General features: G+C 61.1%; 51 protein-coding genes and 1 pseudogene (2 of these 52 cut by a window edge). 17 read left to right on the forward strand and 35 right to left on the reverse strand.

The features are described 5' to 3' along the window. A protein-coding gene (locus tag KGA89_RS29840) for a DUF1294 domain-containing protein (RefSeq protein ID WP_223473224.1) crosses the window boundary here: on the forward strand, window positions 1-386 show its 3' portion. Its footprint begins 34 nt before the window's first position; 386 of the gene's 420 nt are visible here — the last part of the coding sequence; its start codon lies off the left edge, out of view; its stop codon occupies window positions 384-386. Between the two features lie 4 nt (window positions 387-390). On the opposite strand, the gene KGA89_RS29845 is transcribed toward KGA89_RS29840, so the two are convergent. Further along, window positions 391-741, reverse strand: coding sequence for an MmcQ/YjbR family DNA-binding protein (locus tag KGA89_RS29845; RefSeq protein ID WP_223473225.1), 351 nt, complete (start codon window positions 739-741; stop codon window positions 391-393). Then, on the reverse strand, window positions 738-1646 hold the full coding sequence (locus tag KGA89_RS29850) for a LysR substrate-binding domain-containing protein (RefSeq protein WP_223473226.1): 909 nt from the start codon (window positions 1644-1646) through the stop codon (window positions 738-740). Before KGA89_RS29850 ends, KGA89_RS29845 begins: the two co-directional genes overlap by 4 nt. 129 nt (window positions 1647-1775) lie before the next feature. Between KGA89_RS29850 and KGA89_RS29855 the strand changes: the two genes are divergently transcribed. Continuing rightward, window positions 1776-2384, forward strand: a complete 609-nt coding sequence (locus KGA89_RS29855) for an FMN-dependent NADH-azoreductase (protein ID WP_214510242.1) — start codon at window positions 1776-1778, stop codon at window positions 2382-2384. A 185-nt stretch (window positions 2385-2569) separates the two neighbouring features. Next, on the forward strand, window positions 2570-3607 hold the full coding sequence (locus tag KGA89_RS29860; protein WP_003202350.1) for an alpha/beta hydrolase family protein: 1038 nt from the start codon (window positions 2570-2572) through the stop codon (window positions 3605-3607). Window positions 3608-3750: 143 nt separating this feature from the next. Here the strand turns inward: KGA89_RS29860 and KGA89_RS29865 are convergent, their stop codons facing one another. Together KGA89_RS29865 and KGA89_RS29870 are read right to left on the reverse strand one after the other, a co-directional pair. Continuing rightward, window positions 3751-4944 (reverse strand): MFS transporter, encoded by a 1194-nt coding sequence (locus tag KGA89_RS29865; RefSeq protein WP_223473227.1) that lies wholly within the window; start codon window positions 4942-4944, stop codon window positions 3751-3753. A 235-nt stretch (window positions 4945-5179) separates the two neighbouring features. Further along, a complete protein-coding gene (locus KGA89_RS29870) occupies window positions 5180-6769 on the reverse strand; it encodes an ABC-F family ATPase (RefSeq protein ID WP_003181279.1) in 1590 nt (529 codons plus the stop codon). Window positions 6770-7174: 405 nt separating this feature from the next. On the opposite strand from KGA89_RS29870, the gene lpxO reads away from it, so the two are divergent. Further along, complete coding sequence (lpxO, locus tag KGA89_RS29875; RefSeq protein ID WP_027911600.1) at window positions 7175-8074, forward strand: lipid A hydroxylase LpxO; 900 nt, start codon at window positions 7175-7177, stop codon at window positions 8072-8074. A 100-nt stretch (window positions 8075-8174) separates the two neighbouring features. On the opposite strand, the gene ligD is transcribed toward lpxO, so the two are convergent. Together ligD and KGA89_RS29885 are read right to left on the reverse strand one after the other, a co-directional pair. Beyond that, a complete protein-coding gene (gene ligD / locus KGA89_RS29880) occupies window positions 8175-10145 on the reverse strand; it encodes a DNA ligase D (protein WP_223473228.1) in 1971 nt (656 codons plus the stop codon). A gap of 31 nt (window positions 10146-10176) precedes the next feature. Then, window positions 10177-11064, reverse strand: coding sequence for a Ku protein (locus KGA89_RS29885; protein ID WP_223473303.1), 888 nt, complete (start codon window positions 11062-11064; stop codon window positions 10177-10179). 262 nt (window positions 11065-11326) lie between these two features. Between KGA89_RS29885 and KGA89_RS29890 the strand changes: the two genes are divergently transcribed. The 3 genes from KGA89_RS29890 (at window position 11327) to ilvA (ending at window position 14203) form a co-directional block, all read left to right on the forward strand. Beyond that, the gene (locus KGA89_RS29890) at window positions 11327-11668 is read left to right on the forward strand and encodes a hypothetical protein (RefSeq protein WP_013693481.1); all 342 of its coding nucleotides are present in this window, start codon (window positions 11327-11329) and stop codon (window positions 11666-11668) included. 47 nt (window positions 11669-11715) lie between these two features. Beyond that, window positions 11716-12864 carry a PQQ-dependent sugar dehydrogenase gene (locus KGA89_RS29895; RefSeq protein WP_223473229.1) on the forward strand — a complete coding sequence of 383 codons (1149 nt, stop codon included), beginning with the start codon at window positions 11716-11718 and terminating at the stop codon, window positions 12862-12864. Between the two features lie 331 nt (window positions 12865-13195). Then, window positions 13196-14203 (forward strand): threonine ammonia-lyase, biosynthetic, encoded by a 1008-nt coding sequence (gene ilvA / locus KGA89_RS29900; RefSeq protein WP_223473230.1) that lies wholly within the window; start codon window positions 13196-13198, stop codon window positions 14201-14203. Between the two features lie 186 nt (window positions 14204-14389). Here ilvA and KGA89_RS29905 read toward each other — a convergent pair whose 3' ends face one another. After that, on the reverse strand, window positions 14390-14557 hold the full coding sequence (locus tag KGA89_RS29905) for a hypothetical protein (protein ID WP_223473231.1): 168 nt from the start codon (window positions 14555-14557) through the stop codon (window positions 14390-14392). A 31-nt stretch (window positions 14558-14588) separates the two neighbouring features. Here KGA89_RS29905 and KGA89_RS29910 point away from each other — a divergent pair, with 31 nt between their 5' ends. Beyond that, window positions 14589-14870 (forward strand): DUF1652 domain-containing protein, encoded by a 282-nt coding sequence (locus KGA89_RS29910; protein ID WP_223473232.1) that lies wholly within the window; start codon window positions 14589-14591, stop codon window positions 14868-14870. A gap of 85 nt (window positions 14871-14955) precedes the next feature. Here KGA89_RS29910 and KGA89_RS29915 read toward each other — a convergent pair whose 3' ends face one another. The 10 genes from KGA89_RS29915 to KGA89_RS29960 form a co-directional block, all read right to left on the reverse strand. Next, entirely contained in the window at window positions 14956-15894 is a 939-nt protein-coding gene (locus KGA89_RS29915; RefSeq protein WP_223473233.1) for a carbohydrate kinase family protein, read from the reverse strand. A 12-nt stretch (window positions 15895-15906) separates the two neighbouring features. Further along, a complete protein-coding gene (gene xylB, locus KGA89_RS29920) occupies window positions 15907-17394 on the reverse strand; it encodes a xylulokinase (protein ID WP_223473234.1) in 1488 nt (495 codons plus the stop codon). Between the two features lie 136 nt (window positions 17395-17530). Further along, window positions 17531-19012, reverse strand: coding sequence for a mannitol dehydrogenase family protein (locus KGA89_RS29925; protein ID WP_027911597.1), 1482 nt, complete (start codon window positions 19010-19012; stop codon window positions 17531-17533). 15 nt (window positions 19013-19027) lie between these two features. Further along, a complete protein-coding gene (locus tag KGA89_RS29930; protein ID WP_003202326.1) occupies window positions 19028-20131 on the reverse strand; it encodes an ABC transporter ATP-binding protein in 1104 nt (367 codons plus the stop codon). Between the two features lie 39 nt (window positions 20132-20170). Further along, window positions 20171-21001 carry a carbohydrate ABC transporter permease gene (locus tag KGA89_RS29935; protein WP_003202324.1) on the reverse strand — a complete coding sequence of 277 codons (831 nt, stop codon included), beginning with the start codon at window positions 20999-21001 and terminating at the stop codon, window positions 20171-20173. Between the two features lie 10 nt (window positions 21002-21011). After that, window positions 21012-21944: a carbohydrate ABC transporter permease gene (locus KGA89_RS29940; RefSeq protein WP_003202322.1), complete on the reverse strand. Its 933-nt coding sequence runs from the start codon at window positions 21942-21944 to the stop codon at window positions 21012-21014. Window positions 21945-22008: 64 nt separating this feature from the next. Continuing rightward, window positions 22009-23319, reverse strand: a complete 1311-nt coding sequence (locus tag KGA89_RS29945; RefSeq protein WP_223473235.1) for an ABC transporter substrate-binding protein — start codon at window positions 23317-23319, stop codon at window positions 22009-22011. Window positions 23320-23659: 340 nt separating this feature from the next. Beyond that, window positions 23660-24565 (reverse strand): AraC family transcriptional regulator, encoded by a 906-nt coding sequence (locus tag KGA89_RS29950; RefSeq protein ID WP_003202319.1) that lies wholly within the window; start codon window positions 24563-24565, stop codon window positions 23660-23662. A gap of 69 nt (window positions 24566-24634) precedes the next feature. Continuing rightward, a complete protein-coding gene (locus KGA89_RS29955; RefSeq protein WP_223473236.1) occupies window positions 24635-25927 on the reverse strand; it encodes a glycosyltransferase in 1293 nt (430 codons plus the stop codon). 77 nt (window positions 25928-26004) lie between these two features. Then, on the reverse strand, window positions 26005-26379 hold the full coding sequence (locus tag KGA89_RS29960) for a response regulator (protein WP_003202315.1): 375 nt from the start codon (window positions 26377-26379) through the stop codon (window positions 26005-26007). Window positions 26380-26650: 271 nt separating this feature from the next. On the opposite strand from KGA89_RS29960, the gene KGA89_RS29965 reads away from it, so the two are divergent. Genes KGA89_RS29965 through KGA89_RS29985 form a run of 5 tightly spaced genes read left to right on the forward strand, consistent with a single transcriptional unit; the run spans window position 26651 to window position 33188 of the window. Further along, the gene (locus KGA89_RS29965; protein WP_223473237.1) at window positions 26651-30133 is read left to right on the forward strand and encodes a response regulator; all 3483 of its coding nucleotides are present in this window, start codon (window positions 26651-26653) and stop codon (window positions 30131-30133) included. Then, on the forward strand, window positions 30133-30948 hold the full coding sequence (locus KGA89_RS29970; RefSeq protein WP_003202312.1) for a CheR family methyltransferase: 816 nt from the start codon (window positions 30133-30135) through the stop codon (window positions 30946-30948). The genes KGA89_RS29965 and KGA89_RS29970 overlap by 1 nt, the downstream gene beginning before the upstream one ends. After that, window positions 30945-31532 (forward strand): chemotaxis protein CheB, encoded by a 588-nt coding sequence (locus KGA89_RS29975; RefSeq protein WP_003202309.1) that lies wholly within the window; start codon window positions 30945-30947, stop codon window positions 31530-31532. The genes KGA89_RS29970 and KGA89_RS29975 overlap by 4 nt, the downstream gene beginning before the upstream one ends. 5 nt (window positions 31533-31537) lie before the next feature. Further along, window positions 31538-32818, forward strand: coding sequence for a hybrid sensor histidine kinase/response regulator (locus tag KGA89_RS29980; protein ID WP_013693472.1), 1281 nt, complete (start codon window positions 31538-31540; stop codon window positions 32816-32818). Then, window positions 32811-33188, forward strand: a complete 378-nt coding sequence (locus KGA89_RS29985) for a response regulator (protein WP_003202304.1) — start codon at window positions 32811-32813, stop codon at window positions 33186-33188. The genes KGA89_RS29980 and KGA89_RS29985 overlap by 8 nt, the downstream gene beginning before the upstream one ends. A 164-nt stretch (window positions 33189-33352) precedes the next feature. On the opposite strand, the gene KGA89_RS29990 is transcribed toward KGA89_RS29985, so the two are convergent. From KGA89_RS29990 to KGA89_RS30025, 8 genes are all read right to left on the reverse strand, one after another. Further along, window positions 33353-35026 carry a response regulator gene (locus tag KGA89_RS29990; protein WP_223473238.1) on the reverse strand — a complete coding sequence of 558 codons (1674 nt, stop codon included), beginning with the start codon at window positions 35024-35026 and terminating at the stop codon, window positions 33353-33355. Continuing rightward, entirely contained in the window at window positions 35023-36525 is a 1503-nt protein-coding gene (locus KGA89_RS29995; RefSeq protein ID WP_223473239.1) for an ATPase domain-containing protein, read from the reverse strand. Before KGA89_RS29995 ends, KGA89_RS29990 begins: the two co-directional genes overlap by 4 nt. A gap of 152 nt (window positions 36526-36677) precedes the next feature. Next, on the reverse strand, window positions 36678-37736 hold the full coding sequence (locus tag KGA89_RS30000; protein WP_223473240.1) for a tetratricopeptide repeat protein: 1059 nt from the start codon (window positions 37734-37736) through the stop codon (window positions 36678-36680). A 328-nt stretch (window positions 37737-38064) separates the two neighbouring features. Further along, window positions 38065-39486, reverse strand: coding sequence for an efflux transporter outer membrane subunit (locus KGA89_RS30005; RefSeq protein ID WP_003202299.1), 1422 nt, complete (start codon window positions 39484-39486; stop codon window positions 38065-38067). After that, window positions 39483-42662, reverse strand: a complete 3180-nt coding sequence (locus KGA89_RS30010; RefSeq protein ID WP_003202298.1) for an efflux RND transporter permease subunit — start codon at window positions 42660-42662, stop codon at window positions 39483-39485. Before KGA89_RS30010 ends, KGA89_RS30005 begins: the two co-directional genes overlap by 4 nt. A 15-nt stretch (window positions 42663-42677) precedes the next feature. After that, on the reverse strand, window positions 42678-43931 hold the full coding sequence (mexE, locus tag KGA89_RS30015) for a multidrug efflux RND transporter periplasmic adaptor subunit MexE (RefSeq protein WP_003202296.1): 1254 nt from the start codon (window positions 43929-43931) through the stop codon (window positions 42678-42680). A 256-nt stretch (window positions 43932-44187) separates the two neighbouring features. Beyond that, window positions 44188-44952 (reverse strand): substrate-binding periplasmic protein, encoded by a 765-nt coding sequence (locus tag KGA89_RS30020; RefSeq protein WP_057450843.1) that lies wholly within the window; start codon window positions 44950-44952, stop codon window positions 44188-44190. A 243-nt stretch (window positions 44953-45195) separates the two neighbouring features. After that, window positions 45196-46074, reverse strand: coding sequence for a LysR substrate-binding domain-containing protein (locus KGA89_RS30025; RefSeq protein ID WP_223473241.1), 879 nt, complete (start codon window positions 46072-46074; stop codon window positions 45196-45198). 102 nt (window positions 46075-46176) lie between these two features. On the opposite strand from KGA89_RS30025, the gene KGA89_RS30030 reads away from it, so the two are divergent. Both KGA89_RS30030 and KGA89_RS30035 read left to right on the forward strand, forming a co-directional pair. After that, window positions 46177-46602 (forward strand): VOC family protein, encoded by a 426-nt coding sequence (locus KGA89_RS30030; protein ID WP_003202291.1) that lies wholly within the window; start codon window positions 46177-46179, stop codon window positions 46600-46602. A gap of 101 nt (window positions 46603-46703) precedes the next feature. Further along, the gene (locus KGA89_RS30035) at window positions 46704-47324 is read left to right on the forward strand and encodes a TetR/AcrR family transcriptional regulator (RefSeq protein ID WP_003202289.1); all 621 of its coding nucleotides are present in this window, start codon (window positions 46704-46706) and stop codon (window positions 47322-47324) included. A 169-nt stretch (window positions 47325-47493) separates the two neighbouring features. Here KGA89_RS30035 and KGA89_RS30040 read toward each other — a convergent pair. Further along, window positions 47494-47915, reverse strand: a pseudogene (locus tag KGA89_RS30040) (SDR family NAD(P)-dependent oxidoreductase); the annotation flags it as partial. Between the two features lie 347 nt (window positions 47916-48262). Between KGA89_RS30040 and KGA89_RS30045 the strand changes: the two are divergent. Both KGA89_RS30045 and KGA89_RS30050 read left to right on the forward strand, forming a co-directional pair. Further along, window positions 48263-49096 (forward strand): oxidoreductase, encoded by an 834-nt coding sequence (locus tag KGA89_RS30045; protein WP_223473304.1) that lies wholly within the window; start codon window positions 48263-48265, stop codon window positions 49094-49096. A gap of 84 nt (window positions 49097-49180) precedes the next feature. Continuing rightward, window positions 49181-50167: an MDR family oxidoreductase gene (locus tag KGA89_RS30050; RefSeq protein WP_223473242.1), complete on the forward strand. Its 987-nt coding sequence runs from the start codon at window positions 49181-49183 to the stop codon at window positions 50165-50167. An 8-nt stretch (window positions 50168-50175) separates the two neighbouring features. Here the strand turns inward: KGA89_RS30050 and KGA89_RS30055 are convergent, their stop codons facing one another. The 9 genes in view from KGA89_RS30055 to KGA89_RS30095 are tightly spaced (at most 55 nt apart) and all read right to left on the reverse strand, a layout consistent with a single transcriptional unit that may run on beyond the window. Continuing rightward, window positions 50176-51000 carry a DUF4198 domain-containing protein gene (locus tag KGA89_RS30055; RefSeq protein ID WP_223473243.1) on the reverse strand — a complete coding sequence of 275 codons (825 nt, stop codon included), beginning with the start codon at window positions 50998-51000 and terminating at the stop codon, window positions 50176-50178. An 8-nt stretch (window positions 51001-51008) separates the two neighbouring features. Beyond that, the gene (locus tag KGA89_RS30060; RefSeq protein ID WP_223473244.1) at window positions 51009-51299 is read right to left on the reverse strand and encodes a hypothetical protein; all 291 of its coding nucleotides are present in this window, start codon (window positions 51297-51299) and stop codon (window positions 51009-51011) included. A gap of 55 nt (window positions 51300-51354) precedes the next feature. Further along, window positions 51355-52350 carry a metal ABC transporter substrate-binding protein gene (locus KGA89_RS30065; protein WP_223473245.1) on the reverse strand — a complete coding sequence of 332 codons (996 nt, stop codon included), beginning with the start codon at window positions 52348-52350 and terminating at the stop codon, window positions 51355-51357. Then, window positions 52347-53252, reverse strand: coding sequence for a metal ABC transporter permease (locus tag KGA89_RS30070; RefSeq protein WP_223473246.1), 906 nt, complete (start codon window positions 53250-53252; stop codon window positions 52347-52349). Before KGA89_RS30070 ends, KGA89_RS30065 begins: the two co-directional genes overlap by 4 nt. Then, the gene (locus KGA89_RS30075; protein WP_223473247.1) at window positions 53249-53929 is read right to left on the reverse strand and encodes a metal ABC transporter ATP-binding protein; all 681 of its coding nucleotides are present in this window, start codon (window positions 53927-53929) and stop codon (window positions 53249-53251) included. Before KGA89_RS30075 ends, KGA89_RS30070 begins: the two co-directional genes overlap by 4 nt. 14 nt (window positions 53930-53943) lie before the next feature. Next, window positions 53944-54876: a metal ABC transporter solute-binding protein, Zn/Mn family gene (locus KGA89_RS30080; protein ID WP_223473248.1), complete on the reverse strand. Its 933-nt coding sequence runs from the start codon at window positions 54874-54876 to the stop codon at window positions 53944-53946. Then, entirely contained in the window at window positions 54873-55643 is a 771-nt protein-coding gene (locus tag KGA89_RS30085; protein ID WP_223473249.1) for a DUF6162 family protein, read from the reverse strand. The genes KGA89_RS30080 and KGA89_RS30085 overlap by 4 nt, the downstream gene beginning before the upstream one ends. Next, complete coding sequence (locus tag KGA89_RS30090; protein ID WP_223473250.1) at window positions 55613-56101, reverse strand: DUF6644 family protein; 489 nt, start codon at window positions 56099-56101, stop codon at window positions 55613-55615. The genes KGA89_RS30085 and KGA89_RS30090 overlap by 31 nt, the downstream gene beginning before the upstream one ends. A gap of 40 nt (window positions 56102-56141) precedes the next feature. Continuing rightward, window positions 56142-56469, reverse strand: the 3' portion of a protein-coding gene (locus tag KGA89_RS30095) for a DUF6644 family protein (RefSeq protein ID WP_223473251.1). Its footprint extends 155 nt past the window's final position; 328 of the gene's 483 nt are visible here — the last part of the coding sequence; its start codon lies beyond the right edge, outside the window; it ends in the stop codon at window positions 56142-56144.

A 56469-nucleotide genomic window follows, 5' to 3' on the forward strand; every position in this document is an offset into this window, starting at 1 on the left:
GCAATGCTGAAGGCACCGTGCAGCACCTGCGGCTCAAACTGATGGTGTTTGCGCTGCTCTGTGCCTTGCCATTGTTCGGTTCGCTGCTGTTCGGGCTGCGGGCGGTGTCGTGGGTGCCGATGGTGGCTTATGGCGTCGTCAGCGTGGTGGCATTCCTGCTGTACTGGAGCGACAAGCGCAAGGCGCGCGCCGACACCTGGCGCACCCCGGAAAACGTGTTGCATGCGGTGGAGCTGGCCGGCGGTTGGCCCGGAGCCTTGCTGGCCCAGCAGCTGTTTCGCCACAAGACCCGCAAAGTGTCGTTTCAGGTCGTGTTCTGGTTCATCGTGCTGCTGCACCAGGTGTTCTGGATCGACCAGTTGTTCCTGGGCAGCTATCTGTTTTGAATGGCTAGAGCAACAAGCCCACCTGCGTGCGCTTGGGCAATTTGCTGACCACCAATTGGTGTGAGCGTTGCAGCAGGCCACGCAGCTCTTCGGCATCCAGCGGGTAGGGCACCTGCATGATGACCCACTGGGCTCGCGCCAGGTAAGGCGCGGGATGAATGCCCGGCCGGTCGCAATGGCCCAGGAACAGATCCTTGTCGACCTTGAACGCCAGCGAGTCGCCTCGCAGGCCCTGCAGGGCGAACATCTTGTTCCCGGCAATGGAAAATACCCGTACGCCACCCCATTTGTAGTCCTCCCTGGCGCCGGGCAGGCCCAGGCAAAACTGCGCGACATCCTCTTCGCTCAACCTCATATCGTTCTATCTCCACAGCCCTCGAAGGCTTCCACCAAATGATCGATCCATGCACGCACCGCTGGCAGCATGCCGCGCCGATGCGGGTAGACCGCCTGGAGCCAGCCATCGGGCGATGACCATCCAGGCAAGAGTTCCACCAGTGTGCCGTCCCGCAATTCCTGCTCGCAATACATGCTCGGCAATAAAGTGAAGCCCAGGCCGGCGAGGGTGCAGGCGCGGCGCACAATGAAGTCGTCAATACCCAGGCGGGCTTCCAGGCCCAGTTCCACACGCCGCCCATCGGCGCTGACCAGGCGCAGGTGCACCTGGCGATCGGCTTCCAATGCCCCCAGCACCGGCAACTGTTTGAGGTCATCCGGGGGTTCGATCCGCCGTCCTTCGACAAAGGCCGGGCTGGCAACCATCATCAGCCGCGCCTGGCGCAGGCGCCGGGTCATCAGCAAGGGATCCTCGTCCCCCAGGTCGCGCACGCGCAACGCCACATCGATGCCTTCGCCGATCAAGTCCACCCGCCGGTTGAGCAGGGTCATATCCAGTTGCACCAAAGGGTATTTCACCAGGAAGGTTTCGATTATCACCGGCAGGAACTGGTGGGCCAGGCCCACCGGACTGGACACCCGCAATCGGCCGCGGGGCTCGCTGGACATGCTCGCCACCGCTTCGTCGGCCATCTCGGCCTCCAGCAACATGGCCTGGCAATGGCGCAGATAACGTTCGCCGACCGCGGTCAATTTCAATTGGCGGGTGGTGCGCTGGAGCAACCGGGCGCCGAGGCGTTCTTCCAGCTCGGCGATGCGCCGCGACAGTCGTGACTTGGGGATGCCCAGCAACCGCCCGGCCGCTGCGAAACCGCCGGCTTCGACGACTTTGGCGAAGTAGTACAAGTCATTGAGATCTTGCATGTTGAACTCGATTGTCCTGTCAGTGGGACAAACTATCGCATTTGTGCTGACTTATCGATCATTGGCTTCATCGATAGGATTGTCGCCAATTGATCGCCCGGTTGCGGTCCTCACTTGGAGAGCACTGACATGAAACTGCTGCACATCGATTCGAGCATCCTCGGCGACAACTCCGCTTCCCGCCAATTGAGCCGTGAAGTGGTTGAAGCCTGGAAAGCCGCCGAGCCAGGCATCACGGTGACTTATCGCGACTTGGCCGCTGACGCTATCAGCCATTTTTCCGCCCAGACGCTGGTTGCCGCCGGCACCAGCGCCGAATTGCGCGACGCAGCTCTCAAGCACGAAGCCGATCTCAGCGCGTCGGCAATGGCTGAGTTCCTGGCGGCTGATGCGGTGGTCATCGCCGCGCCGATGTACAACTTCAGCATTCCGACCCAGCTCAAGGCCTGGATCGACCGCATTGCCGTGGCCGGCCAGACGTTCCGCTACACTGAAGCCGGTCCTGAAGGCCTGTGTGGTGGCAAGAAACTGGTGATCGTTTCCACCTCGGGTGGTTTGCATGCCGGCCAACCGAGCGGCGTGGGTCACGAGGACTATCTCAAGCTGGTGTTCGGTTTCCTCGGCATCACCGATATCGAAGTTGTCCGTGCCGAAGGCCTGGCCTACGGTGATGACATGCGCACCAAAGCCATGAGCGAAGCCGCGTTGCAAATCGGCCAGCAGTTCGCCGCCGCGTAAAACCTGCGTGAAGGCACCAAAGCTATTGGGGCAGTCTTCGTAAAACCCTGTATTCTCGTCGTCATTGGATGGCCGGGATGCAGGGTTTTACTGCATTCGGCGCCTGGATTTCTGGCGCAGGTTATGCACGGCCAAGACGGCGAGCGACGGGGCCTTCCCGTGCGCTGGTGAAGGTGGAAGATTCGATGACGCGTTTTGGTGCAGCGCTGCTGCTTTGCTTGTTTGCCAGTCTCGGTTCAGTGCAGGCCGCACCGGGGCCGCATCCGCATTGGAGCGCCGGTTTCCATGAGCTGAGCTTTCTCGATCCGCTGGATCAGCAGCCGATGCACGCCATCGCCTTTTATCCGTCCACCGACCGGGAACAGTCCAGCCTGCTGGGTGGCTACCAGATCGATGCCGCGCCAGACGCCCAGATCGCCATCGGCCGTTTTCCGCTGCTGATGCTGTCCCATGGCAATACCGGTACGCCGCTGGCCCTGCATGACCTGGCCACCTCCCTGGCACGCAAGGGGTTTGTCGTGGTGGCAGTGATTCACCCTGGCGACAACGCCCAGGATCACAGCCGGCTTGGCACCCTGAGCAATCTGTACGGGCGGCCGATCCAGATTTCCGAAGCCATCACCGCCACGCTCAATGACCCGATGCTCTCGCCGTTCGTCAACGCCGGGCAGGTCGGGGTGATCGGCTATTCGGCCGGTGGCGAAACCGCGTTGATCCTGTCCGGTGCGACGCCGGACCTCAATCGTCTGCGCCGCTACTGCGTGGAGCGACCGGATGACCGAGACGCCTGCAATACCCAAGGCGAACTGATCGTTGACCGCGATGACCTGCAACCAGTGGCTGATCCCAGGGTCCGGGCATTGTTGTTGATGGCGCCATTGAGCCTGAAGTTTGGCCGTCATACCTTGGCCGATGTCCACGTGCCGGTGCTGCTGTACAGCGGCGATGGCGACAAACTCGTGGCCTTCGACAAGAATGCCGCCGCGCTGGCCCGCAAGCTGCCCACTGCACCGGACTTCAAGACCCTGGCCGGCGCGGGGCATTTTGTTTTCCTGGCACCGTGCACCGACGAACAGATCGCCGCGATGCCGGCGCTGTGCACGGATGCTGACGGTGTCGATCGCAAGGACATCCACCGCACCATGATCTCCGAGGCCAGCCGCTTCTTCGGCGAGGCTTTGGGCAAGCCGACCCGGGCGGGGATGAGGACGGCTGATCAATAAGCTGTTCACTTAAGCGTTCCCGGAGATTCTGATCTTCTGTTCCGAGGGGCATGGTTTTTACGTAAGGATGGTGTGTATATCCATTTCTGCGGTAACGGATATACACACAAGAACAAGTAAATACCGGACCTTCAGTATTACGATCAATAAGGTGCGCTTACGGCTCGGCGACGCAGCAGCAGAGTCAGACCCAGCCCGGTAAGGGACAACAAGGCAGCACAGAAGAAGATCGACGAATAGCCCAGGTTCAACGCCACTGCCCCCATCAACGGACCGGCAATCGCCAGCGCCAGGTCAAAGAACACCGCATAGGCACTCAAGCCGGCCCCCCGGCTGGTGTTCGGCACTTGCTTGATGGCCTCCACCCCCAACGCCGGATATACCAGCGACAGCCCGAAACCGGCCAGCCCGGCACCAACCAGGGCGAACGCGGTGGACGGTGCCAGCCACAGCAATACCAGCCCGAGGGTTTCGATGCTCATGCAGGCAATGGCCGAGTTGAAACCCCCGAAACGGGCGATGCTGGAAATGAACAACAACCGCGCCAGGATGAAGCAGACACCGAAGACTGTCAGGCACCAGGCCGCGCCGGTCCAGCCGCGACTGATATAGAACAGCGTGATGAATGTGGTGAGCGTGCCATAGCCGATCGACGCCAGGCTCAGGCCTGCCCCGAACGGCGCAATGCGCCCAAACACCGCCCAGAAAGGCAAGCGCTCGCCACGAATGACCGGCACCGACGGCTTGTTGCGAATGATCAACAGCGCCGCCCCGGCCAGCAGCGACAAGGCGACGCCCAGGCTGGCGAACCCCAGCTCACCGACCATCACCACGCCCAGCGGGGCGCCGATGGCGATGGCTCCGTACGAAGCGATGCCGTTCCAGGAAATCGAGCGGGCGGTGTGCTCCACACCCACCTGGCCCATGCACCAACTGATGGTGCCCACGCCAATCAGCCCTTGGGCCACGCCGAGCAGCAAGCGCCCAACAATCAGAATCAACAGGCTGGGCAGGGGAAAGCTTTGCAGCAAGGTCGAGAGCAGAGTCAGCACGCCGCTGAGCACAATCCCCGACAGCCCATAGACGATTGCCCGCTTGGTGCCGACGCTGTCCGACAGCCGCCCGGCCATGGGGCGGCTGAGCAGGGTCGCCAAGTACTGTGAACCGATGGTCAACCCGGCCACCACCGCGCTGAAGCCCAGTTGTTCGTGGACATAACCCGGCAGCACGGCAATGGGCAGGCCGATGCAGAGGAAGGCGATGAAGGTGTAGAAAACGATGGAGACGATCTGCAGGGTGATCGACAGGGAGCTGGAGGCAGGTGCGGGCGTGGGCATAGGGCTCGTTCGCGGGCAGCGGTAAGAGAGCCTCATCATGGCGCGAGGAGAGGATAAAAGAAAGCAGGCTAACTAAATGTGCTGGCGACGGCGGATGTTCAGTTTCAACTGAGGTTGTATGCACCGACCCCTTCGCGAGCAAGCTCGCTCCCACAGTTTTTTACCCTTGCAATACAAAAAGCCCTGTCACAGTGGACAGGGCTTTGCTTTTGCAGCGAACAGCCAAGGGCTGTCCTTAGAACACCACGCCCTGGCTACGCAGGTAGTCGTCATAGGTGCCGCTGAAGTCGACCACGCCATCGGCGCTCAGCTCGATGATGCGGGTGGCCAGGGAGGAGACGAACTCACGGTCATGGCTGACGAAGATCAGCGTGCCCGGGTAGTTTTCCAGCGCCAGGTTCAGCGCTTCGATCGATTCCATGTCCAAGTGGTTGGTCGGTTCGTCCATGACCAGCACGTTGGGCTTTTGCAGGATCAGCTTGCCAAACAGCATGCGGCCTTGCTCACCACCGGAAATGACCTTGACCGACTTGAGGATCTCGTCGTTGGAGAAGAGCATGCGGCCCAAGGTGCCACGAACCAGTTGTTCGCCGCCCTGGGTCCACTGGCCCATCCAGTCGAACAGGTTGACGTCGTCCTCGAAGTCGTGGGCATGGTCCTGGGCGTAGTAGCCCAGCTCTGCGGCGTCGGTCCATTTCACGGTACCGGCATCGGGTTCCAGTTCATTGACCAGGGTGCGTAGCAAGGTGGTCTTGCCGATACCGTTCGGGCCAATGATCGCCACGCGTTCACCGGCTTCGACGGTGAAACTGAAGTCCTTGAACAGCGGCTTGCCATCAAAACCCTTGGCCATGCGTTCGACAATGACCGCCTGGCGGTGCAGTTTCTTGGTCTGTTCGAAGCGAATGAACGGGCTGACACGGCTCGAAGGCTTGACCTCGGCCAGCTGGATCTTGTCGATCTGCTTGGCGCGAGAGGTGGCCTGCTTGGCTTTCGAGGCGTTGGCCGAGAAGCGGCTGACGAACGACTGCAGCTCGGAAATCTGTGCTTTCTTCTTGGCGTTGTCCGACAGCAGTTGCTCGCGGGACTGGGTCGCCACGGTCATGTACTCGTCGTAGTTGCCCGGGAACAGGCGCAGCTCGCCGTAGTCCAGGTCCGCCATGTGGGTGCAGACACTGTTCAGGAAGTGACGGTCGTGGGAGATGATGATCATCAGGCTCGAACGCTGGGTCAGCACGTTTTCCAGCCAGCGGATGGTGTTGATATCCAGGTGGTTGGTCGGTTCGTCGAGCAGCAGCACTTCCGGGTCGGAGAACAGCGCCTGGGCCAGCAATACACGCAGCTTCCAGCCTGGCGACACTTCGCTCATCGGGCCGAAATGCTGCTCGATGCCAATCCCCAGGCCCAACAGCAGTTCACCGGCACGGGATTCGGCTGTGTAGCCGTCCATCTCGGCAAATTCGGTTTCCAGCTCGGCCACGGCCATGCCGTCTTCTTCGGTCATTTCCGGCAGCGAATAGATGCGATCGCGCTCGGCCTTGACCTTCCACAGCTCTTCGTGACCCATGATCACGGTATCGATCACGGTGAATTCTTCGTAGGCGAACTGGTCCTGGCGCAGTTTACCCAGGCGCACGTTCGGTTCGAGCATGACTTGGCCGCCGGACGGCTCGAGGTCACCACCGAGGATTTTCATGAAGGTCGACTTGCCGCAACCGTTGGCGCCAATCAGACCGTAGCGGTTACCCGCGCCGAATTTGACAGAGACGTTTTCGAACAGTGGCTTGGCGCCGAACTGCATCGTGATGTTAGCTGTAGAGATCAAAGGTTTATCCTGCGGAACATTCAGAGTAGCTAAGGGTGCGGCAGTACCTGTTCAGTACCTGTTTGCGCACGTCCCGACCGCGCAAAGGCGTCGCGGTCGCAAGCGCAAGGGTCCATCCGGCATAAGAGGACAGCAGCAATACGGAGCGCCTGGCCCGGTAGACGTGCGCCGAAGCCGCGTTTGCGGTATCGACCAAAGGGGGCGCGTAATAGTTGGCGGCGATTGTACTGGTCTGGCCGCATAAACGATAGGGTATTGCCCGGGCAAGACAGTTTTTCACAATTGAAGGATAACTTTCGGTTACAAACTGTGGCTAGAATGCCATCTCACCCTATGCCATCTCCCTTGCCGCTTGGCTGGCTCGGGGGAAACAACCTGTTCACTCCAGCATTGTGACGGTTTTTCGTGAAGCTCATCATAGTCGCGCTCTACATCTTCTCCATTGGCTACGTTCATCTGCGCGGTCGCGTGCGGCATAAGTTCGGACGCCAGCTGAGCGATCATTCGTCGTTTCTCGCGCCGATCAATTGCCTGCTTTACCTGTGCTCGAAACTGCCCAACAGGCCGTTCCTGAGCCCGGCGCAGTTCCCGGACCTGAGCCCGTTGCAGGCCCACTGGCAAGAGATCCGGGCCGAAGGCCTGGGCCTGCTGCACGCGGGGGAGATCAAACGTTCCGAGCAATACGACGATGTGGGTTTCAACTCGTTCTTCAAGACCGGTTGGAAGCGTTTCTACCTGAAGTGGTACGGCGACAGCCATCCTTCGGCCATGAAGCTGTGCCCCCGCACCACCGAACTGGTGCAGAGCATCGGCTCGATCAAGGCAGCGATGTTCGCCGAGTTGCCGCCGGGCTCGAAACTGGTCCGGCACCGCGACCCCTACGCCGGGTCCTATCGGTATCACCTGGGCCTGGAAACGCCCAACGATGCTGGTTGCTACATCAATGTCGATGGTGAGCCTTATCATTGGCGCGATGGCGAGGCGGTGATCTTCGACGAAACGTTCATTCATTACGCCGAGAACACCACCGCCCAGAACCGCATCATTTTGTTCTGCGACGTGGAGCGGCCCATGAAGTTTCGCTGGGCAGCCGCGTTCAACCGCTGGTTCAGCCGCACCGTGATGGCGGCGGCCGGTGCGCCCAACGACGCGGGCGACAGGACGGGTGCCTTGAACCGGGCGTTCTCCAGGCTCTACAAGATACGGTTGCAGGGCAAGGCCCTGAAAAAACGCAACCGCACGCTTTATTACCTGCAGAAGTGGGCGTTCTTTGGTGGCTTGCTGGTGATCTTTATCTGGATGTAGGCGCTGGCGAAGCCTGCGATCTTTTGATCTTGATCGTTCGCTCTGGACTCAATGGGTTGTGGAAAGATCGCAGCCTCGTTGCACTCGACAGCTCCTACATTCAGTCGGTGGGTTTTTGCGCATCCAGTTGCTCCCACATCCTGGCCGTGATCCGCTGGCGGTGGTTGTAGCCTTCCCAAGGATCGGCGCCCAAGCCCTTGGCTCGTTCCAGGGCGGTATAGATGTCCCATTGCTGGGCGTTGCGCAGGGTCTGCAGTTCGGCCCGGGCAATCGGCACCGACACCGGCAGGCCGGGCCTGGCGCGCACCGAGTAGGCGGCCACCGTGCTCGCGCCGCGGGCGTTGCGCAGGTAGTCGACGAATATTTTCCTGACGCGGTTCTTCGGTCCCATGGTGGCCGTGATGCGCTCTGGCATTTGCCGGGTCAGGAACTGTGAGATGGCCTTGGCGAACGCCTTGGTGGTGTCCCAGCCTTCACTTCTCGCCAAGGGCACGATCACGTGCATGCCTTTGCCACCGCTGGTCTTGAGAAAAGCCTGTAAACCCAACTCGTCGAGCACCGTCAAGGTCATGTGGGTCGCCTCGATCATGGCGCTCCAGGGCAGCGAAGGATCCGGGTCCAGGTCCAGGACAAACAGGTCGGGGGTCTCGATCCGGTCGTGGGTCGCGGTCCAGGTGTGCAGTTCCACCGTGCCCATCTGCGCCGCGCTGACCAGGGCGTGGATGTCATCGATTTCCATCAGCGCCGCATGGCCTGGGTCCAGTCGCGGATCCAGCTGTTTGATATGGGGAATCTCCAGGCGATCGGCGTGTTTTTGAAAGAACTGCTCTTCGCCGATACCGTCCGGTGCCCGCAGCAGCGCGACCGGCCGCTGCTTGAGGTGCGGCAGGATCCACGGGGCGATGTCCAGGTAATACTGCGCCAGCTCGGCCTTTTGCACACCGCTGACACTGTCGATGACCCGATCGGCGTGGGTGATTGTCACGCCGTCGACTTTGGCCGCGCGGGCTTTGCTGCGACGCTTGGGTTCTGGTGTCGCGGGCTTTATCGGCAGGGGCTGTTCGCGAACTACCTTGTTGGCCGGCATAGTGCTCGACAAGTCCAGGAAAATAGCCTGGCGCACCTGGTTGTCGCGGCTCCATTCTGTGAACTCGACCTCGCAGGTCAGGCCGGGCTCGACCCATTGCACGCCGCGCCCCCGCACACCGTCGAGTGGCAACGCCAGTGGCGAAGTCTCGCGCTGCTGCGCGCACAGTTGCGCGTGTAATTGTTTGATTTGCGCCTGGCTGAACCCTGTCCCGACCCGACCGGCGTACACCAGCCCCGAGGGCCCGTTGACAGCCAGCAACAGCGCGCCGAAACCGCTGCGCTTGCCTTGGGGGTGGGTGAACCCGACGATGACGAAAGCCTGGCGCAACCGGCACTTGAGTTTTACCCAATCGGCGCTTCGCTGGGACATATAGGGGCTGCCCAGGCGCTTGCCGACCACGCTGTCCAGTGAGAGCGCGATAGCGCTTTCGAACATGTCGTGCTGGCTGGCGGAAAACCACTCGGAAAAGCGCAGGCGCTTGCTGGCGTTGTTGCCGAGGGCTTTTTTCAGGGCTGCACGACGCTCTTCCACCGGCGCCTGGCGCAGGTCGGCACCATTGAGGAACGGCGCATCGAACAGGAAATACACCATGTCGACGGTGCGGCTGATGTCGAAGGCCTGGCGCAGGGCCGCGAAATCGGAGTGGCCGGTCTCATCGAGCAGAACCAGTTCGCCGTCGAGCCAACTGTCCCCCAGGTTCAACCCGGCCAGGGCGTCGGCATGCAGCTTCAGCCGCTCGGTCCAGTCCTGGTGATTGCGATTGAACAAGCGGACTTCGCCATGTTCGATGCGGGTCAGCAGTCGATAACCGTGGAATTGGACTTCATAGCGCCATTCGCCGGTGGGCGGCTCTTCCACGGGCGTGGCCAATTGCGGCGCCAGGCGCTCGGGCAGGCGGTTTTGAGGCGCCTTGCGGGCCGTCGTCGTAGCGTCAGGTTTGGCGTTGGACAAACGGGCAGATTCACTCTCGGCGTTGGCCATGACGATTCCCTTGTATTGCGCACGCCAGGGTTTACCCCCGGGAGGCCTTGGTGGCTTTTTTGGCAGGAGCGGATTTGCCGGCTTTCGCAGGTTTTGCAAGGGGCTTCCCGGCGGATTTGTCGGTGGCCTTGCCCTTGCTGCCCAGGCTGCGCTTGAGCAACTCGGTGAGGTCGATGACATCGGCGGTCTTGCGTTCTTCGCCCGGGTCGGTTTCCACCGCTTCGAGGCGGCCTTCGTTGGCCTTTTTCTCCACCAGTTCCATGATTTTGTCTTCGAAACTGTCCCGGTATTCTTGCGGCTCCCAGTCGGCGCTCATGTCTTCCACGAGACGCTTGGCCATTTCCAGCTCGCCCTTGGCCAGGGTCGGGTTCGTCACCTCGTCGCCCAGCTCCAGGACATCAAGGTCGCGTACCTCCGCAGGCCAGCGCAGCATCACCAGTACCAGCGCCGATTCAAGGGGCATGAGCGCCGCCAGGTGCTGGCGGGTGTGCAGCACGACATGGGCCAGGGCGACCTTGTTGGTCTTGATCAGGGTTTCGCGCAGCAGGGCATAGACTTTGCCACCGCGTTTGTCGGGGGCGAGAAAGTAGGGCGTGTCGATGTTTTGCAACGGGATCTTCTCGCTGTCGACAAAGGCAAAGATATCGATGGTCTGGGTGGACTTGGGGTGGGCGGAACGAATTTCTTCCTCGCTGAGCAGCACGTACTGGCCTTTCTGGTACTGGACGCCCTTGACGATGTCGTCCTTGGTCACTTCCTTGCCCGTGGCCTTGTTGACCCGTTTGTAGCCCACCGGGTCCATGCTGCGTTTGTCCAGCCAGTCAAAATCCACACCCTGGGACGAGGTGGCCGACACCAGCGCGACAGGAATGTGGACCAGCCCGAAACTGATTGCGCCTTTCCAGATTGCCCGTGCCATGGTGGTGTTGTCCTTGCCGGTGGATGTCTTTCTGGTGACCTTCGCGCCTTGGGAAAAGTTTCCGCTGTGGGAGCGAGCTTGCTCGCGATGGCGACGGTACAGGTGCCATTGACGCAAGCTGACCCTCCGCTATCGCGAGCAAGCTCGCTCCCACATTGGTTTGGAGACTCTTCGTTACATCTTCACCCGGACATTTCGCTTAACAAGGGCGAACCTGCGGCGTAGCGTGTTTTCGATATGCCTGAACTCAAGAGGTGTCCGAATGAACAGGCTGATAATTGCCATCATGACGCTATTGCTGACCGCCGCCGCCCAAGCCGCCACGCCGGGCGGAGGCCCCGTGGTTCTGGCCCAGAATCTGCCGGGCAACAACAATCCCTATAACAGCCCGACGCGGCGGGCCAATCCCAACAGCATGCAGGGCACGCGGTCCAATGTGCCGACGATTCATGACAACCCTACGGTACCGGTACCGCGCCCACCGACCCTGGAAAACGGCGGCATCGGCAATGGGTATCCCCGGTCCGGCCAGCCCTCGGGTTCGCCGCGTCCCACCATCGAGTCTCCTACGCCACCCAGGAGCAGCCAAAATGGCAACCGCTAGGTACTGGAGACCGTCGCTCTCTTTTCACACCACAGAAGGAATTGTGCATGTTGCGTAAAACACTCCTGGCCGCATGTTGCGCCAGCGCTGCCCTGACCCTTGCCACGCCGGCGGCTGGCGCGCCGACCCAATCATTCAAGAGCGAGGAGGGCACCGTGGAAGTGACCACCGTGGTCAAGGGGCTGGAGCACCCTTGGTCCGTCGCATTCTTGCCTGGCCAGCAGGGCATGCTGGTGACGGAGCGACCGGGCAACCTGCGCGTGGTCAGCCCCGATGGCCAATTGTCCGCACCCTTGAGTGGCGTGCCAGAAGTGTGGGCCAAGGGCCAGGGCGGTCTGCTGGACGTGGTGCTGTCGCCCGACTTCAAGCAGGACCGCACCGTCTACCTGTCTTATGCCGAGGCGGGCGCAGACGGCAAGGCCGGCACCGCCGTGGGGCGCGGGCAACTGTCCGAAGACCTCAAGAGCCTGAAGAATTTCGACGTGATCTTCCGTCAGCAGCCCAAGTTGTCCACGGGCAACCACTTTGGCTCGCGCCTGGTCTTCGACCGCGACGGTTATCTGTTCATTACCTTGGGGGAAAACAACGAGCGGCCCACGGCCCAGGACCTGGACAAGCTGCAAGGCAAGGTCGTGCGCATCTACCCCGACGGCAAGGTGCCCGACGACAACCCCTTTGTCGGCCAGAAAAATGTCCGTCCCGAGATATGGTCCTACGGCATGCGCAACCCCCAGGGTGCGGCCCTCAACCCTTGGAATGGCACGTTGTGGGAGAACGAACACGGGCCCAAGGGCGGTGATGAGATGAACATCATCGAGCGCGGCAAGAACTACGGCTGGCCATCGGCGACCCATGGCATCAACTACTCCGGTGCCCCGATTCCCGAAGCCCAGGGCAAGACCGTCGAGGGCACCGTTGGCCCACACCATGTCTGGCAGGTATCACCGGGGCTCAGCGGCATGGCGTTCTACGACCATGATCGTTTCAAGGCCTGGCAGCGCAACGTGTTCATTGGGGCGCTGGTGCCCGGGGAACTGATCCGCCTGCAATTGCAGGGCGACAAGGTCGTCCACGAAGAGCGTTTGCTGGGTGAGCTCAAGGCGCGAGTGCGGGATGTTCGCCAGGGGCCGGACGGTTACCTGTATGTGCTGACGGATGAGGACGACGGGGCGTTGTATAAGGTCGGACTCAAGTAATTGTAGAAAATGTGGGAGCGAGCTTGCTCGCGATGGCTTTGGGTCAACCGACATTGATGCTGACTGACACACCGCTATCGCGAGCAAGCTCGCTCCCACAGGTAATGCTGTTCACTTGAGACTGTCGCTACAGCTAATCAATATTTGCCATTGACTTGCCACCAACGCACCGCTAATTTCCACCCATGACTTCAACCGTACTGCGCAGCCAGCCAAGCATTATTACCGCCATTCCTTATTTGGCGGGTTAGCTGACGGCTGCACCCAACCCGCCCTGGAGGCGGGTTTTTTCTTTCTGTCTCCTGGGCTCTGCCCGAACCAGGAGATCGCCATGACCGTTACCCGCACCGAGCAAGCCCTGCTTGAGCACTACGTTAAGAAGATTCTCGCCGCGCCGGTCTATGAGCTGGCCGTGCGCACGCCGCTGCAAGCGGCTCCCGCATTGTCCGAGGCCTTGGGTAACCGGATCCTGCTCAAGCGCGAAGACCTGCAACCGACTTTTTCCTTCAAGATCCGCGGTGCCTACAACAAACTCGTGCAACTGACCCCGGAGCAGCGTACCCGTGGCGTCATCACCGCGTCCGCCGGCAATCATGCCCAGGGTGTCGCGCTGGCGGCACGGGAATTGGGGATTTCGGCCAGCATCGTCATGCCTGTGACCACTGTGCAATTGAAGGTGCTGGGCGTGCGCAACCGAGGCGCCGAAGCGATTCTGCACGGGAAAAGCTTTCCATTTGCCCTGGCGCACGCGCTGGACCTGGCCGAGCAGACCGGGCGGGAGTTCGTCTCGCCTTTCGATGACCCGGACGTGATCGCCGGGCAGGGTACCGTCGCCATGGAAATCCTGCGCCAACACCCCGGCCAGCTGGATGCGATTTTCGTCCCGGTCGGCGGCGGTGGGCTGATTGCCGGGATCGCGGCCTACGTCAAGTACCTGCGCCCGGAAGTGCGCATCATCGGCGTCGAGTCGCAGCATTCTGCCTGTCTCCAGGCGGCGCTGGCAGCCGATGAGCGGGTGACCTTGCCAGAGGTGGGAACCTTCGCCGATGGCGTGGCGGTGGCGCAGATTGGCGCCCATGGCTTCGATATCTGCCGTTTCTATGTCGATGAAGTGATGACCGTGAGCAACGATCAACTGTGCGCCGCGATCAAGGACATCTATGACGATACCCGTTCCATCACTGAACCGTCGGGCGCACTGGCGGTGGCAGGTATCAAGCAATACGTGGCGCACACGGGCGCGCGAGGCCAGACGCTGGTGGCGATCGATTCCGGTGCCAATATCAATTTCGACAGCTTGCGCCACGTGGCCGAGCGTGCGGCGGTGGGCGCATTTTGAGTTTTTTACGCTACGTCACACTTTTTTTGAAGCAGGCGACGGATGCCCACTTGCGTCTTCGCAATAGGGGCTAATCTAGATTGCGAACAGGATAAAAGCGATTGCAGTTTGCATGGAAAAAGTAGCGTTTCCTTGCATTTTGCACGAGCTCTCTGGCGCGGGACGAAGCTAAGCGCTTGATTCAGATCAATCCGCAATGTCTTCAATACAGGCATGCTTCTTGCGGGATGATTCAAGAGTTCGCCTGGCGAACTCGTTGACTGAAAACGCTAAAAAGAACGAACGAACGGCACGGTATTCGTAGTCCCAGTCCGCAGGGAAGAAAACGGACGAAAATACCGTCGGCGTGAACATAAGTTGGCCGCCTCAACAGGAGAGAGTCGCCATGTTTCTATCTGCCCTCGAAATGCGAAACATCATTGAAAGCAGCTTGTTGCCCAAGCGCTCGCAATGCACGTTGTCACCTGAGCTGACGATGACGATCAAGATCTTCGATGACCACAAGACCGATCACGTGGCCTTGATCAAAACCGACATTGATGCCAGGAAACTCACCGGTTGCCGGGCCATCAACGACCTGATCGCCGAGTTGCGTACGGAACTTGACCGTAACCCTGCCGCTGGCAATCACTTTCATCAGCAACACCAGCGGATGACTGGCCGCTGATAACGGCCTTGTCCTTGTAAGCCTGACGCTCGGGTCCGGTCATGTCCGAACCCGGCGTCCAGTTTTTTTAGCTGCGATGCGCCATTCAGTTCAATTGTTGCCTATAGGGCAGGTCTGGCCCGGTTTTGCCGCAAGTCAGGGCGGCCGCGCGAATGGCGAACTCAAGCATTGCGCTGATCTGTTCCCGGGTCAGGGTGTGCAAGCCCTCGATCGAATCCAATTGTTGTTCAGTCAACCACGCAATCAGTGCGGCCTGGAAGGTATCGCCTGCACCCACGGTGTCGGCGATCGTCACCGGACAGGACGGCAGCGACCATGAGCCGTGTTGGCGACTGAAGACCGTAGCGCCCTGGCCGCCACGGGTCAGGAAGACCAATTGGCAGCGGTTCCCCAGCCAACCTTCGATGATCGACTCCGGTTCTTTCCCGGGGTAGAGCAGGTTCAGGTCTTCGTCACTGACCTTGACCAGGTCGGCATATTGCACCAGCGTCGCAATCCGCGAGCGCCACAGCTCGATATCCGGCTGCGGGTTGAGTCGCACATTCGGGTCGAGGCTGATCAGGCGGCGGCCGCTTTCGCGTTGCATCAGGGCCAGGAGCGTATCGGCGATGGGCTGGACCACCAGCGAGAACGAGCCGAAATGCAAGCCGCGTACCTCGGGGCCCAGGTCCGGTAGATGCGCCAGGCTCAGTTGTCGGTCCGCACAGCCTTCGCCGCGAAAACTGTAGTGGGGCGAACCATTGGCGCCTACGGCGACCATCGCCAGGGTGGTTGGTGCGTCGAAGTCCACCAGATATTGGGCGCTGACACCTTCATTGAGCAAAACCTGCTGCAAGCGTCGTCCCAGGTAGTCGGTGGACAACCCGGTAAACAGCGCCGATTCAACACCCAGGCGACGCAGCCCCACGGCCACGTTGAACGGTGAACCACCGGCAATAGCCTTGTAGTTCACTTGCGAGGCCGGGCCATCCGCCTCGGTCTCACTGAAAAAATCAAACAGCGCTTCACCACACACCAAATACATAGTTTCCCGCTCTCAAAGGGTTGCGACGTGTTGTCGATAACGTTCATAAGCCTGTTGCGACGCCGCGACATGCGCGGCGATTGGCAGGGTTTCGCTGCTCGGGTCGAGCTTGACGCAGCGCTCGCACAGTTCGGCCAAGCCTGTCTGTGAACCGGAGTGGCACCATGCTGCCTGGATCGCCGCCCCCAAGGCAGCTGCTTCGCTCTGTTCGGTGCAAATGACCGTGGTGTCCATGATGTCGGCGACGATCTGCCGCCACTCCGCGCTCTTCGAACCACCGCCGATCAGGCGAATGCTCTGGGCCTGGAGTCCGTTGGCCCGCAGCAGGTCCAAGCCATAGCGCAAACCGAAGGTCGTGCCTTCGACCACGGCGCGACACAGGTTGGCCCGGGTCAGGTTGGTGGTGGTCAGGCCCAGCAGGCTGCCGGTGGCGTGGGGCAGGGCGGGAACACGCTCGCCGTTGAGGAACGGCAGCATGCACACGCCCTCGGCGCCAATCGGAGCCTGGACCACCAGGGCGTTGAACGTGTCGATGTCCAGCGCCAGCAATTCGCGAATCGCCCCGGTGGCGTTGGTCAGGTTCATGGTGCAGATCAACGGCAGCCAGCCACCGCTGGAGGAGCAGAACGTCGCCACGGACGGCTGTGGACTGACCGCAGGTTCGGCGGCATAGGCGTAGACCGTACCGGAGGAACCGAGGCTCATGGTGATCACGCCGGGCTGGATGTTCCCGGTGCCGATGGCGCCCATCATATTGTCGCCACCACCACTGGCCACCACCGCCTCGGGGTTGATGCCCAAGTGCGCAGCAATGGCCGGCAGGATGCGTCCGACCGGTTGATGGGCCTCGATCAGTTCCGGCAGCGCTGCTTGCAAGCGACCGCTGGGGTCGATGTGTTGTAACAGTTGCACGTCCCATTGGCGGGTGCGTACGTTGAAGTAGCCGGTTCCCGAGGCGTCGCCGTATTCGCTGCAATGGCGGCCGGTGAGCCAGTAGTTGAGGAAGTCGTGAGGCAGCAGGACGCTGGCGATGCGTTCGAAAACCTGGGGATGCTGCTCCCGCGTCCAGAGCAGCTTGGAAACCGTGTAGCCTGGCGCGATCACCACGCCGAGGCGTTCGAGGCTGCCGTCTTCACCACCCAGGTGCGCCAGGAGTCGATCGTTTTCCGGCGTTGTCTCGGTGTCGCACCACAGCTTGGCCGGGCGCAGCACCTGGCCTTGGTCATCGAGCAACACCAGGCCGTGTTGCTGGCCGGAGACGCCGATGCCGAGGATCGCCTGGCCATCGACCCCAGCGTCCGCCAAGGCTTGGTGCGTCGCCTGGGTGAATGCATCAAGCCATTGCTGGGTGTCTTGTTCGCGGCGACCGTTGGGACCGCTGATCATGGCGTGCGCCGCGGCACCCTGGCCCAGGACCTGGCCACTGGTCGCGTCCAGGATCAGCGCCTTGGTGCCTTGGGTGCCGCAGTCGATGCCCAGGAACAGTTGTTGGTTTGCCATGGAAAAACCCCTGAGTGGTCAGATCGTTCCCACGCTCTGCGTGGGAATGCAGCACGGGACGCTCCGCGTCCCCAAGAAGCCGAACGCGGAGCGTCCGTCGAGGCGTTCCCACGCAGAGCGTGGGAACGATTAAACCTCAGTTCACGTCAGTCAGTATCCGCTCAAGCGTTCGCGTTACCCCGTGTTCGCGCAAGCTGTTGCAGCACCATTCGAATGCTGCCACGAACTCCGGCGAGCGGGGAATGGCGGTGCCAAAGATTTCTTCCACCTCCAGCACCCGCTGGGTCACCAGCGCATCGTCAGCCACCAGTGCCTGGCAGAACGCTGCCCGTGGGTCCGGGATTGAATACGTCACGCCGTTCTCGTCAACGCCCTTCAGGTACACGGCCCAGGCGGCCACCACCAGCGCCGCGCGGCGGGTTTCGCCACCGTCGGCGATCAAGCGGTTAATGGTCGGCACCGTGAATTTTGGAAACTTCGACGAGCCGTCCGAACAGACCCGTTCCAACTGGTCGGCAATGGCCTGGTTGGAAAAACGCTCCACCAGGGTGTTCTTGTAGTCGGTCAGGTCGATGCCCGGCACTGGCGCCAGTTGCGGCGTCACGTCCAGGTCCATGTAGGCGCGCATGTAACGCACGAACAGCGGATCGTTCATGGTCTCGTGGACGAAGCGATAACCCTTGAGAAAGCCCAGGTAGGTCAACGCCAGGTGGCTGCCGTTGAGCAGCTTGATCTTCATCTCTTCATAGGGGGTGACGTCATCGGTGAACTGCACGCCGACCTTTTCCCAGGCCGGGCGACCGTTGACGAACTTGTCTTCCAGGACCCATTGCACGAACGGTTCGCAGACCACCGGCCAGGCGTCGTCGATGCCATGTTCATCATGCAGTTGCAGGCGATGGGCCACGCTGGTCATGGGCGTGATGCGATCGACCATGGCGTTGGGGAAACTGACGTTGCGGTCGATCCATTGCCCCAGCTCCGCATCGCGCAGCGCGGCGAAGGCCAGCAGCGCCTTGCGAGTCACGGCGCCGTTGTGAGGCAGGTTATCGCAGGACATCAGTGTGAACGCCGGGGTGCCGGCCGCGCGGCGCTTGGCCAGGGCGGCGCAGAGGAAACCGAAGACGGTTTTCGGCGCGTCAGGATGGGCCAGGTCGTGCCGGATCTGCGGCAAGTGGGCCATGAACTCACCGTTGCTGTCGTCGATGCAATAGCCGCCCTCGGTGATGGTCAGCGAGACGATGCGGATCTGCGGATCGGCGAGTTTGTCGATCAGCGCCTGGGCGCCATCTTCAGCCAGCAACATGTCATTGATCGCGCCGATCACGCGAACTTCGGTGTCATCGGTGTCGCCCAGTTCGTACAGGGTGAACAGGTAGTCCTGGCCGGCCAGGTCATCCCGGGCACGGCGATCCTCGGCCCGCAGGCCCACGCCGCAGATGGCCCAGTCCAGATCGGCGCCGGTATTCATCAGCGCGTCGGTGTAATAGGCCTGGTGCGCCCGGTGGAAACCGCCGACGCCGATGTGGGCGATGCCCTGGCGGACGTCGCCCAAAGGGTAGGCGGGCAGGGCGACGCCAGGGTTGAGGTTGTGCAGGTTTTGTCGGTTGAGTTTCATCGCAGGTCTCGGCAATCAGGCGGCGGCGCGCAGCGCGCGGGTCACCGCAACGCCCTCGGCATCGAATAAGTGGCAGTGTTCAGCGTCCAGGTGCAGGCTCAGTTGCTCGCCGAAACGGCTCGCCAGGTCGCCGCGAACGCGCATGGTCAAGGCTTCGCCGGAGGCCGTGACGACGTGACAGAAGGTGTCGCTGCCCAGCCGCTCGCTGACGTCGGCGGTGACTTGCAGGGTGCAATCACCCGGTTGCGCCAGATTCAGGTGTTCGGGGCGAATCCCCAGGGTCACCGCGCCGCCGACGCTCAGGCTGGCACCGCTCAAGGGCAGGCTGATACGGGTGCCGGCGTCCAGCAGCACTTCACAGCCCTGACTGTCCAGGCCGGTGACCTTGCCTTTGAGAAAGCCCATTTTCGGCGTGCCGAGGAACCCGGCGACAAACAGGTTGGCTGGCTGGTGATACAGCTCCAGCGGTGAACCGACCTGTTCGATGCGCCCGCCATTGAGCACCACCACCTTGTCGGCCAGGGTCATGGCTTCGACCTGGTCGTGAGTCACGTAGATCATGGTCGCCTGCAACTCTTTGTGCAGGCGTGCCAGTTCCAGGCGCATCTGCACCCGCAGGGCCGCGTCGAGGTTGGACAGGGGTTCGTCGAACAGGAAGATTTTCGGGTTGCGCACGATGGCCCGGCCAATCGCTACACGCTGGCGCTGGCCGCCAGACAGTTGCTTGGGCTTGCGCTCGAGCATCGGCCCCAGCTCAAGGATGCGCGCCGCTTCGTTGACCTTCTTCTCGACCTCGGCCTTGGGCACGCCGGCCAGGTCCAGGGCGAAGGACATGTTCTTGCGCACGCTCATGTGCGGGTACAAGGCGTAGGTCTGAAACACCATCGCCAGGTCACGCTTGGCCGGGCTGACTTCGGTAATGTCCCGGCCATCCAGTTCGATGGTGCCGTCACTGACTTCTTCAAGGCCGGCGATCAGCCGCAGCAGCGTGGACTTGCCACAGCCCGACGGGCCGACGAAGACCACGAACTCGCGGTCGTTCACCTCAAGGTCGATGCCCTTGATGATGGAGAAGCCTTCGAAACCCTTTTGCAGATTCTTGATTTTCAGGTTGGCCATGATGATGGGCCTCCACTTCTGATTATTGGGTAGGGCGCGTTATTTCACCGCGCCGAAGGACAAACCGCGCACCAGCTGTTTCTGGCTGATCCAGCCGAAGATCAGGATCGGCGCGCAGGCCAGGGTCGAGACGGCCGACAATTTGGCCCAGAACAAACCTTCCGGGCTGGAATAGGAGGCAATCAACGCCGTCAGCGGCGCGGCCTTGGAGGAGGTGAGGTTCAGCGACCAGAAGGCCTCGTTCCAGCACAGGATCAGTGACAGCAGCACAGTGGAGGCCAGGCCGCCCTTGGCAATCGGCAGCAGCACGCGGACCATCTCCTGCCACAGCGTGGCGCCATCCAGGCGTGCGGCCTCGAGGATGTCGCGGGGAATGTCCTTGAAGTAGGTGTAAATCATCCAGACCACGATGGGCAGGTTGATCAACGTGTAGATGACGATCAACGCGAGACGCGTGTCCAGCAGGCCAAATTGCTTGGCCAGCAGGTAGATCGGCATCAGCACGCCCACTGGCGGCAGCATCTTGGTGGAGAGCATCCACAGCAACGTGCCTTTGGTGCGCTGGGTTTCATAGAACGCCATGGAGTAGGCCGCCGGCACCGCAATCAGCAGGCACAGGGCGGTGGCGCTGAAGGAAATCACCACCGAGTTCCAGGCGAAGCTGAAGTAGTTGCTGCGCTCGTTGATGTGCAGGTAGTTCTCCAGCGTGGGCGTGAAGATGAACTGCGGTGGCGTGGCGAACGCGTCGATTTCAGTCTTGAAGCTGGTCAGCACCATCCAGAAGATCGGGAAGAAGATTAGGATCGCGATGGCCCAGGCCAGCGTGCCCAGCAGCAGGCTTTGCAGGCGACGGGATTGTTGAAGAGTCATGGCGACGGCCTCAGTTCTTGTCGGTGAGGTTTTTGCCGATCATCCGGACCAGGATGATGGCGGCGATATTGGCAATGACCACGGCAATCAGGCCACCGGCCGAAGCCATGCCGACGTCGAACTGCACCAGCGCCTGGTTGTAGATCAGGTAGGCAAGGTTGGTGGAGGCGTAGCCGGGGCCACCGTTGGTGGTGGTAAAGATCTCGGCGAACACCGACAGCAGGAAGATCGTCTCGATCATCAGCACCACGGCAATCGGGCGGGCCAGGTGCGGCAGGGTCAGGTGCCAGAAGATCGCAATCGGGCCGGCACCGTCCAGGCGCGCGGCTTCTTTCTGTTCCTGGTCCAGCGACTGCATGGCGGTCATCAGGATCAGGATCGCGAAGGGCAGCCATTGCCAACTCACGATGATGATGATCGACAGCAGCGGATAGTGGGCGAGCCAGTCCACCGGTTGGGCGCCGAATAGTTTCCACACCGAGGCGAGGATGCCCGAGACCGGGTGGAAGATCAGGTTCTTCCAGATCAGCGCGCCGACGGTGGGCATGATGAAGAACGGCGAGATCAGCAGCACACGGACGATGCCGCGACCAAAAAACTCACTGGCCTCCAGCAGCGCGCTGATCAACACCCCCAGCACGATACTGATCAGCAGCACGCTGCCCACCAGCAACAGGGTGTTGGTGGCACCGGGCATGAAACCCGAGTCGGTCAGGAAGTAGGTGAAGTTCTCCAGCCCGACGAATTCGTTTTCGCCGGGGTAGAGCAGGTTGTAGCGGATCATCGAGAAGTAGACGGTCATGCCCAGCGGCACGATCATCCACAGCAGCAACAAGGCCACTGAAGGACTGACCAGGAACCAACCGGGGTTCGCCAGGCGGATCTTGCGTGCCGGCGGGGCAATCTCGATGGGGGCTTTGGCAGTTGTTGTTGAGCTATTCATGGCATTGAACCGATTTTTGCGGGCCTATGAAGATCCACTGTGGGAGCGGGCCTCAATGAGCCGACTACTTGGGATACCCAGCGCGTTTCATCTCGCGTTCGGTGGTGGACTGCGCGGCGGTCAACGCCTGGTCCACGGTCTGCTGGCCGGTCAGTGCGCCGGAAAAGAACTTGCCCACCTGGGTGCCGATGGCCTGGAACTCGGGAATGGTCACCAACTGGATGCCGATGTAGGGCACAGGCTTGAGGGTTGGCGCTTTCGGGTCGGCGACTTTCAACGACTCCAGGGTCACCTTGGCAAACGGCGCGGCCTTCATGTACTCGTCGCTGTAGGTCGAGGTGCGGGTGCCTGGCGGTACGTTGGCAATGCCATCAGTCTTGGCGACCAATTGGCTGTATTCCTTGGACGTCGCCCAGGTGGTAAAGACCGTAGCTGCGTCCTTGGCTTTGGAACTGGTCGGGATGGCCAGGGACCAGGAGTACATCCACGAAGTGCCCTTGTCGGTTTTTTCGTGGGGGGCGAAGGTGAATCCAACGTGATCGGCCACCTTGCTCTGGGTCTTGTCGGTGACGAACGAACCGGCGACGCTGGCATCCACCCAGATCGCGCATTTGCCGCTGTTGAACAGCGCCAGGTTTTCGTTGAAACCGTTGCTGGAAGCACCCGGCGGGCCGGATTTCTTCATGTTGTCGACATAGAAATTGAGTGCGTCTTTCCACTCGGGGCCATTGAATTGCGGCTGCCACTTCTCATCGAACCAGCGCGCGCCATAACCGTTGGCCAGGGTGGTGATGAGCGCCATGTTCTCGCCCCAACCAGCCTTGCCCCGCAGGCACAGGCCATATTGTTCCTTGGATTTATCGGTGAGTTTTTCAGCGAACTCACCGATCTGGGTCCAGGTCGGGTGTTCGGGCATGGTCAGCCCGGCGTCCTTGAACAGGTCCGTGCGGTAATAGGTGATCGAGCTTTCGGCATAGAACGGCAGGGCGTACAGCGAGCCTTTGACCGACAAACCATCGCGCACGGAAGGGAAAACGTCGTCCAGGTCGTAGGAGCCCGGCAGGTCTTTCATCGGCTCCAGCCAGCCCTTGGCACCCCAGAGTGCAGCTTCGTACATGCCAATGGTCAGCACGTCGAACTGTCCGCCCTGGGTGGCGATGTCGGTGGTCAGGCGCTGGCGCAGGACGTTTTCTTCGAGCACCACCCAGTTGAGCTTGATGTCCGGGTGCTCGGCCTCGAAGGTTTTCGAGAGCTTTTGCATGCGGATCATGTCGCTGTTGTTGACGGTGGCAATGGTGAGGGTCTGTGCGCCAAAGCTGACGCTGCTGAGGGTCATGCAGGTGGAGACAAGCAGAGCTTTTACCGAAGGTTTCATCGCGCACTCCTTTTCCGCGCCCGAAGGCTGCAGAAGGACAGTTATTGTTTTTGTGTCTTCCGGATGAAGGGAAGAATGTGCGCTGATTACAGCCCTCAATGGACGGCGTGACAAATCATCCGTCGCACTTGTGCTGATACTTTTTTGCACTGATGAGGGTTCAAGCCAAACAAAGGACCCTGTGGCGAGAGGATTTATCGAAATGTCGCATCGCCCCGCTTTGTGGGAGCAAGGCTTGCCCGCGATGAAGATGACGCGGTCTCTTGGGGAACCGAGGCGCCTGCATCGCGGGCAAGCCTTGCTCCTACATAAATCCCGTCACAGAAATGATTCGAGATTCTCAGCCCTGGTTCTGCTCGGTCAATCGCTGCACCGCCAGCCGCCGGTAGTGGGACGGGGTCATGCCCTTGAGCTGCTGGAAACGCCGGTTGAAATTGGAAATGTTGTTGAAACCCGATTCGAAGCACACGTCTGTCACCGGTTTATCGCCGTCGGCCAGCAACTCGCAGGATTTGCTGATGCGCAGGCGATTGACGAATTCAATGAAGCAGCGACCGGTGGCCTGTTTGAACACCCGGCTGAAATAGGTGGGTTTCATGCCCAGGTGCTCGGCCACTTCTTCCAGGGACAGTTCCCGGGCGTAGTGGGCAAAGATGTAGTCCACCGCGCGGTTGGTGCGGTCGACGCTGTGTTCGTCCGCCGCTTGCGCAGAGGTCGCGCCGGAAAGCAGTTGGTAGTCATCCGTGGCGGCCAGCAGCTCCATCAGGATGAAAAAATGCCCCAGGCGGCTCATGCCTTGGGAATCGGCGATGCGCTGCATCAGGGTCATGGCCTGGCGGATGGTGCGCTTGCAGCGGAACTCGATGCCGTATTGGGCACGTTCGAGCAGCGGTGCGACCGTCTTGAGTTCGGCGAATACCTGGTGGCCGCTTTCGAACAGCTCATCAGTGAAGTTCACCAGCATGTCGCGCTTGTGCACCACTTCGTCCTCGGCCACCTGGCTGATCCAGTTATGGGGCAGGTTGGGGCCGGTGAGGAACAGCGACTGGGGATAGAAGTTGCCGATGTAGTCTCCAATGAACACTTTGCCGGAGCTGGCGACGATCAAGTGCAACTCGTATTCCTTGTGGAAATGCCAGCGCACCAGCGGGCAGGGAAAACCGTGCTGACGGTAGATGATGGACAACCCGTTATGGTCGTCCATCAACTCGTAGGAGGGGTCGGTGATTCTGGCTGTTCGGGTCATGGCCTGGCGCTTTTATTGTTATCGCCATCGGATAATGCCCCCTTCGCCAGGCGGCTGCCACTCTGACGTCTAACCGTTGCGGTTTTTTTCTTCGATCCACTGGGACATGTATTGAGTGCTTTTGTGCTGGTGGTGACGCAGCATGCTGCCGGTGAAGTTGTCCCGGCGTCGTTGCGCCAGGTCCACCCGGCAAGCGTTGAGGCTGTCGATCAGCGCCGGACCATGCACCTGTTGCCGGTAGCGGCTGGCAAGCAAAGTGAGGCCCGCATCCTGGGCCTGGGTCCAGCGCGCCTGGTCGCGATACAACTGCACCGCCGCATTGGCGATGCCTTCGGCGCTCTGGGCAATCGCACCGGGCCAGGGCATGTCGCCGTGCATGGCTTCGGCCCCCACGGGTGTGGTGACGTTGGGGGTACCGCAGAGCATGGCGTCGATCAGCTTGCCCTTGATGCCAGCGCCGAAACGCAGCGGCGCCAGGCAGATGCGTGCCGCCGACATCACCTGCAAGGCGTCCTCGGCCCAGTTCATGATGTGAAAGCCCTGGGCCGGGTTATGCAGCGCGGCGGCCTTGGGCGGGGTGTAGGCGCCGTACAGGTGCAGTTGCGCGCCGGGTAATTGTTGGCGGATCAATGGCCAGATGGCGTTTTTCATCCAGAGCACGGCGTCCCAGTTCGGCGCGTGGCGAAAGTTGCCGATGCTCAGGAAATGCGCCCGGTCCTTGAACGGTACCGGCGGCTCGCCGGGCAGGTCCAGCATCAACGGGCACCAGTGCAGCAGGTTACGGGGCAACTTGAAGTGCTCCACCAACAGTTCGATTTCAACCTCGGACACCATCAGGTTGAGGTCGCAGCGGTACAAAGCAGCGATTTCCCGCTTGGCCAGGTCGGTATCGGCCATCCGCTGGAACTCCTCGCCCAGGGCCGGGGCGAAGAGGTCGCTGAAATCCTCGCCAGCCTCATCGTGTTTCAGGCGGTCCTTCAAACGCTGGTGCCGAGCGTGGCGCAGGCTCTGCAAGTCTGACGTCTCCAGCACCCGCAGGGCGCCGGGGCAGTGCTTCTCGACCCGCCAGCCGAACTGTTCTTCCATCATGAATTGGTCGAACAGCACGATGTCCGGCGCCAGCTCGCTGATGAAGGCGTCGAAGCTGCTGCTATTGAGTTCGATCGGCACTTCGCGGATACCCAGCGCGAGCAGGTCGGCGCGGTGTTCGCCTGGACCTGCCGGACTGCTGAAAGTGATGCCCCAGCCTTGCCCGAGGAACGTGTCGAGGATCTGCATGACATGCCCACTGGCAGCCGATGAGCGCGGTTCGGGCCAGACATAGCCGATGACCAGGACCTTGGTGGCGGTGGGGTGATGCATGAGCTGGGAGTTCCTCGAAGCGAATCAGGCGCCATCGGCGCGCGGGGCGCCGATAGTGACCAAGAATACGATCCGGCTCAAGAAAGAATGCGTTTGACCTTGTCTCGCAACTGATCGATGGAGAAGGGCTTGCCGATCACCGACATGCCTTCAGGCACATCGATGCTTTCGGCATAACCGCTGGCAAACAGCACAGGCAGTTGTGGTCGCACGGCTCGGGCCTGTTTCGCCAATTCGCGCCCATCCATGACCGGCAGGCCGACGTCAGTCATCATCAGTGCGATGGGCTGCGCGTCGTTGTGCAAAAATGCCAGCGCCTGCTCACAACCATCCGCCTCCAGCACCTGGTATTCCAGCTCCTCCAGCACGTCGACGATTAACATCCGCACAATGTCATCGTCTTCGACGACCAGGATGGTGGACTGGGTGGCAGGAGGAGGAGGGGTGGACATAGTAGACATTCTCGAAGAAGGGAGCGGGAGGGAGACTCGAAAAAAAGTCTCTTTCATGAGCCTCTTTCATGAGTAAGTACCGAGGCGGCACAAGTTCCCAAGGTTGTACAAGAAAGGATCTATAGTACAAGAGCTGACAAGGATAGTCGCTTCCTTGCTACAAGGTAGATCGTCGCGGGAGTTGCGCCTTTGACTCGTCAGATAATGTGGATCCAAGCGCCGTTTTTCGGGCAAACTCCACGGTTTTCAACTGTCCACCAAGGCCCTTTCCATGACTCCTTCGTCTTCGGTCGACGAGCAAAGTTTTCGCAAGCTCCTGAGCCGCAATATCAGCCTGCCGCTGGGCATGGGCGCCCTCAGCTCGGTGTTTTTCATCATCCTTGTCACGTACTTGCTGTCGGTGATCCAGTGGGTCGGGCATACCGACCGGGTGATCAATAATGCCAATGAGGCGCTCAAGCTGAGCGTGGACCTGGAAACCGGCATGCGTGGCTACCTGTTGAACGGTGACGAGCACTTTCTCGAGCCCTATGAAGTGGCCAAGCCGCGGATCGCCGTCGCGTTGGATACACTGCTGGAATTGACAGCCGACAACCCCGTCCAGACCGACCGGCTGCACAAGATACAAGCGATCCAGGCGGAATGGTCCAAGTACGCCCAGGGCTTGATCGACCTGCAACGCAGCAGCGGGGATTACCGGAGTGCGGTGAGGTCCGGGCGCGGCAAGCGCTTGACGGACGAGATCCGCCAAACCTTCGAGGAAATCGTCGATACCGAGCAGCAACTGCGTGCGGCGCGTAGCCAGGACGTGCGCACCACCACTGTCTGGAGCATTGCCCTGTACCTGCTGTTCGTCGCCGCAGTCAGTGGGTTGCTGGCCTACGTCGGCCGCCGGGATCTGTTGAGCTTGTCCGAGAGCTACGGCGCCAGCCTGAAGGTCCAGCAACGCAGCGCCTTGCACCTGGAGAAGCAGGCTTGGTTGCGCAATGGCCAGACGCAGTTGGCCGAGCAGGTCCTGGGGCAGTTGTCCCTGAACCTGTTGGGCCGCAACATCTTGCAGTTCTGTGCAAAGTACCTGGATGTGGCGGTCGCTGCGCTCTATGTGCGAGAAGAAAATGGCGTGCTCAAGCGCGTCGCCACCTATGGTTTGTCCCGGGAGGATGACGCGCAGCAGCAGAAGATTGTCGACGGTGAAGGCATCGCCGGCCAGGCCGTGCAACAGGGGCGTCTCATTCGCCTGGATGACGTACCGGACGATTACCTGAAAGTCAGCTCCGGATTGGGACAAGGGCTGCCCAACAGCGTGCTGGTAGCGCCCACCAGTGACGATGACCGGATCAACGGTGTCATCGAGTTGGGCTTCCTGCGGCCATTGACCGAGCGCGACATTGAGCTGCTGGAGCTGATTTCCGGCAATATTGGCACCTCCATCGAGGCCGCTCGTTATCGCCAGCGCTTGCAGGAAGTGCTGGCCGAAACCCAGCAGTTGAACGAAGAACTGCAAGTGCAGCAGGAAGAGCTCAAGACCGCCAACGAGGAACTGGAAGAGCAGTCGCGCATTCTCAAGGAGTCCCAGGCCCACCTGGAAGCCCAGCAACAGGAGCTGGAGCAGACCAACGAGCAATTGGCCGAGCAGCGCGACGCCATGGACCAGAAGAACAGCGAGCTGAACCTGGCCCAGATCCAGTTGCAGGAGCGCGCCGAAGAGTTGCAGCGTTCGAGCAAGTACAAATCCGAGTTCCTGGCCAACATGTCCCACGAGCTGCGCACGCCGCTCAACAGCTCGCTGATCCTGTCCAAGCTGCTGTCGGAAAACCCGCAGCAGAACCTCAGCGAGGAACAGGTCAAGTTTGCCGAGTCGATCTACTCCGCCGGCAACGACCTGTTGAACCTGATCAACGATATTCTCGACATCTCCAAGGTCGAGGCCGGAAAGCTGGAAGTGCGCCCGGAAAACACCAGCGTGCAGCGTCTGGTGGAAGGCCTGCGGGACATGCTCGAGCCGTTGGCAGCCGACAAGGGCCTGGGGTTCGAGGTCCAGGTATTGCCCGATGCGCCGGCGATGCTCTACACCGATCGCCAGCGCCTGGAGCAGGTGATCAAGAACCTGCTGTCCAATGCCGTGAAGTTCACCGAGCAAGGCACCGTCAGCCTGTCGGTGGCCGGGCAGCCGGGCTCGGGCATCGCGTTCATGGTGCGCGACTCCGGGATCGGCATCGCCGCCGATCAGCAGCAAAGCATCTTCGAAGCGTTCCGCCAGGCCGATGGCACGACCAATCGTCGTTACGGCGGCACCGGCCTGGGGTTGTCGATTTCCCGGGACCTGGCCACGTTGCTGGGCGGCTCGATCTGCGTTTCCAGCGAGCCGGGGCAGGGCAGTGTGTTTACGCTGGTAATGCCTGAACGTTATGTCGAGCCCGGGGACTCGCCGATGGAACCGATGACGTTCACCCCGACGGCCACTGCGCCAGCGCCGGCTGCACCCAAAGCCGCCCCGGCACCGCTGATCGCTGAAGTGGATACGTCGATTGCCCGATTTGCCGACGACCGCGACAAGGCGCCGTTCGACACCCGGTGCATCCTGGTGATCGAGGACGAGCCCAAGTTCGCCCGGATCCTGTTCGACCTGGCCCATGAGCTCGGTTACCAGTGCCTGGTGGCCCACGGTGCCGATGAAGGCTTCGACCTGGCCTTGCAACTGGCTCCCGACGCGATCCTTTTGGACATGCGCCTGCCGGATCATTCCGGGCTGACGGTGTTGCAGCGGCTCAAGGAACGGGCCGAAACCCGGCACATCCCGGTGCACGTGATTTCCGTCGAAGACCGCGTCGAAGCCGCCATGCACATGGGCGCCATCGGCTATGCCGTCAAGCCGACCACCCGCGAAGAACTCAAGGATGTGTTCGCCCGCCTGGAAGCCAAGCTGACCCAGAAGGTCAAGCGGGTGCTGCTGGTGGAGGACGATGACCTGCAACGCGATAGCATTACCCGCCTGATCGGCGACGATGACATCGAGATCACCGCCGTTGGCCTGGCCCAGCAAGCCCTGGACCTGCTGCGGAGCAACGTCTACGACTGCATGATCATCGACCTCAAGTTGCCGGACATGCTCGGCAATGACCTGCTCAAGCGCATGTCCAGTGAAGACATCTGTTCCTTCCCGCCGGTGATCGTCTACACCGGGCGCAACCTGACCCGCGATGAAGAGGCCGAACTGCGCAAGTATTCGCGCTCGATCATCATCAAGGGCGCCCGCTCGCCAGAGCGCCTGCTGGACGAGGTGACACTCTTTCTGCACAAAGTCGAATCCCGGTTGTCCCATGAACGGCAGCGGATGCTCAAGACCGCCCGCAGCCGCGACAAGGTGTTTGAAGGCCGCAAGGTGCTGCTGGTGGACGACGATGTGCGCAACATCTTTGCCCTGACCAGCGCCCTGGAGGCGAAGGGGGCGATCGTTGTCATCGGCCGTAACGGCCTGGAGGCGATCGATCGCCTGAACGAATTCGACGACATCGACCTGGTGCTGATGGATGTAATGATGCCGGAGATGGACGGTTTCGAAGCCACCGCGCTGATCCGCAAGGACCCGCGCTGGCGCAAGCTGCCCATTATTGCCGTGACGGCCAAGGCCATGAAGGATGATCAGGAACGCTGCCTGGCGGCGGGTTCCAACGACTACCTGGCCAAACCGATCGATCTGGATCGTCTGTTCTCGCTGATTCGCGTGTGGTTGCCGAATATGGAAAGAATTTAGTGGAACGTGACACCGACATTGAACTTCGTTTGTTGATCGAAGCGATCTACCTCAAGTACAGCTACGATTTTCGCGACTATTCCGGTGCGTCCATCAAGCGCCGGGTCCACCATGCGCTGAGCCAGTTCGAGTGCAGGACCATCTCGGCATTGCAGGAGCGCGTGCTGCACGACCCGGGAGCGTTCATGCAACTGCTGCAACTGCTGACGATCCCGGTCAGCGAGATGTTTCGCGACCCCTCGCATTTCCTGGCCATACGCGAGGAAGTCGTGCCGCTGCTCAGGACGTATCCTTCGATCAAGATCTGGATCGCCGGTTGCAGCACGGGGGAGGAGGTCTACTCCATGGCGATCCTGTTGCGCGAAGAAGGCCTGCTGGACCGCACGCTCATCTATGCCACCGATATCAACCCGCGCTCGTTGGAAAAAGCCAAGCAGGGGATTTTTTCCCTGGAAAACGTGCGCACCTACACCCAGAACTACCAGGCCGCCGGAGGCCGGCGCTCGTTTGCCGATTACTATACCGCCGCCTACGATTATGCGATGTTCGACAAAACCCTGTGCGAGAACGTGACCTTTGCCGATCACAGCCTGGCGACCGACAGTGTATTTTCAGAAACTCAGTTAATTTCCTGTCGTAACGTATTGATATATTTCAATAAGAAACTACAAGATCGTGCGTTTGGACTGTTTCATGAGTCCCTTTGTCACCGTGGTTTCCTGGTATTGGGCAGTAAGGAGACGTTGGATTTCTCGGCTTACGGCCATCGATTCGAACCGTTGGTCAAACAGGAACGGATCTATCGCAAGTTATGAACCAGACCAAGGACAGATCCAATCCGCCCATCGAAGCCATTGTCGTCGGTGCATCGGCCGGTGGCGTCGAGGCACTGCTCAGGGTCTTCGGACACCTGCGCAAAGGCTTTGGCGTGCCCATCCTGGTGGTGTTGCATTTGCCGGACGAGCGCGAAAGCCAACTGGCCCGTGTCTTCGGACATCGTCTGGCGGTGCCGGTGGAGGAAGCCCGGGACAAGCAAGACATCGTGCCGGGCACCTTGTATGTCGCCACGCCCGGCTATCACTTGTCGGTCGAGGCTGACCGTAGCCTGTCGTTGAGCCTGGAGGAGCCGGTGCATCATTCGCGGCCGTCCATCGATGTGTTGTTTGAATCGGCCGCCGATGTCTACGGCCAGAAATTGCTGGCCGTGGTGCTGACCGGCGCCAACAACGATGGTGCCTGTGGCTTGGCGAAGGTCAGGGCGCTGGGGGGGATCACGGTGGTCCAGGACCCCGGTGAAGCCCAGGTCTCGACCATGCCCGAGGCGGCGCTGGCCCTGCACGAGCCCGACCATATCCTTACTTTGCAAGGCATCGGCCAATTGCTGGCCGGGCTGGAATGAACCACATGCCAAGAGATATTCAAGCCAAACTGCTGATCGTCGATGATCTGCCTGAGAATCTGTTGGCCCTGGAAGCGTTGATCAAGGGCGGCGACCGCGAGGTCTTCAAGGCCCTGTCCGCGGACGAAGCGCTGTCCCTGCTGCTGCAACACGACTTTGCCCTGGCCATCATCGATGTGCAGATGCCGGACATGAACGGTTTCCAACTGGCCGAGCTGATGCGCGGCACGGAGAAGACCCGCAGCATCCCTATCATTTTCGTCAGTGCCGCAGGTCGTGAACGCAACTATGCCTTTACCGGTTATGAAAACGGTGCGGTGGACTTCCTGCACAAGCCGCTGGACACCCAAGCGGTCAAAAGCAAGGTCAATGTGTTCGTCGAGTTGTACCGTCAACGAAAGGCCATGAAGGAGCAGGTCGTAGCCCTTGAGCAGAGTCGCCGCGAGCAGGAGGTTCTGTTGCAGCAACTGGAGGCCACCCGTGGCGAGCTGGAGCAAGCGGTGCGCATGCGTGACGACTTCATGTCCATCGTCGCCCACGAAGTGCGCACGCCCCTCAATGGCCTTATCCTCGAGACACAGTTGCGCAAGATGCACCTGGCCCGGGACAACGCCGCAGCCTTCAGCCTGGACAAGGTGCGGGCGATGGTCGAGCGCGACGAGCGGCAGATCAAGAGCCTGATCCGGCTGATCGAGGACATGCTGGATGTCTCGCGGATTCGCACCGGCAAGCTGTCGATCCGTCCGACCCGCTTCAACCTGACGGCATTGGTGGAAAACCTGCTACGCAATTTCCAGCCGCAGATCGCTGTCGCCGAATGCTCGTTGACCTGCTTGGCCGAACCGTCGGTGGAGGGGCTTTGGGATGAGTTTCGTATCGAGCAGGTGATCTCGAACTTGTTGACCAATGCGTTGCGCTACGGTGGCAAGGGCCCGATCGAGGTGCGCGTCTACAAGACGCCCGACCACGCCTGTATCGAGGTCCAGGACCATGGCATCGGTATCAGCGAGGAAAACCAGAAACGTATCTTCCAGCAGTTCGAGCGCGTATCGTCCAAGGCGGCCGCTGCTGGCCTTGGGCTGGGGCTGTTCATTTCCGAGCAGATTGTCGCGGCTCATGGCGGGACCATCACGGTCAACAGTCGCCTCAATGAAGGGGCGTTGTTTCGTGTTTGCCTGCCCTTGCAGAAAACTGTCTTGGACAAAACCGCCGAACAGACGCAACCTCTGAGAGACCCCAAGGTCGTATCAGCAGCTATTGATCGAACAAAGGCTTCTCATGAGTGAAGATGCGCAAGATGTTGTATTGATCGTCGAGGATGACCCGTCGATCCTGATGGTGTTGTCGGCCTACCTGTCGGGCGAGGGATACCGGGTGCTACAGGCCGAAAACGGTGCCCAGGCGTTCGAGATCCTGGCGAGCAAGCCTCATCTGGACATGATGATTACCGATTTCCGCCTGCCGGGTGGTATCTCCGGGGTGCAGATCGCCGAGCCTGCGGTCAAGTTGCGTCCCGAGCTGAAGGTCATTTTCATCAGTGGCTACGCGCAGGAAGTGCGCGACACTGACAGCCCCATTACCCGCAAGGCGCCGATCCTGGACAAGCCGTTCGACCTGGATGAGCTGCAGGCCATCATGCAGTCGATGTTGTCGTAGGTTTCATAAGTATTGTTTGGATTGGGCAAGGCTTTGTGGGAGCAAGGCTTGCCCGCGATGAGGCCCACTTGGTCTTCCTGAAACCGAGGCGACTTCATCGCGAGCAAGCTTTGCTCCCACAGAATCAAGGACCTTTCCACAGGGTTAAGGGCCTTCCCACAAAATCAAGGAACCGTGATCATCTCCCGGACCTTGGCCGTCAATAGATCAAACGTGAACGGCTTGGTGATCATCTGCATCCCCGGGTCAAGGAAACCGCCGCGTACGGCTGCATGTTCCGCGTAACCGGTGATGAACAGTATCGGCAGGTCCGGGCGGAGCTGCCGGCCGATTTCAGCCAGTTGCCGGCCATTCATGCCGGGCAGGCCCACGTCGCTGATCAGCAGGTCGATGCGTTGGCCTGACTGGAGGATCGGTACTGCGCCGTTGGCGTCGGCCGCTTCCACAAAGGCATAACCCAGCTCGCTCAACACCGCGCTCACCAGCACTCGCACCGCTGGATCGTCCTCGACGATCAGCACGGTCTCACCGTCCTGCGCATACGGGGCGTGTGGCGTGGTGACCTGGGGCTCGTGGATTTCTTCACCGCGAAAGCGCGGCAGGTAAAGGTTCACAGTGGTGCCTTTGTCGACTTCGCTGTCGATGGTCACATGCCCGCGCGATTGCTTGCTGAATCCATAGATCATCGACAGGCCCAGCCCGGTGCCCTGGCCGATTGGCTTGGTGGTGAAGAACGGGTCGAACGCGCGACCGATGATCGCTTCGGGCATGCCGCAACCGCTGTCCTGCACGCTCAGCACCACATAGTCGCCGGGTTCCAGGTTGGTGTAGGCGTCGGTGAAATCGGCGCCCAGGTGCTGGTTGCAGGTCTTTACCACCAGGTTCCCGCCATTGGGCATGGCATCCCGGGCGTTGAGGACCAGGTTGAGCAGGGCGCTTTCCAGTTGGTTGGGGTCGGCTTCGGCAATCCAGAGCTGTTCGTCCAGCTGCATGTCCAGGCGGATGCTTTCGTTGAGGCTGCGTTGCAGCAGCTCGCCCATGGACAACACCAGCGTGTTCATCTGGACCGCCTTGGAGTCCAGCGATTGCCGACGGGAAAACGCCAGCAGGCGATGGGTCAGGCCGGCGGCGCGGTTGGCAGAGGTCACGCCCAGGTCGATGAGGCTGTCCAGGTCCTCGGTGCGGCCCCGGGCCAGGCGCCGACGCAGCAGCTCGAGGCTGCCGATGATCCCGGTGAGCATGTTGTTGAAGTCGTGGGCGATACCGCCGGTGAGTTGGCCGACTGCTTCCATTTTCTGCGACTGGCGCAGGGCTTCTTCGTTATGGCGCAACTGGGCGGTGCGTTCTTCCACTTGCTGTTCAAGGGTTTCAAGGGTGGTTTGCAGGCGCAGTTCGCTGTTGCTCAGGTCGATCAGGCGGTCGCGGGCTTCGTACTGCCTTCGACGGCCTCGCAGGGCGGTGGTCACCAGGCTGATCAGGGTGACTGGGTGGAAAGGGCGCTCAAGGAAGGTCACGTTGCCCAGTTGCGTACCGATACGCGCCGCCGGGTTCTGTTCCGGGCCGCCGTGATGGGTCAGCAAGACAATGGGCAGGTCAGACCAGGCCGGCTGCTGCTCGATGTGCAGGAACAGCGCTTCCAGATCGGGCCCCACCAGGGCTTCCGAGGAAATCACCAGCAGGCCGGCACCTTTTTCCAGTTCTTCGCACAAATGGCCCAGATGACGGCAGATGAGGCCGGCAAAACCGGCCTCATTGAGGATCATCAAGGCGATCTGGCTGTCCCGTCCCAGCGGCGCGAGGATCAGCGCCCGCTCGAACAGGGGCTCGGCCAGCGTCACCGGTGTTCATCCCTGAGCAGCGGGTTGCTCTCGCCCATGTAAGTGGGAACCCCTCGCAAGACGCCTTGGAACGCCTCGAGCGGCTCGCCGATGGTCATGCCCAAGCCGCTGATGCGGTATTCGCGGATGGTAGACTCATGGCTGCCCGTGCGTTTCTTGATGATGGAAATCGCCCGGCGCACCTTGCCCACTGCTTCGAAATAACGCAAAAGAATCACCGTGTCAGCCAGGTAAGTAATGTCCACGGGCGCCTGCATGTCGCCGACCAGACCGTGCTGTGCAACAGTCATGAAGGTCGCCGCGCCCTTGCGGTTGAGGTAGAGCAACAATTCATGCATATGCAGGACCAGGGCGTTCTCTTCCGGCATGGCCGCCTGATAGCCATTGATGCTGTCGATGACCACGGTCTTGATATCGCCCTCATCGACACAACGGCGCACGCGGTGGGAGAACTCGCCAGGGGACAGCTCGGCGGCGTCCACTTGTTCGATCAGCAGGTTGCCGGTCCCTTGCAGGGCTTGCAGGTCGATGCCGATGTTTTTCATGCGTTCGAACAACAAGCCCAGTTCTTCATCGAAAATGAACAGCGCGGCCTTCTCGCCGCGATGCACGGCGGCTGCGGCAAAAATCAGTGCTATCAGCGACTTGCCGGTCCCCGCCGGGCCGAGGATCAACGTGCTGGAACCGGTCTCGATACCGCCACCCAGCAGGGCGTCCATTTCGCCGATGCCGCTGGAGAGTTGCTGGCGAAGGTATTGGCCACGGTGTTCGGCGGCCACCAGGCGTGGGAAGACGTGTACGCCGTCGCCCATGATGGTGAAGTCATGGTAACCACCACGGTATTTCTGCCCGCGATACTTGACCACCCGGATCCGCCGCCGCTCGGCGCCATAGCTGGGGGTCAGTTCTTCCAGGCGAATCACCCCGTGGGCGACACTGTGGACGGTCTTGTCGAGGGACTCGGTGGTCAGGTCGTCGAGCAGCAGGATCGTGGCGTCGTAGCGCACGAAGTAGTGCTTGATCGCGAGGATCTGGCGACGATAGCGCAAGGAGCTTTGCGCCAGCAGGCGAATCTCCGACAGGCTGTCGAGCACCACCCGGGTCGGCTTGACCCGTTCGACCACTTCGAAGATCTGTCGGGTCGCTTCGCCCAGCTCCAGGTCCGAGGAGTACAGCAGACTCTGCTGGTGCTCGGCATTGAGCAGGCTTTCGGGCGGGGTCAGTTCGAAAATATGAATGTTGTCGTCCAGCGTCCACCCGTGGGAGGTTGCGCCCTGACGCAGTTCACGCTCGGTTTCCGATAGCGTGATGTACAACGAGCGCTCGCCAGCCTTGGCGCCGGCCAACAGAAAATGCAGCGCGACCGTGGTCTTACCAGTCCCCGGTTCCCCCTCAAGCAGGAACACATGGCCGCGGGACAAACCACCGGAAAGGACATCGTCCAGTCCTTCGATGCCGGTGGCGGCTTTTGCACTGATCAACTCGTTAGATGTAGACAAAAATAGCCCTCTCATGACTAGGGAAGTGGGCAGCAGGCGGGGTAACGCCTGAATTCAACTGCCTGAACACTTGACCTTTGGCGCTGATGGCGGTTCCGCTTACATCGATAAAACGCGGTGTATTGCACAACGTTCGGCATGCACCGAAGGGCCTACAGACCCTGTTGCAGCGCCGGATCGTCGGGGTTCAACTGTTCAAGTTGCGCCAGCAGGATTTGAACATTCTGCAACTGGCCGGTCTCCTTCCAATAGTTGATCAGCAGCACCCGTGCCTTGCGGTCGGCGGGGTAGCGCTGGACAATTTCCTGCAGCTGTTTCAGCGCCGCTTCCACTTCCTGCTCGGCATGCAGGGTGGTCGCCAGGTCATAGCGGTAATGGCGGTTCTCGGGCTCCAGTTCCACCGCTTTTGCCAAGCCGAGCACCGCATACTCGTTCTGGCCGTGTTGCAGCAGCCACATGCCCAGCGCATGTTGCAGATAAGCCGACGCGGGCTGGGTTTGCAACTGTCGGGCGAGCAATAGTCGCGCGGCTTCGCTTTGGCCCTGTTTGTCCAGCACCTCGATCTGCATGACCAGCGCCGGCAGGTTGTCCGGTTGCAGGCGCAAGGCCTGTTCAAGGGCCAGTTGGGCTTTCTTCAGTTCGGCGTTGTGCAGGTGCAGCCGGGCGAGCTGGTAGTGGGTCTCAGCGGTTTTCGGACCGTCCTCGAGCACCTGTTCCCAGGTGTCGATGGCTAACTGCATCGCCCCGAAATACAGGCCGAGGTCATCCGGCGACAAGCCCAGCAGCGCGTTCACGGCGGCGAACCGGACATTCTGGTCGTCATCATCCAGGAGCGGGCCGAGCAACAGGCTGCGCTGACCCGTCGGCACCAGCCCGACGATGCTGCCAATGGCGGCCCGACGCACGTCCGGTGATTCGCTGTGCAGGTCCGCGTCCGCCAGCTTCAGAGCTTGGGGGCTGGGGTAGTTGGGCAGTTCGGCGTGCAGCCACACGCGGCGCTTGGGCGAAAGGTCCGGACGCCCCAATTGCTGGTAAAGCATCCGCGCTGCCCCTGGCTGCCCGTTGCGGGCGCTTCCCAAGGCTTCGCTGTAGCCACGTTTGATCGCTTCAGGGATCTGCGGCGTGGTGCTGCGTAGCCATACCGCGACAAGACCAATCACCAACAGGACACAGAGGCTGAGGAGCAGATAGCGGCGGCGAGGCGAGAGCATGCAGGGAATCCATTACCAGAAGCGTGAAATGCCGCAAGCTTCGGTCAGGTGGGGGCTTGAGTCAAACCCTGTGAAGCATCTCATGGGCCGAGGGTAAGCTTGCCCGAGTCAGTGTGGGAGCAAGGCTTGCCCGCGATGAGGGTGGCACATTTTGCAGCAATGCAACTGACACACTGCTATCGCGAGCAAGCTTTGCTCCCACAGGGTGCTCCTCCAAGAGGAGGTGGAGGTTAGCGCCAGCCGAAAAAAAGCCCCGCGTCCAAATGAGAAGCGGGGCAAAAATTTGGCTGGTTGCGGCCAACCAAAGGAGCTCGGTTGAGCAGGGGGATCAGTTGCTGGCGACGGTTTCCGGTTTCCAGCCGCCGCCCAGGGCCTTGTAGATCGCGACGATGCCGCGGTACAGGTCCACTTCGGCCTGGGCCTGTGTGTCTTCGGCGGCCAGGCGTTCGCGCTGGGCGTCGAGCAGCACGAGGAAGTCCACAGTGCCTTCGCGGTAGCGAATCTCGGCGAGGTCGGCGGCGGCGCGGCTCGATTCACTCTGGCGGATCAGCGAGATCAGCCGTTGTTGGCGTTTGCCGTAGTCACTGAAGGCGTTTTCCGATTCTTCCAGAGCCAGCAGCACTTGCTGTTCGTAGGTCGCCAGGGCGCCGTCCGCCTCGGCGTCGGCACCGCGCAAGCGAGCCCGTACGCTGCCCAGGTCGAAAGCCGCCCAGGTAATGCTCGGGCCCAGCGCCCAGGCGTTGGCCGCCGAGGAGCCGATCTGCGAGCCGCGGCCAGCCGTGAAGCCGAGGAAACCGCTCAGGCTGACCCGTGGGAACAGGTCGGCCTTGGCCACGCCGATGCGCGCCGTGGCAGCGGCCAGTTGGCGTTCGGCACTGAGAATGTCCGGGCGCCGTTGCAGCAGTTCACCCGGGTCGCCGATGGGCAGGGCCTTGGCGATGGCCGGCAACTGTTTCGGGCTCAGGTCCACGCTGAGTTTGTCCGGACGCTCGCCCAGCAACGTGGCGATGCGATTGCGTTGACGCACCTGTTCGGCCTGCAACTGCGGCACGCTGGCTTCCACCGAGGCCAGGCGCGCATCGGCCCGCACCACATCGAGCTGATCGCCGACGCCGGCATCACGCAGGCTTTCGGTGATCTTGCGCGAATCCTGCTGGTTCTTGAGGTTCGCCAGGGCGATCTTTTCCCGCAGTTGCGCGCCGCGCAATTGACCGTAGGCGTCCACCAGTTCGGCGATCATGGTCACCTGCAACTGATAGAGATCGGCTTCGATCGCCTGCTGATTGGCATCGGTGGCTTCCAGGTTGCGCTGGATGCGTCCGAACAAGTCCAGTTCCCAGGCCATGTCCAGGCCCAGGTCGTAACGCTCGGTATTGACCCGGTCGGTGGTCTGTCCCGGGATCTGGCCTTTGCCCAGATTGCTGCTGGCACGGCTGGTGATGGTCGGCATGGCGTCATTGCTGGCGTCATCGCGAATCGCCCGGGCGGCCCGCAAACGGGCGAAGGCCACGCGCAACTCGCGGTTGCCTTCCAGGGAACGGGTCACCAACGCGTTAAGGGTCGGGTCGTCGAACTGCTGCCACCAGATGCCTTCGAACCGGGCACGGTCGAAATTCTTCTGGCCGGCGGCGCCGTCGGTGGCGGTGGTGATATTCGCCGCCTCCGTTTGCGGGGCCTTGTAGTCCGGGCCCACGGCGCAGGCACTCAAGGCCAACACCAGCAAGCTCGGCACGAACGCTTTCAAACTCATTGTTGCGCCTCCAGTTTCAAAGCCCGGGCCGCTTTGCGGGCCTCGCTGCGCTCGACGAAGTTGCGGATCAGTACATAGAACACAGGGGTGAGCAGCAGGCCGAAGAAGGTCACGCCGAGCATCCCGGAGAACACCGCCACACCCATGGCATGACGCATTTCCGCACCGGCACCACTGGAGAACACCAGGGGCACCACGCCCATGATGAAGGCGAAGGAGGTCATCAGGATTGGCCGCAGACGCAGGCGGCACGCTTCCAGCACCGCCGCCAGCGGGTTCATGCCTTCGAGCTGTTTATCCTTGGCGAACTCGACGATCAGGATCGCGTTCTTGCAGGCAAGCCCCACCAGTACGATCAAGCCGATCTGGGTAAAGATGTTGTTGTCGCCGCCGGAGAGAATCACCCCGGTAATGGCCGACAGCAGGGTCATCGGTACGATCAGGATCACCGCCAATGGCAGGCTCCAGCTTTCGTACTGTGCCGCGAGCACCAGGAACGCCAGCAATACGCAGAGCGGGAACACGAACAGTGCGGTGTTGCCCGAGAGGATCTGCTGGTAGGTCAGGTCGGTCCACTCGTAGGTCATGCCGTTGGGCAGTTCGTCCTTGAGCAGTTTCTCGATGGCTTTTTCAGCCTGGCCGGAGCTGTAGCCCGGGGCGGCGGCACCGTTGATTTCAGCGGTGATGAAGCCGTTGTAGTGCATCACGCGGTCTGGCCCCGAGGTGTCGCTGACCTTGATGAAGGTCGCCAGCGGGATCATCTCGCCACGGTTGTTGCGCACCTTGAGCTGGCCGATCTGGTCCGACTCGAGACGGAACTGCTGCTCGGCCTGGACGTTGACCTGGTAGGTGCGACCGAAGCGGTTGAAGTCGTTGGCATACAGCGAACCCAGGTAGATCTGCAGGGTGTCGAAGATGTCGCTGACGGCCACGCCGTGGGTCTTGGCTTTTTCACGGTCGATGGCGGCATCGACCTGCGGCACGTTCACGGTGTAGCTGGTGAACAACCCGGCCAGTTCCGGCACGCTGCGGCTCTTGGTGATGATGTTCATGGTTTCTTTGTACAGCTCGTCGTAGCCCAGGTTGCCCCGGTCTTCGATTTGCAGGCGGAAACCACCGATCGTACCCAGGCCCTGTACCGGCGGCGGTGGGAAGATCGCCATGTAGGCTTCCTGGATCCCGGCGTACTGGCCGTTCAAGGCACCGGCGATGGCGCCGGCCGACATGCTCGGGTCCTTGCGTTCGTCGAAGGGCTTGAGGGTCACGAACACGATGCCGGCGTTCGGGCTGTTGGTGAAACCGTTGATCGACAGGCCCGGGAAGGCCACGGCGCTTTCAACGCCCGGTTGCTTGAGGGCCAGGTCCGACATGCGCTTGATCACGTCTTCGGTACGGTCCAGGCTCGCGGCGTCCGGCAATTGGGCGAAGGCCACCAGGTATTGCTTGTCCTGGCCGGGCACGAAACCGGTCGGGGTGGTGGAGAAACCGAAGAAGGTCAACACCATCAGGCCCGCATAGAGCACCAGGGCGATGCCGCTGCTACGAATCACTCGGGCGACGGTGCCCACGTAACCGTGGCTGGCGCGCTCGAAGAAGCGGTTGAACGGACGGAACAACCAGCCACCGAAGAGCTTGTCGAGGAACTTGGAGAAACGGTCCTTGGGCGCGTCATGACCCTTGAGCAATACCGCAGCCAGGGCTGGCGACAGGGTCAGGGAGTTGACGGCCGAAATCACCGTGGAGATGGCAATGGTCAGGGCGAACTGCTTATAGAACTGCCCGGTCAGGCCACTGATGAACGCCGCCGGAACGAATACCGCGCACAGCACCAGGGCGGTGGCGATGATCGGGCCGGTCACTTCGCCCATGGCGCGCTTGGTCGCCTCCACCGGGGTGAGCCCCAGTTCGATGTTTCGCTCGACGTTCTCCACCACCACGATCGCGTCGTCCACCACGATACCGATCGCCAGTACCAGGCCGAACAGCGAGAGGGCGTTCAACGAGAAGCCGAACAGGTGCATCACCGCGAATGTACCGATCAGCGAAACCGGCACCGCCACCAATGGAATGATCGAGGCGCGCCAGGTCTGCAGGAACAGGATCACCACCAGCACCACGAGAATCAGCGCTTCGAACAGGGTGTGCACCACCGCCTCGATGGAGCCACGGACGAAGATCGTCGGGTCATAGACGATGCTGTAGTCCATCCCGGCCGGGAAGCCCTTCTTCAACTCTTCCATCTTCTCGCGAACGTCGTTGGAGATCTGGATGGCGTTGGAGCCCGGACGCTGGAAGATCGGGATCGCCACTGCCGGCTGGTTGTCCAGCAGCGAGCGCAGGGCGTATTGGCTGGAACCCAGTTCGACCCGGGCGATATCCTTCAGGCGAGTGATCTCGCCGTTGGCGCCGGAACGAATGATGATGTTCTCGAACTCTTCCTCGTTCACCAGGCGACCCTGGGTGTTGATCGAGAGCTGGAAAGCCTGGGCGTTGGGCGCTGGCGGTGCACCCAGGGCGCCGGCCGCCACCTGGCGGTTCTGTTCACGGATCGCGGTAACCACGTCGGTGGCGGTCAGGTTGCGCGAGGCGGTCTTGTTCGGATCCAGCCAGACTCGCAGGGAGTAGTCACCCATGCCGAACAGCTGCACATCACCCACACCACCCAGGCGCGCCAGCTCATCCTTGATGTTGAGCAGGGCGTAGTTGGACAGGTAGAGCATGTCGTAGCGTTTGTCCGGCGAGGTCAAGTGCACGACCATGGTCAGGTCGGGCGACGCCTTGTCCACCGTGATGCCGATCCGGGTCACTTCTTCCGGCAGCTTGGGCTCGGTCCGGGTGACGCGGTTCTGCACCTGCACCTGGGCGTTGTCCAGGTCGGTGCCCAGGGCGAAGGTGATGGTCAGGGTGATCTTGCCGTCAGCGGTGGATTGCGAGGACATGTACAGCATGTTCTCGACGCCGGTGATGGCTTGTTCCAGGGGCGCGGCAACAGTCTCGCCGATGACCTTGGGGTTGGCGCCCGGGAAGTTGGCGCGCACGACCACGGTCGGCGGCACGACTTCCGGGTATTCGCTGATCGGTAATTGGAACAGCGAGATGGCGCCGGCGATCAGGATCAGCAGCGAAAGCACTGCTGCGAAGATCGGCCGCGAAATGAAGAACTGGGAAAATTTCATCTTGGATTCAGTCCCTTAACCGCGTGGGGTCGCAGCGGCCAATTTGCCTGCCGCCCCTGACGCGTCCTTGGATGGCGCGACTTGGGGCAGGTTGCTGGCTTCGAGCGCTTTACGTTGTTGTGCCAGGGCGGCAATGGTTTCGTCGCTGGCCATCGGCACGGTTTCAGGCGTGACCGGTGCACCCGGACGAGCCCGTTGCAGCCCCTTGACGATGATGGTGTCGTCCTTGCTCAGGCCGCTGCGCACGATGCGCAGGCCTTCGATCTTCGGACCCAGTTCGACGGCGCGGTAGGCCGGCTTGTTCTCGGCGTCCATCACCAGCACGAATTTCTTGCCCAGGTCGGTGCCGACGGCTTCGTCGTTGATCAGCACGGCGGCGTAAGTGCCGCTGCCCACCAGTTTCAGGCGGGCATACAGGCCTGGGGTGTAGGCACCGTCCTTGTTATCGAACACGGCACGACCACGGATGGTGCCGGTCTGCGGGTTGACCTGGTTGTCGACGAAGTTCATCTGGCCCTGGTGCGGGTTGCCGTCTTCGTTGGACAGGCCCATGTAGACCGGTGTGGCCTGGCCACGCTGGCCCTGGCGGGCAAGTTGGGTGTACTTGAGGAAGACGCGTTCGTCGGCATCGAAGTAGGCGTAGACCTTATCCGTGGAGACCACGCTGGTGAGCGGGGTGACGTCAGCGGTCACCAGGTTGCCGGCGGTGATGTCCGCCCGGCTGACGCGACCGCTGATGGGTGAGGTCACCCGGGTGAAGCTCAGGTTCAGCTTGGCCAGGTCCAATTGTGCCTGGATGGCCGCAGCGGCGGCGCGGGCTTCCTGGGCGGCGCTGGTGCGCGAGTCGGCCAGCTCGGCGGAAATGGCATTGCTCAAGCGCAGGCGTTCGCCACGCTGGGCTTCGTTCTCGCTGCGGGTGGCGGTGGCGCGGGCTTGGGCCAGTTGGGCTTCGAGACGACGTACTTCAGCCTGGAAGGGGCGTGGGTCGATCTGGAACAACAGGTCGCCTTTCTTGACCAGCGCACCTTCGGTGAAGGCCACTTCGTCGATCTGCCCGGAAACCCGTGGGCGGATCTCGACGGTTTCCGGCGCTTCAAGGCGCCCGGTGAACTCATCCCATTCGTTGACGGGCTGCTCCAATACCTTGGCCACACTGACTTTGGCCGGCGGCATGGACGCTGCCGTGTCGGGAGTCTTGCCGCAGGCGCTCATCACCAGCACCGCCAGCAGCGCGAGGGGAAAACGCAGTTTTGAAAGTGAATGTTCCATGGATAGCATCCGCCAATGTATTGAGAATGGGCGGATGATGCGTGGCGCAAGGCAGAGGAACGAATCGAATGAAGCAAAGGTAACTATCATTCAGAATGATATAAGCCATCGATAAGGCCTCTAGTCCGGCGATGCTATCCATTGGATGTTGAGTTTATTGTGGCGAGGGGATTTATCCCCGCTGGGCTGCGCAGCAGACCCCAAAAGATTCAGGGTTGCTGCGCAACCCAACGGGGATAAATCCCCTCGCCACAGCCTACTGCGGCAAATAGATGTCATGGACTCGCTTGACTGTCCCATCCGCGCGAAGCGCTTCAACCGCTTCGCGCAAGTCCTCGACCATTTTTGGCGAACATTGCTTCGAGCAGGCCAGGTAAAGGTCAGCGCTGCTGCCGACCTTACTCATGAGCAGTTTGCGCTTGGACACCTTCGGCCAGATGTACAGACTCTCCGGCACGCCGTTGAACCAGGCATCGATACGCCCCATCAACAGCATCTGGGCGGGGTTGTCGCCGATGGCCAGCGGATAGATCTGTTCATCGCTGAACCCTTCGGTGCGCAGGATATCTTCCTGTGCACTGCCCAGGCCGACGCCGATCTTGCGGTAGGTTTCCTTCGCTTGGGCGAAGTTGCTCACCCGTCGCTCAAGGCTGAAAAAAGCACGCTCCATAGGCATGATCGAAGCGATCCAGGTGAAGCGATCCTCGCGGGTGGGGATGCGCGACAGTGGCGCGATCAAGTGGTCATGTTCTTCACTGACGTGTTTCTGTGCCCTGGCCCAGGGGAGTAGATGGATTTTTACGGCGTACCCGGCCTTGGTCATGGCCGCCACGGCGACATCGCCAACGATTCCGTGGCCCCTGGGGTCGTTGACGAATGTCAGCGGCGGCGCGTCGAGGATATGCAGTTCTATCTCCAAGGGTTCACCGCGTGCGTTGTTGACAACCAACAGCGGTAACAACAGACAAAGCCTGGGTAGCGCTCTGGTGGGGGCATTCAAGACGCGTTTGCTCGGGCTCATGATCAATACTTCAGGCATTGGAAAGTGGTGCGCCATTCAAAGGGGGCGCGGAAACAGCGTCTTGCAGGCCGACGTTTTTATGTCATGCAGCGCACCCGAAGCGGGTTTGCCACAGTCGTCTTATCAGGACACGCCAGTCTGTTGCCTTGGCCTGACTGCGTGTACTTGAAGGTATAGATCATCCGCTCGACAAAAACCTTGAGCCAGCGCACGGGTTTTTGTTTCGGTGCAAAGAGGTGTGACTCATACGGGGTTGGCTCGGGCCTGCTCGGCAATCAATTGCACTAGTATCCCCGCGGGTTCGGTGATGCTTTGTCGAGGTCGATGGACGAGCCCGACGTCACGGTGGAAGGTGTGCTCCGCCAGGTCGAGGGCGCGCACACCCTCTGGCCAGTTGTGGTGGGTCGCGGTTTGCGGCACCAGGGCCACACCGACGCCGTTTCCAACCAGCTTGATGATGGCCTCCAGTTCATCCAGCTCGCTGACTTCGTGCAGGGCGAAATGCATCTTGCGCAGGAAACGGTCCACCTGCCGGCCACCGAACGACGCCCGGTCGTAACGAATGAAGGGTTGGCTGCCAAGCAGTTCGGCCCAGTCGTCTCCGGGAAGTGCGCTCGGAACGATCAGTCGATACGGCTCCAGCGCCAGGGTCATCCAGCGCAGGTCGCTTTGCAGCGAGAAAGGCGGGCGGATGATGGCGGCCATGTCGATTTCGCCGGCATCCACCAGGTTGATCAACTCCATCGACACGCCAGGAAGGACCCGCGTGCGGCACTGCGGACATTGTTGGTGAAACCTGGCGAGCGCGTCTGGCAGGAAGGAGCGCTGCACCGAAGCGATAGCGCCAATGTTCACCAGGACGCTGGGGGCAAGCCCGGCAGGACTCGCGCCAAGATTGTCGTAAAGGCGCAACAATTCCTGGGCTTGCAAGAGTATTTGATGGCCCATCCGATTGAGTTGAGCCGAGCGTCCCTTGCGGTCGAAAATCTCGAAGCCAAGCTCGGCCTCCAGGCGCTGGATCTGCGCGCTGACCGCCGCCTGGGTGAGGCCGATTTTATTGCCTGCGGCAGCGAAAGTACCTTCCCGTGCTACGGCGACAAGGGTCTTGAGTTCTTTGATCATTCATAAATATTAATTGTGTTACTGAGAGAAATATATTGTTTTTCTTGTTTTGAGCCCGGCCTTACGATGACCAGGTCCTTACAAAAAGCAGCAGGAGCCATGATGAGCCTTTCGCCTTTCCACCTCGCAATCCCTGTTTATGACCTTCCAGGCGCTCGAGCCTTTTATGGCGAAGTGTTTGGGTTGCAAGAGGGTCGCTCCAGCGCGCACTGGGTCGACTTCAACTTCTACGGCCATCAGTTGGTTATCCATGAACAGCCGAAGACCGCTTCCCAAGAGAGCGCCCACAGCAATCCGGTCGATGGGCACGACGTGCCGGTGCCTCACTTCGGCATCATTCTGGGTTGGCAGGAGTGGGAAGCGCTGGCCGAGAGGCTGAAATCCTTTGGCACCGAGTTTGTGATCGAACCTTACATACGTTTCAAAGGACAGGTTGGAGAGCAGGCGACAATGTTTCTGTTCGATCCTTGCGGTAATGCGCTGGAATTCAAGGCGTTCAAGGATATGAGCCAGATTTTCGCTAAATAGAAGGAAGGGGCGTGCCGGCAGCTTGATAGTGGCTGGCTTGTGACGCTATTACTTAATGGTCACAAGTTGTCAACGATCTTCAGGATGCGTAAGCTGCCTCCATGAACCAGCCCTCAATACCTTCGCCCAGCACCCGCGGCCCCGCCGATCACGACATTCGAAACCAGATTGTCGCGGCGGCCAACGAGCATTTCAGTCAATACGGCTACGGCAAGACCACGGTGTCCGACCTGGCCAAGGCCATCGGGTTCTCCAAGGCCTACATCTACAAGTTCTTCGACTCCAAGCAGGCGATTGGCGAGGCCATCTGTAGCCAGTGCCTGGCAGAAATCGTCGCGGCGGTGGAGCAGGCCATCAGTGAAGACGGGCTTTCAGCGACGGAGCGTTTTCGCCGCTTGGTCAAGGCGCTGATCACCACAGGCGTTAACCTGTTTTTCAATGATCGCAAGCTCTATGACATTGCAGCGTTTTCCGCGTCTGAGCAATGGCCCAGTTCGCAAGTCTACAACGCACGGATCAAGAGCTTCGTGTTGCAAATCGTGCGCGAGGGGCGCGAGCTGGGCGAGTTCGAGCGCAAGACGCCATTGGACGAAACCGTAGACGCGATCCATCTGGCGCTGCGGCCTTTCGTCAATCCCTTGCTGCTGCAGTACAGCCTCGATTACGTCGAGGTTGCCCCAACGCTCACCTGCAACCTGATCTTGCGCAGCCTCATGCCTTGAGCTGTGGCTGAAGATTGCACCCAGGCCATTGCAGGCGCTTTACCCATCCGATTCACCTCTCGCTCCAGCGGCTGATGGCCGCCTGGATTTATTCAGCTTGTGACCATTTATGCATAAGGTCACATTTTCGGGGTGTCGTTTCCCAGGGTAAAGCTGCCTTTGTGCTTGCTCAGACGCCCATGATGCGTGCCATGAGTCCCTGATGAAACCAGCGCGGAGTGGCCCAGGTCAGGACGGTGATTGCCTTGTTGCCAAGCCCCGGAACGACACTCATGCGTCCGGCTTGCAGCGCTCGGATTCCCCTGCGCACCATAGGCTGGGGTTGCATCATCACCATTTTCAAAGCCGGTGTCCGACATGCCCGGGCAAAGGGCTGTCACGGCGATGCCATCGCTTTTGAGTTCGCGATGAAGGGCTTCGGAGAAGCGAAGCACGTAGGCTTTTGCGGCGGAGTAGCCGGCGAAATTCTTTACTCCCTGAAAGGACAGCAGGCTTGCGACACATAAGGATGTGTCCACGTTGCCGGATTCGCATGTCAGTTGCGAAGAGGTGGGTCAGGGCCGTCACACTGGCAATATCCAGGGCGATCATCCCAGCATTGGATCTTCAGCAGACACAAAATCCATGTGCAGCGCAAAACCTGTGGGAGCGAGCTTGCTCGCGATGAGGGCGGCAAGCCCAACAGCCATGTGACTGAACCATAGCCATTGGTGGGGCACTTTTTGCGCTTTTGCCGAAAGTTTAAGTGGCCGCAGAAACAGAACTGATTTATTCAAATGCCGGAAGCAACGCCGCGATCGATATTATTGATGTCGATCAGCATCAAAATAATTGACCGCTACGATTATGATCATCATCATAAGGCTGCCAGTCGATGATCCAGGACCACAGTTGCGATCTCTGACCGGATAACGTCGATAACCGGAAGGACATTCATGATGATCAACAAACGTGTAGCGTTAGTGACCGGTGCTTCATCCGGTATCGGGGAAGCCATTGCACACAAGCTCGTGGCCGCAGGCTACAGCGTCTACGGCACCAGCCGACGAGGCGGGCAGGCGGGGCCGCAGGGGTTTCCGCTGTTGGTGCTCGATGTCACTGATGATGCCAGCGTCGAAGCGGTCATCCAGGAACTGCTGACGTTGGAGGGGCGGATTGATCTGCTGGTCAACAATGCCGGCTTCGGCATCGCGCCCGCCGCAGCGGAGGAGAGTTCCGTCGAGCAGGCCAAGGCCCTTTTCGATACCAACTTCCTCGGCATCGTACGCACGACGCGCGCGGTGGTGCCGCACATGCGCCGCCAGGGTGCTGGCCGCATCATCAACATCGGCTCAATCCTCGGCATCGTGCCTGTTCCTTACGCGGCCCTCTATTCAGCCAGCAAGCATGCGGTGGAAGGTTATTCGCAAGCGCTGGATCACGAATTGCGTACCCTCGGCATCAGGGTCACGGTCGTCGAGCCCGGCTATACCAAGACTCAATTCGAGAGCAACAACCTCCAACCCGATGCCAAGCTCGACGTGTATGAAGACATTCGGATAAAAGTGACGAAAGTGGTGAACCAGGCCATGGCGACCGCCGACGGCCCCGACGTGGTGGCTGAAGTGGTACTCCAGGTCGCGCGTGCCGAGCGTCCGAAGTTGCGCTATACCGCTGGCAAAGCGGCCGGCCAGTTGCAGTTCATGCGCAGCTTTGCTCCGGCGCGCTTGCTGGACACGGGCATCCGCAGGGCGCTGCAACTCGAAACCAAACGGCCTTCTCAGGCACACTGACTCGGCCTGGCCATACCCGTTGCCGTGTCTGTTGCATCTGCAGGGCAGCGATGACGATCCGTTTGAACGAACAGGACAAGAACAATGACATTCAAGGCGCTGCTCACGACCAAAACCGGCGAAGCGATTTCGACCCATCTGGTCGACTTCAAGGACGAGGACCTGATGCCCGGTGACGTTACCGTCGCGATCGAGTTCTCGACCGTGAACTACAAGGACGCCATGGCCCTCAGTGGCCGTTCACCTGTCATTCGCCAGTTTCCGCTGATTCCGGGCATCGACTTCGCCGGTATCGTCGAGACGTCCAGTCACCCGGGGTTCGAGGCCGGCGACCGTGTGCTGGTCAACGGCTGGGGGCTGAGCCAGACCCACCACGGTGGCTTTGCGCAGAAGGCGCGGGTGAGCGGTGACTGGCTGGTAAAAATCCCGGAGGTATTCTCGACCCAGGCGGCCATGGCCATCGGCACCGCGGGCTACACGGCGATGCTCAGCGTCCTGGCATTGGAGCATGGCGGGCTGACCCCTGATCGAGGCGATATCCTGGTCACTGGTGCCAGCGGTGGCGCCGGCTCGGTGGCCATCGCACTGCTGTCGGGCCTGGGCTATCGAGTGATCGCCTCGACCGGACGGCAAGAGGAGGGCGACTACCTGCGCGACCTTGGGGCGACGCAGGTCATCGACCGCAACACCTTGTCGCAGCCGGGCGCACCGATTGGCAAGGAACGCTGGGCTGGCGTCATTGATTCGGTGGGCAGCCACACCCTGGCCAATGCCTTGGCTCAAACCCAATATCGCGGCGTTGTCGCTGCCTTCGGCCTGGCCCAGGGCGCGGATCTGCCTGGCTCGGTGCTGCCTTTCATCTTGCGTAACGTAACCCTGGCCGGTATCGATTCGGTCAATGCTCCGCAAGCGGTGCGCCTGCAGGCATGGTCGCGACTCGCCCAGGACCTTGATTTGAGCAAGCTGACCCGCACCACCCAGATGGTTGGCTTGGCAGAGGTGCCTGCCGTTGCCGCTCGGGTACTGGAAGGCAAGGTGCGCGGGCGCACGGTCGTAGATGTGAACGCATGAGGGCCGGGTCACTTCATGTCCCTGGCCTGCACCCACAGCACCGCGTCTTGCGACAGGGGTTTGCCCTTGTAGGTTTTCGTCGCACCGATGTCGAGCGCGGCAATGCCCCACCAGCCGGCCCGGGGCAGGCCGATGGTCACGATACCTTGGGCGTCCGCGTAGGTACTCTGGGCTTTGAATGACGCTTGGGGGGCGGTGACATAGTCTTGCTGGCCGAAGGCGTTTTTCTCGAGATCAACGGAATGGTTGACGTATTCGATTTCGACTTCGGCGAACGGAACCGGCTTGCCGTCGGCCAGCACCACGGCGCGGAACACGCCGCCGGTCCAGTTTGCATAAGGCTTGTTCAATGGCTGGATCTCCACTGGCAACCCTTGTGGTTCTGCCCAGTTACTGGGGACCCCGCCGACGTTCACGATGAGCTTGGCGAACTGTTGGATATAGACATCCTCCTCGGTCTCCAGGTAAGGCTCGGGTTCGAGGACGAAGATATGGTCACCCAGTGAGCGCACCAACTCCCGTGGAATCGAGGCACGATAGGCTGTCGTTCGGTTGTCGCGACTCTGCCACTCGACGGGGCGCAAGTATTTGCGCAGATCGATTTTTTCCCCGCCGTGGGAGCTGCTGTGGCTGAAGGCGCGAGGTTCATTCATGGCCATGGTAGGGCCGCCGGAGAAGGGGTGGGTGAACACCAGGGCGAACTCGAGTTTTTCTGCGCGCTGCAGCGCTGTTTCCTCGAGGTAGAGCATCTGGAAATGGGCCTGTGCCGCGCCGGTCAAGCCAGTGAATGTCGTAGCGGCAAGGGCTTGGAGCAGTTTTCGTTTGAACGTCATGGTCGCTTTCACCTTGAAATGTCGGAAGACTGAATCGTGATTTCATGGCCGGCGCCACCGAGGAACACCACGGAGTAGTTTCCGGCGGGGGGCTGGAACGTGTAGGCGTTGTCCTTGCCAACCTCGCCTTCGAGCAGCACCTTGTTGCTCGGGTCTTGGACATGGATTTTTCTGCCGGTGGCCGAGCTGCCATCGGTGAAGCCCGCCTCGCACTTCACCTGGTTATCGCCCTCGATGTAGCAATCGAAGACGGGGCCATGGGCGAAGGTTGGCTGGCAGAACACCAGAGCGCCTGCCATCGCTAGCCGCAGTGCTGAACCTATGGGTTTCATAATGTCTCGCCGTCAAGATTGGTCATTGGGAAGGCGACTGACCATCGCCCCTCGTGTTGTCGTTGCCAGTCGTGGCGAAGGCCGTCAGCAGGGCCTCCAGGTTCGAACCCAGGAGAGCTTCGTATCCGTTGGCCTTGTCGGCGAGCATTCCCGGGTTGCCCGTATCGAGTATCAGTAGCCGTGCGCCGCCGTCCTCGATGGCCTTGGCGATTTTGGCGTCCGGTGCCCACTTGTGGACCACCACGCGGATGTCACGCTCGCGCAGGTATCGGGTCAGTGCGGCGCGGTCGGCGTCGCTCCAGTCGATGTCCTGTTGGACGAACCAGCCGTCGACAAAGACGCCGAACTCGCCGAACAGGTAGATGAACTCATTGGCCAGTGACAGCACGCGCAGGTCCGGCACTGCCGTCAGCCGGGCACCGTAGTCGGCCTTGAGCCGGCGCAAGCGGCCTTTGAGCGCGGCGAGGTTGCGCTCTATCCGTGGCGCATCGGTGGGGGCCAGGCGTGCCAGGTCGGCGGCGATCAGCGCCGACATGCGCATGGCGTTGACAGGGCCGAGCCAGGCGTACGGCGACTGTCCCTCATCGACATCGCTCGCGGCGGCCCAGGGAACGTCGTTCGATGGCGCGCGGGTCGCGGCCACGCCGGGCTTGATGGTGTCCCATGAGCGCGAAGCGTCGATTTCGACGATCCGCAGATTGTGGCGGCGTGCCGTCGCATACAGCGGATCCGCGCGCCAGAGACTGCTGAGAGTGACCACGGCTTCGGCCTGCTGGAACACCGCGGCGTCCAGGCGTGACAGCGCGTTGGCCTGGCTTTCCATGGGCACGGCCGCGTCCGTCGGAACACGGACGACTTCAAGGGTCGTGCCGTCGCTGAGCGCCGAGGTGAGCGCATACACGGCAGGCAGTGCGACAAGCACCTGTTGCCTGCCGGTATCGGCAAAGGCCGAAAGCGGGATGCCCAGCAGCAGTGCCAGCGTCGTCAGCCAGGACCTGTAGAGCCATTGCCTGTTCATACGCTGGCCCCCCTGAACCGGGACGCGGTAGCGCGCCTGACGGTGGTGGCGATGAACACCAGGGCGGCGACTATCACGATTGCGCCGCCCGTTGGCACGGGAATATGAAACTGCATCGGCGCCAGGATGCCCACCACGCAGGAAAAGGTCGCAATCAGGATGGCGCGCGCCACCAGCCCCGGGAGTGAACGACTGATGTTGCGTGCTGCCGCTGCCGGTATGAGCAGAAGGGCTTCGACAAGCACGGCACCGATGATTTTCAGGCAGGCGACGGTTACCAGGGTGACCAGCACCACAAACAGGTACTCGACGCTTCGCACCTGCACGCCGCGGGCATGGGCCAGGCTCGGATTGAGGCTGGCCAACAGCATGCCGTTGTACAGCGGCAGTCCGAGCAGCGCGCACATCGCGGTTACGCCAAGCAGCACATTCATGTCGGTGTGGTCCACCGCCAGGATGGAGCCGAACAGCACGCTTTCCATCACGTGGGTGTTGATCTTCGCCGACACGAACAGTAACAGCGAGGCACCGACCGCCAGCGAGATGGACAGGAACACACCGATCAGCGTGTCATTGGCCAGCGTGGTGCGGTGCTGCGTGTACTTCAGCGTCAGCGCGAACAACAAGCAAAAGCCGAACATCGAGAAGTAGGGGGATGTGTAGGATTCGCCGATCAGCACGCCAATGGCGACGCCGGTCATCGCCGCGTTGCCGACGGACTGACTGAAGAACGCCATGCGCTTGATCATCACCATCGAGCCCAGCACGCCCAGCAGCGGTCCGATGAGCACCGCGCAAAGCAGTGCATTGATCACGAATTCGTACTCGAACGGCTGCGGCAGGATGCCACTCGCGGCGAGCGCCTGCAGGTGGTTGCGAATGAAGTCGTACAGGGCACTCATTGGGCACCCTCCAGCGAGTAAGCGACTTGGTCGGGGGCACCATGGAACAGCACTCTGCGGTTGATAACCGTCACCGATTGGGCGATGCGCCTGACTTGTTCCAGGTCATGGTTGATCCACAGGACGGTGACGCCACGGCCGTGCAACTCGGCCACCAGCGCCTCCACCAGCCGCACGCCCGATTCGTCGATGCCGGCGGTTGGTTCGTCGAGGATCAGCAGCCAGGGCGCCGGACTGATCGCCTGGGCCAGCAGCACTCGCTGGCGCTGGCCACCGGACAGGCTGCCAAAGGGTTTGGTGCCCATTCCGGCTACACCGGTGCGAGACAGGGCTTCGGCGTTGGCCGCCTTCGCGGATCGGCTAGAGCCCAGGAAGGCCGGCCGGCGTTGACCGAGAAGGGCCATGAGATCGTTGACCGTCATCGGTACGTTGCGGTCGAAGTCCGGCAATTGTGGAACATAGCCCATGGGGGCAGTGACCTCGCCCTCGAAGCGGACCGTGCCCGAATGCGGCATCTGCCCCAGCAGCGCGCGCACCAGGGAAGTCTTGCCGCCACCGTTCGGGCCAACCAGGCAGTGCAGGGCTCCGGCTTCCACGCGAAAACTGACGTCTTCAAGCACTTGCGTGCCTCCCAGTCGCAGGGAGACGCTATCGAACACTATGGCGGGGCCGCGCATCGCTTGTTTCTCCTTCATCGCTGCATGAACTCAACGGCTTCGGCCAAGGTCTCGAGGTTTTCGCGCATCGCCACCTCGAATTCGTCCGCGCTGTAGGTATCGCCGGTGATGTGAGACAGCGAGAAGACCTTCACGCCAGTGGCGGCCTCGATGGGCTTGGCGAGATCGAGGGAGAAGTTTTTCTCGGCGAACAACACCTTCACATTGGCCTTCTTGATGGCGTCGATGGTGTTGGCCAACTGGCGCGCGGTCGGCGCGACGCCATGACGGGGCTCGATCACCGCGCTCACGAACAGGCCGAACTCCTGCATCATGTAGTCGTAGCCGGCATGGGTGGTCGCGCAGCGGAACGAAGACAAATCCAGCGCGGCGAAGCGGGTCATGAAGCCGGCCCTTAGTGCCCGGATGCGCGCGGCGTAGGCCAGGGCGTTTTGTCGATACGCCGCAGCGTTGCCCGGGTCCAGTTCCCCCAACCGGCGAGTGATCTCGAAGACCTGCTGTATCGCTGCCGTGGTGGAAACGAAGGTATGCGGATTGACCACCTTGGCACCGCCCTGGTCGCCGCCGATGGGAATGAGCGCCACCGAGGCATTGGCCTGGATGATCGGCAGTGTCGCCCCACGGCCGGCGGCCTTGATGATCTGGAAGGCCCATTCGTCGTGGCCGATGCCGTTGACGACCAGGGCATCGAGGGTCATCGCGCGGGTGATGTCGTCGGGCTGTGGCTGATAGTTATGCGGGTTCGCCTGCGCCGGAATGAGCGCAACGACCTCGGCTCGATCGCCGACGATATTCGCCACGAAGCTGTAGTACGGGTGCAGGGTGACGCCGATCTTGAGCTTCTTGCCCAAGGGCGCAGTCGGGCCAGCGAGTGCGATGGCGGGTATCAGCACCAGCAGCGCAAGGCAACGACGCCACAGTGCGCGGTGTCGGGTAGAAACGGTCATGGCTGGTTTCCTTTTACACGTTCGACTTCGCTGGCACCGTCGTAGGGGATGACCTGACGCCAACCTTTACCGACCAGCGATTCAGGCTTGACGATGCCGGGGTAGGGCGCGTTCGGGTCGCGATGGACCCAGATCGTGGCCTGGTTGGCCCACATGACGCCGGCATGGGCGTGCCCAATGACGAGCAGATAGGCGCTCTGGCCGGGCGCGCGGCCGCCGGAGCCGTAGTAGACCGTGGCGCCCTGGCCCTGGGTGGCTTGCGATACGTCGCTGGGGCTCGGGGCCGGCGGGGCGTCGGCGGCGTCGTGATCATCGACGGAACCGGCATGAGGCAGGTGGGTGCCAGGCAGAATCAACTGCCAGTGCACCTCGCCATTGGTCTTCCAGAAGGCGTCCCGGTAGAAGGGCGGCAGCAAGATCTTCTGGGCCTGCTCCAGCGTGATCCAACCACCGGTGTCATTGTTGTTCCAGATGATTTCTTCACCGGCGGGCAGCAGGGCACTGTGGATGGCCTGGTCGACCGCTCCCAGGCCATCGAAGGAGCGCACCTGCCAACTCAAGGGCGTCGGTGGGCCGGCGTGCTGTGGGCGCAGCAGCACATAGCCGGTCACGCTGGCGATGATTACCAGGGCCGCAAGCAACAGGGCCAGCGATTCCCAGCGGCTGGAAGCCGGGCGCACGACCTGGATCGCGCCGTTGGCGTCATCGCCGGGGCAGGTGTGCGACAGGCGAGCCATCAGACGAACCCGATCCAGCGGCCAAGGCATATCACGCTCACCCACAGCGCCAACGAACTGAATCCAGCGATACGGGCCTGGCTGGGAGGTGGCAGGGTCGTGTCCCATTCGTCGATCCGGCGATAGGCGCCCAGATGGAATATCCCCATGTTCACGCCCGCCAGCAGCAACAGGCCCATCTTCCACCAGAAAACGCTGTTCTGCGCATAGGTAGTGGCATTGGAGGTGAACATGAGCAGGCCGGTGACCACGCAGGCTGCGAAAGCGACCCAGGTGAATGGCAGCAGTTCCTGGATCAGCCGTAGCGCGCTTCGACGATGGGAGGCAACGCCGAGCAGGCGCAAGTCGACGACGGCGATGGTCCCGAACACAAGGGCGATGCCGATGACATGCACCGACTCCAGGTTTGGGAAAAACGAGCCCGACTCTCTGATGTAGGCGGCGACAGAGGTGTCCTCGAGGGCTTGCAGTATCGATTGGATGTCCATGGCGAATACCTGAGAAAAACGTTCATTGAAAACGCTGGGATCAGTAGGCAATCCAGCGACCGCAGAAGATCACGCCGCACCAGAGGGCGATCGACAGCCAGGCTAGTGCCTTGATGGCAGGCTTCTCCTCGTCGCCTTGCGCTTGAGCGGCGGGGCGCAGCAACGGACGTCGGATTGACCAGGCCAGCGTGAACACGGCGACGACCAGGAACATCTTCAGCCAGAACGTCGTGTTGACCAGTACGCGGTCTGGCTCGCCGATGATCATGACCAGCCCGGTGAGGAGCAGGACGATGAGCGCGGCGCGCATCCACGGGAAGTAACGGCGTACCACGCCAGCCATGGGCTCGTCGGTGGCGAACACGCCG

It is taken from the genome of Pseudomonas sp. A-RE-22 (genome assembly GCF_019956035.1).
GTDB classification, from domain to species: Bacteria; Pseudomonadota; Gammaproteobacteria; order Pseudomonadales; family Pseudomonadaceae; genus Aquipseudomonas; species Aquipseudomonas brassicacearum.

What these genes read in the sequence shown, in the direction of transcription:
- KGA89_RS30050 (WP_223473242.1), top strand. Translation starts at nt 49,181, where the DNA reads ATGACATTCAAGGCGCTGCTCACGACCAAAACCGGCGAAGCGATTTCG.
- KGA89_RS29965 (WP_223473237.1), top strand. Translation starts at nt 26,651, where the DNA reads ATGACTCCTTCGTCTTCGGTCGACGAGCAAAGTTTTCGCAAGCTCCTG.
- KGA89_RS30060 (WP_223473244.1), bottom strand. Translation starts at nt 51,299, where the DNA reads ATGGCAGGCGCTCTGGTGTTCTGCCAGCCAACCTTCGCCCATGGCCCC.
- KGA89_RS30080 (WP_223473248.1), bottom strand. Translation starts at nt 54,876, where the DNA reads ATGACCGTTTCTACCCGACACCGCGCACTGTGGCGTCGTTGCCTTGCG.
- KGA89_RS29885 (WP_223473303.1), bottom strand. Translation starts at nt 11,064, where the DNA reads ATGGCACGGGCAATCTGGAAAGGCGCAATCAGTTTCGGGCTGGTCCAC.
- KGA89_RS30070 (WP_223473246.1), bottom strand. Translation starts at nt 53,252, where the DNA reads ATGAGTGCCCTGTACGACTTCATTCGCAACCACCTGCAGGCGCTCGCC.
- KGA89_RS29960 (WP_003202315.1), bottom strand. Translation starts at nt 26,379, where the DNA reads ATGTCCACCCCTCCTCCTCCTGCCACCCAGTCCACCATCCTGGTCGTC.
- KGA89_RS29925 (WP_027911597.1), bottom strand. Translation starts at nt 19,012, where the DNA reads ATGAAACTCAACCGACAAAACCTGCACAACCTCAACCCTGGCGTCGCC.
- KGA89_RS29895 (WP_223473229.1), top strand. Translation starts at nt 11,716, where the DNA reads ATGTTGCGTAAAACACTCCTGGCCGCATGTTGCGCCAGCGCTGCCCTG.
- KGA89_RS29905 (WP_223473231.1), bottom strand. Translation starts at nt 14,557, where the DNA reads ATGTTCACGCCGACGGTATTTTCGTCCGTTTTCTTCCCTGCGGACTGG.
- ligD (WP_223473228.1), bottom strand. Translation starts at nt 10,145, where the DNA reads ATGGCCAACGCCGAGAGTGAATCTGCCCGTTTGTCCAACGCCAAACCT.
- KGA89_RS29985 (WP_003202304.1), top strand. Translation starts at nt 32,811, where the DNA reads ATGAGTGAAGATGCGCAAGATGTTGTATTGATCGTCGAGGATGACCCG.
- KGA89_RS30085 (WP_223473249.1), bottom strand. Translation starts at nt 55,643, where the DNA reads ATGCCTTGGCCGCTGGATCGGGTTCGTCTGATGGCTCGCCTGTCGCAC.
- KGA89_RS30055 (WP_223473243.1), bottom strand. Translation starts at nt 51,000, where the DNA reads ATGACGTTCAAACGAAAACTGCTCCAAGCCCTTGCCGCTACGACATTC.
- KGA89_RS30065 (WP_223473245.1), bottom strand. Translation starts at nt 52,350, where the DNA reads ATGAACAGGCAATGGCTCTACAGGTCCTGGCTGACGACGCTGGCACTG.
- KGA89_RS30035 (WP_003202289.1), top strand. Translation starts at nt 46,704, where the DNA reads ATGAACCAGCCCTCAATACCTTCGCCCAGCACCCGCGGCCCCGCCGAT.
- KGA89_RS30020 (WP_057450843.1), bottom strand. Translation starts at nt 44,952, where the DNA reads ATGAGCCCGAGCAAACGCGTCTTGAATGCCCCCACCAGAGCGCTACCC.
- KGA89_RS29860 (WP_003202350.1), top strand. Translation starts at nt 2,570, where the DNA reads ATGACGCGTTTTGGTGCAGCGCTGCTGCTTTGCTTGTTTGCCAGTCTC.
- KGA89_RS29945 (WP_223473235.1), bottom strand. Translation starts at nt 23,319, where the DNA reads ATGAAACCTTCGGTAAAAGCTCTGCTTGTCTCCACCTGCATGACCCTC.
- KGA89_RS29855 (WP_214510242.1), top strand. Translation starts at nt 1,776, where the DNA reads ATGAAACTGCTGCACATCGATTCGAGCATCCTCGGCGACAACTCCGCT.
- KGA89_RS29910 (WP_223473232.1), top strand. Translation starts at nt 14,589, where the DNA reads ATGTTTCTATCTGCCCTCGAAATGCGAAACATCATTGAAAGCAGCTTG.
- KGA89_RS30000 (WP_223473240.1), bottom strand. Translation starts at nt 37,736, where the DNA reads ATGCTCTCGCCTCGCCGCCGCTATCTGCTCCTCAGCCTCTGTGTCCTG.
- KGA89_RS29980 (WP_013693472.1), top strand. Translation starts at nt 31,538, where the DNA reads ATGCCAAGAGATATTCAAGCCAAACTGCTGATCGTCGATGATCTGCCT.
- KGA89_RS29930 (WP_003202326.1), bottom strand. Translation starts at nt 20,131, where the DNA reads ATGGCCAACCTGAAAATCAAGAATCTGCAAAAGGGTTTCGAAGGCTTC.
- KGA89_RS29955 (WP_223473236.1), bottom strand. Translation starts at nt 25,927, where the DNA reads ATGCATCACCCCACCGCCACCAAGGTCCTGGTCATCGGCTATGTCTGG.
- KGA89_RS30005 (WP_003202299.1), bottom strand. Translation starts at nt 39,486, where the DNA reads ATGAGTTTGAAAGCGTTCGTGCCGAGCTTGCTGGTGTTGGCCTTGAGT.
- mexE (WP_003202296.1), bottom strand. Translation starts at nt 43,931, where the DNA reads ATGGAACATTCACTTTCAAAACTGCGTTTTCCCCTCGCGCTGCTGGCG.
- KGA89_RS29865 (WP_223473227.1), bottom strand. Translation starts at nt 4,944, where the DNA reads ATGCCCACGCCCGCACCTGCCTCCAGCTCCCTGTCGATCACCCTGCAG.
- KGA89_RS29935 (WP_003202324.1), bottom strand. Translation starts at nt 21,001, where the DNA reads ATGACTCTTCAACAATCCCGTCGCCTGCAAAGCCTGCTGCTGGGCACG.
- KGA89_RS29940 (WP_003202322.1), bottom strand. Translation starts at nt 21,944, where the DNA reads ATGAATAGCTCAACAACAACTGCCAAAGCCCCCATCGAGATTGCCCCG.
- KGA89_RS29950 (WP_003202319.1), bottom strand. Translation starts at nt 24,565, where the DNA reads ATGACCCGAACAGCCAGAATCACCGACCCCTCCTACGAGTTGATGGAC.
- KGA89_RS29890 (WP_013693481.1), top strand. Translation starts at nt 11,327, where the DNA reads ATGAACAGGCTGATAATTGCCATCATGACGCTATTGCTGACCGCCGCC.
- KGA89_RS29850 (WP_223473226.1), bottom strand. Translation starts at nt 1,646, where the DNA reads ATGCAAGATCTCAATGACTTGTACTACTTCGCCAAAGTCGTCGAAGCC.
- KGA89_RS30025 (WP_223473241.1), bottom strand. Translation starts at nt 46,074, where the DNA reads ATGATCAAAGAACTCAAGACCCTTGTCGCCGTAGCACGGGAAGGTACT.
- KGA89_RS30010 (WP_003202298.1), bottom strand. Translation starts at nt 42,662, where the DNA reads ATGAAATTTTCCCAGTTCTTCATTTCGCGGCCGATCTTCGCAGCAGTG.
- KGA89_RS30045 (WP_223473304.1), top strand. Translation starts at nt 48,263, where the DNA reads ATGATCAACAAACGTGTAGCGTTAGTGACCGGTGCTTCATCCGGTATC.
- KGA89_RS29975 (WP_003202309.1), top strand. Translation starts at nt 30,945, where the DNA reads ATGAACCAGACCAAGGACAGATCCAATCCGCCCATCGAAGCCATTGTC.
- xylB (WP_223473234.1), bottom strand. Translation starts at nt 17,394, where the DNA reads ATGGCAAACCAACAACTGTTCCTGGGCATCGACTGCGGCACCCAAGGC.
- KGA89_RS30030 (WP_003202291.1), top strand. Translation starts at nt 46,177, where the DNA reads ATGAGCCTTTCGCCTTTCCACCTCGCAATCCCTGTTTATGACCTTCCA.
- KGA89_RS29915 (WP_223473233.1), bottom strand. Translation starts at nt 15,894, where the DNA reads ATGTATTTGGTGTGTGGTGAAGCGCTGTTTGATTTTTTCAGTGAGACC.
- ilvA (WP_223473230.1), top strand. Translation starts at nt 13,196, where the DNA reads ATGACCGTTACCCGCACCGAGCAAGCCCTGCTTGAGCACTACGTTAAG.
- KGA89_RS30090 (WP_223473250.1), bottom strand. Translation starts at nt 56,101, where the DNA reads ATGGACATCCAATCGATACTGCAAGCCCTCGAGGACACCTCTGTCGCC.
- KGA89_RS29845 (WP_223473225.1), bottom strand. Translation starts at nt 741, where the DNA reads ATGAGGTTGAGCGAAGAGGATGTCGCGCAGTTTTGCCTGGGCCTGCCC.
- KGA89_RS30075 (WP_223473247.1), bottom strand. Translation starts at nt 53,929, where the DNA reads ATGCGCGGCCCCGCCATAGTGTTCGATAGCGTCTCCCTGCGACTGGGA.